Genomic DNA, 57671 nt, shown 5'->3' with positions numbered 1-57671 from the left:
CAGGGTACAAATGGAAGTAAAACCCCAGATGTACAACAGCAGAGTTACCAGTGTTCTATTTGTTGAAGATAAACAAACTAAGAAGTTACGGGTAATGGCTTCCACTGCTACTATCAGCGATCCTTTGTTAAAGACAAATGTTTCTGCGTCAGAATCAGACGAAAACAACGGTAAAATAGGGGTGTTAGTTCCTGTTAGCTGGTCAGAAAAAAGCGATCGCTTTTTAGCACGCAAGTTTGAAGGAGTATTTAATACAGGTGATGCTACAGACCATGCTGTGATTTGGGATCGGCAAAAAAATCAAACTAATACTGTTGCTCCCGCTCATAAAGAAGATGAGCATGAGAAGATTGCAGTGCTGTTAGGTTGGAGTAAAAACCAACCAAATAATGTACTGTTCCGTGCCGGTGAAATGGGAGAAGAAAACTGGCCCTTAGTACAAGTTGCTAGTGATGGTAAGACAGTAAATACAACAGATGCAGATCAGCCTATTACTTTCGGTCAAAAACTTACAGAAATTTGGGCTGGGCCACAAGTTGCTTCCAGATAATTTATCGCAAATTTTATGAACTCCCGTTGTCAGTTTTGGTGATAACGGGAATTTTTTTGGCGTTGCTAATTGAAAATATTGAATGCGCCTTTGTGTGAGGCAAAAAAATATTTATGCAAGAGTTCTATGTCATGACACACAGTAAGGGCATGTACAAAAATAAGTTGCCTATACTTTTAAGCATCAGTGTCCTTTTTTTGCTGTTCAGCTGGGTTTTAGTGATATATAGAGCTAATGAAACTGTAACAATTGAGTTAAGAGATGCAGAAACAAAAAAATCTATTCCAGGTGCATCAATTGGTGTTAAACCTGAACTTGATGTAATTGCATCTCCTGGAACTTGTGGTACTGGTAAGTTTTTATATCGGCCTACTGGTCTTTGGATGCCTGTAAGCATGACTGGAACAGCACCAGGATATCAAAAAGTAGTTGTAAATCAAGTGCTGCTACCAGGTGAAAATTATATTATTTGGCTAAAAAAAAGCAATAGTTTTTCTCAATACAAACCCTGTGGAATTCTTTAATTTTTGAACGTGAATAGCAAGTGATAGGACAGTTACTACAAGTCAGCCAAGCCACCCAATGTATTGTTTCCTGCTGACTCCTTATTTTGAGGAGATTGCTGGCTGCTTTCTAATTCAGGTGTTTCAGGCAAACCTTCTTTCACCCGACGGATAGGTAAGTTGGCAATTAAAGCTGTTGTCCGTTGGTTACTTTCTAGAGAAAATTCTAACCCTTTGGTTTCCACTTCGACGTAGCGACAGACTATCTCTAAGATTTCTTGCCGCATTTTTTCTAATATCTGAGGTTCTAGGGCGGCGCGATCGTGGGCTATCACCAATTGTAGGCGACGTTTGACTTGGGCGCGGCTGTCGTCAGGACTGCGAGAAAAAAGTCTTTCTAAAAGTTCAATCATTGCAAATAGATGTGGGGCGGAGACTGGAAAATCAGTTAAACTATTTTAGTCCACAACAATTTTCGCAAACGAGCGAAGATGTTGTCTTGGTTTGAGTCGAAATCCAGAAATTCTACCGTTTCCCCTTCCAATCTACGAGCAATGTTATCAAAGGCTAAAGCAGCTATAGATGGAGTTTCATTTAATACCAAAGGTTCACCACGATTGGTAGAGACGATCACACGCTCATCGTCAGGGATGACTCCAATGAGGGGTATTGCGAGAAGTTCCTGAACATCCTGCACTGACATCATATCATTTGCTCGTACCATTGCGGGTCTAATGCGGTTAATTATGAGATGAACGCGCTTGATACCTTGTGCTTCTAGTAACCCGACTACCCGATCAGCATCACGAACGGCGGAAATTTCTGGTGTGGTGACAATTAAGGCTTCTTTAGCAGGTGCGATCGCATTTTTAAATCCATTTTCAATGCCAGCGGGGCTATCGATGATCACATACTGATACTTTTGTGCCAGTGCATTCACCAATAACTTCATCTGTTCGGGATTGACTGCATCTTTAGAGCGATTTTGCGCTGCTGGCAGAAGTACGAGGTTGGGTAGTCGCTTATCTTTGACTAAAGCTTGTTCTAAACGACACTCTCTAGATAGGACTTCTACGGCAGTATAAACGATGCGATTTTCCAGTCCGAGGAGCAAATCTAAATTTCTCAGACCAAAATCAGCATCAACTAGGGCAATTTGCCGCCCTTTTTTAGCTAAAGCCATGCCCAGATTTGCTGAAACTGTGGTTTTACCCACCCCTCCTTTACCGGAGGTTATGACAATAATGCGAGTCATGATATGAATGCGCTTGATTGGCGTTCAGGAGATATAGAACAGTAAATTGAAGTATGTAAATTGAAGTATAAAGTATGAAGTATCGTATCAGATAAATAAATATCTGATCTTGTTGACAAACTGAGGTATGAATATTTTTATTTCATCCTTTAGTTTTTATCCTAGCTTGCGGCAAGCCTTATGGGTCTACCTTTTTCATGTTTCAAGTTAATAGTTATGTAGCTTGATTGATCCTGTTAAATTGATTTCGGGAAAAATCGTTGGCCCTGGCGATACGAATTCCTTGGGGTGTGATATGTGCCACTTCTGGGAAAAACTGCATCGGCGACTTTTCTGGTGCCCTGGCCACAGCATCGGCTATTCGCAATTGAGTTGGTTCCATTTGCAGGGCCATTATGAGACAGTCACGATTGCCTGCTGCACCAGCATGAGCAATTCCTCTTAGACGCCCCCAAACTAAAATATCTCCTTCTGCAATTACAATACCACCGGGATTGACATCCCCCAATAAAATTACTGTACCGGGATGGCGAATTTCTACTCCAGAACGTATTGTCATTTCTAGATAAAGGGCATCTGCTTGGGGTGTAGAGTTGCCTTTAATCTCGGAAATGAGGGAGGTTTGTGGCTGTAGTTGTTCTACAGAATAGCCGGATGTGACAGCTGCGATCGCAGTTTGACGGCGACTTGTGGCTACTGATTTGAGTTGTAATTGCACTTGGCTGAATGCTTCGGCGAGTTCTTGCAGTTGTCTGCCATCAAGTAAGCGGTCTTGTGCTACCAGATGCACTGCTGTATTCTGTATACGGTGGCGATCGCCTGCCATTAATCGTAATTTCAATTGTTGCCAAATTTCAGACCAACTAACTTCTGAGGCAGGTACTTGAATTTCTGTTGGTAAGATTACTAGTAGTCGTCCCCCCTCAGTTTTTAACTGGACTTGAGTATTATTTTTTCCCTTATTTACTGCTATTGATGATTCAGTGAGATTGATATCCCAAAAATTAACATCTAACTCTACATCGCTGGAGGCAGGGTGATTTAACTCTACATTTGGGATTGCAGAGTCTAACTCGATATCAATAGAGTCAGAATTTGACTTTAAATAAAGCAGGACAGAATTTAGTTCTGCATCAGGGATAATAGGATTAGAATCTCCATCAGCAACGGTAGAATTGACCTCTATATCCGAAAGATGAGAGATTGATTCTGCATGAGAAAGTGCGGAATTTGGCTCTATATCGGGGACAGTAAAATCAGAAGTCATGTAGCACCAGCCAAAAGACAAAGACACACCGAGTAATTTTTAGGGACTGACAAATAAAAACTCTCCCATTGTAATTGTTTATTGATGACTGTCATGAGTCATCAGTCAACAACTCTAAATTACTTTAATAATATTAGTTGTATGTTGCTACAACATCCTCACTTAGTATTTTTACTTAATCTTTTGTAAACTGTCTCCAAAGCATCAGCATCGCCAACATTACCAGGAAACAGCACCACTGGCAAATTGGGAAACTGCGGATGGTCAGAGTTGGTAATCACCATCGAACAACCAGGTAAAATTTGACCAAGCAATCGAGCTGATCTTAAGGAAAGACCAGTACTTAAAACATCGTTGGAGGTAATGCCACCCTTGCTGATTAAGAATCCTATATCAGATGGTAAACCGCGCACAATATCCATTAATAGACCTGAAACTTTCACCCCAAAGTCTAACCGTGTTTTAGCATCCTTAAAAGTAAGTTCCTGGCGGCTGGTATAAATCACTGGTGTTTTACCAGCGTTATGTACCACTTTTATTTTTTCACTGGATTCGCTTAACAGTTCAGCAGATTGATTTTCTCCGTCATCAAGCAATTGTTTAACATTCACTTCAATTCCTGATGTTCCCTCTGCTTGCAATAGCGTTGCTAATTGCTGAGTCGTCTTTTTGACATGGGAACCCACAATAATTGCACCTGGTTTACCTTGCCTAACGTACTTTGCCATGTTTTCTGCGGCAATGGGTTGGGGAGGCAAGGCAGCCAAAGCTGTTAAGATACTGGCAGCACTGCGAAATAAAAAGCGTTTTCCTTGACTGGCTGCGGCTAATATATCTACAGCAAACGAGTTGAGATCAGCTTGTGTTTCACCATCGACAACAGCGCACTGATTATTACTGAGTTTCAGTAAGCGTTCTAGACTACCAGCACGAATATCTGCAAGTAAAAATCTTTCTACTGTTTCCGCAGTGATTTGTCCTTGAGTTTTTTCTTCTACGTACTTAGGCAAGTAACTGTGATGGTAGCTAAAGACTGAATCTTTGGCAAACTCAGTTTCATGGACTGGGGTAGGTGTACCATCAATAATCAAGTAATGTATGCTATCGCGGGTGATGCGTCCGCCTTCAAAAAATGCCGGGACAAGAAAATGAGCATCAAATGGGCCGAGTTCAGTAGCGATCGCATCGGTTTCAATTGGGTAATGTCCCCGCAAGGTAGAATCAGAACGGCTGACAATGAGAAAATCGGTAATTCCTTCAGCAGCTAATGCCAATTTCAAGTTCTGACAAACTTCTTTAGTGACAGCCGTTGCTGACTCTGGTGTCATTGCTCTAGTATTGGTTAGCACAAAAAAAATCGGCGAATCATCTCGTAAGCCAGTGCGTAAAGTGTCCACATCCCAGTGCATTAGCAGCAAGCAGCTATGGACTGTTTGAGAACCGGTAGGATCATCATCTAGGACAATTATTTTTGGTTTGTTACTCATTTAATAGGATTTTAGATTTGGGATTTTATGTTTTGGAGTTATATCAAGTCCTTTGCTTATTACCTATTTAAACCCTAAGAACCCCACCCCATCAAAGCTACGCTTTGTTTCCCCTCCCCGTTCACGGGGAGGGGTTAGGGGTGGGGTGCAATGACTGTGGGAATCATAACTAAATAAACCGGACTTGATATTACTTCTTTGACTTTAATATAGTAGAGTGCGTTATGAACGTTAGTTCTAACGCACCGAAAATCAGTACACTACTGTGGTTCAATGCTGTAATTTTTTGATTTCTGCCTGCACATCAAGGGCAATTTGTAAAGATTGATTTAAAAGTTGACTATATTCGCTGGCTTGGCTGCTAGCTTGCAAAGCTTGCAGGCTAGCTAAATTATTCACAAATAACTCTTGGTTATTAGCAAGTAGTTGTTTATTATCTCGCAAAATTCGTTCACTTTTTAAAGCTAGTACTAAATTTTCCCGAATCAGTTGTAAGGCGGCGATGATTTGCTCTCGCTCATTTATACTGTTTTGGGAGTTTGTGGATATTGCCAATTGGTCATTAATATCTATGGCTTTGATGACGTGATGATATTTATCGACTTCATCTAAAAGTATTGTCAGTGCTTTGGGACAAGTGAACCGCCGCCATAGCGATCGCCCCACGACCACAGCAATGGGCACTATAATTAGTAAGAGAATTCCTAGTTTAATAGAAGAACCAATTGTTGGTAGAATAATAAACGCATAAATAGCACCAACAATAATTGGAGTTAGGGCTAGCGACAAAAACATTTCATTGATCAAAAACCCTAATCGTTTTTCACGGTCTTTGATAATAGAAGGTCGAAATACATCATCTGGATCGAATCCAGTCAAACGTCTCAATTCTCCCTTGCTAATTTCCAAGCCTATTAAGTCCGGCTGCACAGCTGGATACTCCTATGAAAGTGCGAGTTGCGTCTTTATACTCATTTTATGTGAGGTTTCGCTTGATTAACTTCGAGACTAGTTATGAATTGCCGCTACATTAGTTCATAAAAGCTCGACAATAACGAATAATCATTTTATGATGTTGTAAGCAGCTTGATGTTTGGCAGGGGAAAGCGGGGGCAAAATCCCTGGAGTCCCGCCAAAATCGCCAGAACCTTGACAAAGCAATAATTACAGCGTTTCAAAAGTTAGGATAACTCCAAGTGTTTTGCAATAAGAGCGGTTGAAAATAACCAAAATTTCTTCCCTGCCAAAAACCCTAACAGGAAGCTTGTTTAGTAATGATTTCAGAGGGCAGAGTTTCATCTTTCTAATACCCCGCAAGGGGATTGAAACAGCTTAAGGGTGTTAGTAGTGGAATACCTGCGTTAGACGTTTCATCTTTCTAATACCCCGCAAGGGGATTGAAACTGGTGATAGGTTTTGGGGAAGTACAACCAGGTTTAGGTTTCATCTTTCTAATACCCCGCAAGGGGATTGAAACCTGCATTATAGAACTCAGCTTTCTTAGCCCAAGTCGTTTCATCTTTCTAATACCCCGCAAGGGGATTGAAACCAGTTTTACTTGCCCTTTGATGATGAAACCAAGAGGTTTCATCTTTCTAATACCCCGCAAGGGGATTGAAACAACATATTGATGGATAAAGCGATGCCACATCAAAGTTTCATCTTTCTAATACCCCGCAAGGGGATTGAAACACCCAAAATACAATGAAGATTTTAACGATTCATTAAGTTTCATCTTTCTAATACCCCGCAAGGGGATTGAAACTGTTGCTTTTTTGCAATATTCTCGACACTAATATTATGTTTCATCTTTCTAATACCCCGCAAGGGGATTGAAACATATAATAATTTCTTAAACTATCAATTGTGACACGTTTCATCTTTCTAATACCCCGCAAGGGGATTGAAACCACGATGAGACGTGAAATTAAAGTATTAAAATACAAGTTTCATCTTTCTAATACCCCGCAAGGGGATTGAAACACGCAAGCGCCAATTGATGTAGTTAATGCTGTCACTGAGTTTCATCTTTCTAATACCCCGCAAGGGGATTGAAACATCGCTATCTAATTGTTAGAATCCATTATTTTAAGTTTCATCTTTCTAATACCCCGCAAGGGGATTGAAACTTATTAAATTTTGCTTCCTGTTGTTCTAAAGCTGTTGTTTCATCTTTCTAATACCCCGCAAGGGGATTGAAACTTTGTAACTATTTTGTATATGGCAAAAATTAAGGAGTTTCATCTTTCTAATACCCCGCAAGGGGATTGAAACCAATTATTTGCACGGGTAGAGATTTGCTTGGACGAAGTTTCATCTTTCTAATACCCCGCAAGGGGATTGAAACTTTTAACTGGACAAATTACCTATAATTCGTTACTGGTTTCATCTTTCTAATACCCCGCAAGGGGATTGAAACTGTGCGATGTTCTATACCTAATGGTGTAATTAAAGTTTCATCTTTCTAATACCCCGCAAGGGGATTGAAACGCCCAGCCGCCGAGTCAATGATGAAATATAAACACGTTTCATCTTTCTAATACCCTGCAAGGGGATTGAAACAATCGAATGGAAACAGATACTCTCGTAGGGGCGTACAGCTGTACGCCCCTACAGTCGATTCATGTGTTCCAAATATTTTGGAAATGGTATTAGTTAAAACTGAAGAACTCCAACTTCTAAGCTGTTACACATTTAATACTATTTCACTAAATTCGTGATACAAATAATTTATACTCTGCACCTCTGCTCCCCTGCGGTATCAACATGTAAATTAAGTGCTTAACAGCTGATTACTCTAGCTTGCTAGTGGCGATGCTTTTGTTATGGCTGTTGGTGAAAATTTTGCTTTTACTGGAAGAGTAATTATAAACTCAGTTCCCTCACCTAAATTTGAGTTAACTTGAATCGTTCCGTTGTGTTTTTCTACTATAATTTGACGAGCGATCGCTAATCCTAATCCTGTACCTTTACCCACGCCTTTTGTAGTAAATGAATGGTCGAAAATTTTCTGTTTTACTTCTTTAGTCATTCCCTTCGCATTATCAGCAATAGATATTTTGGCGTAATTAGCTTCTAAGTATGTCGCAATTTGAATGCGATTAGGGTTACTTTTAATTTCTTGATAACTACGTTGATCATTTGATTCTTCTAAAGCATCAATAGCATTAGCTAACAGATTCATAAATACCTGATTCAGTTGCCCAAGAAAGCATTCAACTAGAGGTAAATTTCCATAATTGGTAATAATCTCAATTGCTGGACGATGCTGATTTGCTTTGAGTCGATGTTTGAGAATTAAAATAGTACTATCAATACCTTCATGAATATTACAAGCAACTTTGTACTCTAAATCTGCTCGTGAAAAAATTCTGAGCGAAGTGCTGATATTTCTCAGGTGTTCACAGGCTACTTCCATTGATGAAAGCATCTGTGGTAAATCTTCGACAAGATAATCTATCTCGATTTCCTCGCCATGCTTAATAATATCATCACCTGGATTGGGGAAACGTTGACGATAATATTCTAAGTGAGCAATTAAATCAGAGAAGTTAGGTTGAGCTTGTTTCAGGCTAGAAAAAATAAAACCCAAAGGATTATTCATTTCATGAGCAACACCCGCAACTAAATTACCCAAAGCTGACATTTTTTCATTTTGGACAAGTTGTAATTGTGTTTGTTGAGCCTGTTGATAAAGTCGAGTATTTTCTAGAGAAATTGAAACTTGGCTACAAAGTAAGTTAATAATTACTAGCCGCTCAGGTGTAAATACACTTTGAATTAAAGAATTTTCTAAATAAAGAATGCCAACTAAATTACCTTGATTGAGAATTGGGGTACACAAAGCACTCTGCGGTTGATGCTGGAGCAGATAATCATCAATTACACCATTAATTTCAGTTTGACAATTGTCAAGGACAACAGTTCCTAATGTTCGTTTAACATATTGAATGAGTTTTATAGGAACCTCTTGGCAAGCATCTAATGGTAGTGAATCAAGAATTTCTGTAGTGAGATTATCTTGAGAGTTGATAGAGGTAATGGCTCTAACTTGCCATTCACCTTGATGAGGTAAAATTAGCACACATTTTTTTGCCACAGCATTTTCTAAGATAATTTTAGTGAAGCTAGTAATTAATTCATCTAATTGGATGTTGCTAGAAATGATTTGTGCTGCTTTGAGGACAGAGGCAAAATCTAGGGCATCAGAAATAATAGTGCTGTTAGTACTAGAATTGAGTGTGTAATTTTGATTTGAAGTGTGAGTAAGCGAATTTATAGCTTCTATATTGTTGAGCTTTTGTTGTTGCAGGATCGGTTGCAGTAGATGGGGATAAAGTTTTTCCAAATCATCTGTTTTTGCTTTGGCTCCCCATCGAGCATAACAGTAATAAGCTTCCTGCATATATGCTTGAGCTATTTTTTCTTTGCCCCAGTCTAGATAAAATTTAGCTGCTACTTCGTTGGCGATCGCTTGTTCTTGAATATAACCGTTTTCTTGAGCCAGAGAAATAGAGCGATCATACAGATCAATTGCTTCAATCTTTTGATCTAATATACGATGGCGTTCAGCTTCTACTAACTGCCACTTATGCAAATAGTTCATCGGGGCGTACTCTGCCCAATATTGCAACCTGGCTTGATTTTCCTGAACTCGTTGCAGTTGAGTTTCCAACTCAGCCTGAGAATTAGGCACTGTCGCCAGGATAATCAAAGAGTCATAAAAATTTAAACCAGCTTCAGCAATAGTTCCTTTGCCTGCGGCTATATACTTCCTGGCTCGAAGAGCATCTATACTGGCTCCGTCAATGTCTCCCAGCAGAAATCTCAACATTGCTTGATGCACGCTGAAAATAAATATTCGCCACAGATCGTTAGAAAGTAGTGCTTGAGAAACTAGCTTTTCTTCATTTAAGGGATTTTCAAATGAGATTTCGATTTTGTCTGGATTTCCCAATAGAAAGAGCGTTGTTTCCCAATAGATTGAACAATAGTTAGCTGCTGTCAGCTGATTAAGTTTGAGTAATTGTTGACGATAAGCAAAAATTTGGGATTCTAATTCCACTAAAAGTTGACCGCACCAGTAGGAATTAAGACAAAATATATTCGCATTTTGTGCGGCATCCTTTAATTTACCTGTTTCTAATCCTGCTTGATAGCCTTGTTGTGAAATGGGCAAGGTTTCTCGCAAATGAGACTGACGATGGTGCAAAAACAAGGCAATGGGAATAAAAGTTTCAGGGCGAATGTTTTTGGCTTCTGCTTCTAAAGCCAGACGGTAAGCTAATCGACCAAATTGAGTGGCTGCTGTGACATTCTGTAGAAATATGTTGAGAAAAACCCCATAACATGCATAACTATAAGCTGAAGTAAGACTGTTGCCATACTGGAGCGATAAATTTACCTGTAATGTGTTTAGTAATGGAAATACAGGCGAACCACTTACATAACAAGCTGTCATGATACTTGCAGCGATTTGTATCATTGCCAGCTTTTCAGCATCTACCATTGGTTTTAAGTAAAATAAATCCTCAATGGGTCGCTCGCCTAGCAAGGAGTTAATTTCCTTTACTGCCTGCTGAATATATTCTAAAGTAAGATGTTCAGGAAACTGTACACCCAATTCTTGAAGAATTGCCTGACCGCTAGATATTGCTTCTAAAAGCTGATTTTGAGAAGTTAATGCTTGTATTTTAATGATGTAAACGCCTACTTGATCTAAAGGCATTTTGGCATGATGAATCACAATATCAATCCATTGATTCATCTGCTCAAATTCACCGCAGAGTGCAGCTACTGCTGTGGCGAGTTCGTGAAAAGTCAAAGACATTTGGTATTGTTGTTGCCAAGCTTTGCTTTCCATCAGATTAAGACCAACTGTGGCATACTCGTAAGCAGCTCGATAAGCAGTAGAAGTTTTAGCTTTGCGACAAGCACACAGGTTAAGTTCTGCTAGTGCATCATGTTCGGTTTGGTCGGTAATTAGTTCAATACCATAATTTAACTGATTGACTACTGCAAAGATTTTCTCTTCTATAGCTTTAGGTGAAAGTTGCTGGAGTAGCAATTTTCCAATTTGATAGTGAACGAGCGATCGCTCTTGTTCAGGAATTAGGGAATAAGCGGCTTGTTGGACACGATCATGCAGAAATTTATATACAACAATCTCTGAGGTTTTTGAGGTAAGTGCTTGATGTTCTTGCCCTACATAAAATTTATAATTTTCATTCAGAGGTAAAATCAATCCTGACTGCAATGCTTTCCATAAATCAGCTGCTGTTTCTATTTGCGATCGCTTGGAAATAATTGCTAATGTTGCTAAATCAAACTGATTACCAATACAAGCTGCTAACTGCAACACATTCTGAGTTGCTTGAGGTAACATTGTTAATTGGGATACCATGAATTTAACAATGTCATCAGTTAAGGTTTGCTGGTTAACTTGTGTAATATCACATTGCCAACAGCGTTCCTGAAAGTTAAACTCAATCAACCCATCTTGATGTAATCTCTTGAGCAGTTGCGTTGTAAAAAATGGATTACCTTTAGTTTTTTGATATACTAATTGTGAGAGGTTTTGTGCTATGTGTTCCGCACAACATAAAGTATCAGCAACTAATTGATTTAAGAAAAATAGGCTGAGCGGTAATAAATTTATACTGTTAACTCTTCCAGTTAGTTTACTAATTTTATCTAACGTTAAAATTAAAGGATGAACTGGTGAAACTTCATTATGTCGATATGCTCCAATCAATAATAAATAACTTTGATTCGATTCATTCATTAATAATTGTACGAGTTGCAATGAGCCTGAATCAGCCCATTGCAAATCATCTAAAAATATTACTAAGGGATGTTCTTTTGTAGTAAATACTTGAATGAATTTTTGAAAAATTAAATTAAATCGATTTTGTGCAGCAGTTCCTGAAAGTTCTGCTAAGGGTGGTTGTTGACCAATAATTTGTTCTAATTCAGGAATTACCTCAATCAAAACTTGTCCACTTTCAGCTACAGCTTTGAGAATTTTTGACTTCCAATGTTGTAGTTGCTGGTCACTTTCAGTTAACAATTGCATCATTAAATCACGAAAGGCTTGCACAAAGGCAGAAAAAGGAACATTACGATTGAATTGATCAAACTTACCTTTAATGAAATAGCCCCGTTGCTTAACAATGGGTTTATGTACTTCGTTAACTACCGCAGTCTTACCAATACCAGAAAACCCAGCCACTAAGATAAGTTCGCTGTATCCATACGAAATGCGTTCAAATGCTGAGATTAGTTGCTGAACTTCATTTTCTCGTCCGTATAACTTTTCTGGAATGAGAAATTGTTCACATAAATCTCGTTGTCCAATTTTAAACTCCTTAATTTTGCCTAAATTCTGTAATTGATTTAGACAAATTTCTAAATCATATTTCAGACCCGATGCGCTTTGATAACGGTCTTCAGCATTCTTTGCTAATAGTTTCTTAATTATCTGCGCTAATACTAAAGGAATATCTAAATTTAACGCACAAACTAAAGGTGGTTCTTTAGCAATGTGGTAATGTACCAATTCCATAGGGTCATTGCTGATAAAAGGTAGTTGTCCCGTCAGCAATTCAAAAAATGTAGCTCCCAATGCGTAAAAGTCTACTCTATAGTCAATTCCCCGGTTCATCCGTCCAGTTTGTTCTGGTGCTAAATAAGCTAATGTACCCTCCAATACACCGGGATTTTGAATATTTTGTGTTTCTTTAGGTAGTAATGAAGCAATACTAAAATCAATAAGTTTAATTTTTTTTGTATCTGGATTAATCAGAATATTTGCAGGTTTAATATCTTTATGAATAACTTTGGCAAGGTAGAGATTCTCTAAAATTTCTGTTAGTTGCAAGGCTATGGAAAAAAACTCCTTGAGTTCCAGTTTATGAGTATAAATATACTCTGCCAAGGATATTCCACCAAAGTATTCCATTACTAAGACATAACTATTATGGTAAGATTCTAAGCAATATATCTCAATAATTCCTGATATTTTAAAATTTTTGGCAATTGTATATTGGTTACGAAACCGTATTAGTTCCGTAAAGGTGGGATAAAAACCTTTTAGCAGCTTGATTGCTACAGGTAGGTCATCAATTTTCCGCTTTCCTCTATATACTAATGTTCTAGAGCTTTCGTAAAGTAATTCGCTCAATTGATAGCCAGGTAAGCTGCTAGAAGAAAGTATCATATTTCCAAATTAAATAATTTTTATTTAGATTATTGATAATTTATATTTATTAAAATTCATTAATTATCACTGTTTTTAAGATTATACATAGTTATTGATTAACGCCAGTTGTTTGATGAATAAGTTTAGATAAAATTCTCAAAAATTTTATAATTTTACTCTTGTTTTGGTATATTCGCTAAGAGAAAATTGCCATTTTAGAGTGATTGGTTTATTTCCTCCCATCGTCATTATGGAGTAGATAGCTTGTTGAATATAGTCATAGATAAATTGAAATTACAGGTATTAGTATTGATATGCTACTTTATATCCAAATTTTGCGAGTTAAAAATAGCGGTTATATTGAAATTTATCAAGCATATCTAGTAACATAGACAAAGTAGATTTTTTGATTACAGGTATTTGGATTTTAATTAAACACGAATTATCATAGATATGCAGATTATTTTTGTGTTTTTATTGAACAGCGATAATAGCTATTAATGCAGTATTGTTACATTCTATTCCTATGTAACTATCTCTGGTGACAACATTACCCACTGGATGAGAAAAATTAGTTAAATTGATAGTACTTAAATCAAAAGGCTTAAAACCTTCCTTATAAAGCCTCTGTAACCAGATATCCACTGATTCATGTCTTTCACAACGAGTTTCTTCACAATTACCTAATACATCTTCAATCTCTCTGCCAAAAAAATTGTTAATTATCAAAAATTTCATTTTTTTGGGCATATCTACTTGGGAAAGAGCTTCAAACAATAATCGGTAATTTATCCAAGCATTTTTGAAACGATACCATAAGTCAGAAATGTTATGATCCCAATTAGGCTCAACAAGAATAAATGCCATAGGATTTAATCGAGAAATTTTTAAAATCACCTCTTGACGAGTATCATATCCTTGTTTTCTGTCAACTATGTGGTGTAAAGAAAATGCTTCATTAATGATTATATCTCCATTTAAACTAGCTAAAAATAACCACTCCCGTTCACTTAAATCTTCAACTAGCTTTGGAAATGGAATAAATTTTAAATCGAAATCAAGTTCTTCAGATGCTTTTAAAATATTAGATTCAGCTTCTAATAAATTTTCTTGAGAAGGTTCTATACCTACAATAGTCAATTGTTGAAGTTTTATCCCCTTTTTGACTAAACGCTTCAGCAAATCAACTTCTTGTAAACCTTTACCTATACCTATATTTAATAGTGTAACAGTAGTTAATTGACTTAAAATTTGACAAATCAACTCATTTGCTATGGGATGTGTCAACGAAACGAAAGGAACATGTGTAGAAAGTAACTGAAAAAGGTCAATCTGTGAAATTTCATCATAGTTTTGCAAATAAATATTCTCAGCAGTGTAACCGTCAATTCGTTTAAGTAAAGCTGAGGAGAAAAGAAAATACTGTAAATCTAAGAAATCATTATCTATATTTTGTAAAGATTTAATTAAATCCTTTAAATTATTTTTAGCTTGTACTGTTGAGCCTATTTTTATCTGTAATACAGATTCAGCTAACTTATTAAAGTTATTATTCATAACTATTCTCTGTTTTGGCTTAGGTTATTTAGGAAAATATTTAAAAAATTGAAAATTGGAATCAATCAAAATTTTTTTGATTGATTATCTAGACAGTATGTTCTGCTAATGCAGTATTTACCTCAATAAAATCCATAGCATCATACTCAATAACCTCTTGTAATGTGTCTATTACTTCTGGTGCTTAGAGATAGATGAGTGATTATTTTTATAATACGTATTTTTATTATCTATTGTCATGGGTTATTACACGGAGATAGATCACTTCTGTGTGAAGTTACGCTAAACTACGTCAAACTATAAATAGTTAGATTTAGGACATTGACCAGCTGTCCATTTGAAACCGACATTTCAGAAATTCAAGAAGAATTGGGAAAAGCACTCCAATGTGCTGTAAGTGCAAGCAGTAAAGAAAAGTAACACATGCTTTACTAGCTTAAAAGCGGTCAAGTGACCAGCAAACACAAACTGGCAGAACCTTTAAGGTATGATAAAGCAACTATCGATCGCTGGTTGAAAAAGTACTAACATGGATAGCGCGATCGCTTACTAGAAGTCAAATATGCATCGAGACAAGTACTAATTGTTAGAGGACAAGCCGTAGAACAACTGAAACCCTTGTTGGTTGAAGTAACCACAAGGGTTTGAGAGTCATCAGTTATCAATCAATAGCTTTCTACATCCTTTCTAGGACTTGAATTCCTAGCAAAGATAGTCCCAATTTCAGGGTTCTCGCAGTCAAATCACATAAAACTAAGCGGGATGTACGGTACGGTTCTTCTGCGTCCAGCACCCGAACTCCTTGATTGCGATCGTAAAACTGATTAAATTTTTTACTCAGTTCATACAAATACTCACATAAACGATGAGGCAATAAATCTTGCTCTACAGTATTAATTACCTCATCTAGTTGAAGCAAGTACTTTGCCAAAGCCAATTCTGTTTCATGTTGCAACAGAATTTTGGCATGATCTCCCAACTCCTCAAAGTTAATTTCCCCCTTACGGCTAATACCTTGAATTCGTGCATAAGCATATAGCATATAGGGTGCTGTATTGCCTTTGAGATCCAACATTTTGTCGTAACTAAAGATGTAGTTACTCGTGCGGTTTTGGCTTAAGTCCGCATATTTAACTGCGCTAATACCAACTACTTCAGCAACTTTATTGATAAATTCTTCAGTTTCTTCGCGTTCTTCTTCTTTTAATCTAATTTCTAAGTCTGCACGCGCACGAGTAATTGCTTCATCTAACAAATCCCGCAACCGTACTGTGTCTCCAGAACGAGTTTTGAATTTCTTACCATCTTCTCCTAACACCAAACCAAAAGGTACATGCACAAGTTCCACATCTTCAGGAATCCATCCTGCTTTGCCTGCTACTTTAAAGAATTGGGCAAAGTGGTTTGCTTGTCCTGCATCTGTTACATAAATTATGCGTTTTGCCTCATCTTTTTGAATCCGGTAGCGTAGAGCTGCTAAATCTGTTGTAGCGTAGTTATAACCGCCATCAGATTTTTGCACAATCAAGGGTAAAGGCTCACCTTCTCTGTTAGTAAACCCTTCTACAAAAACACATTTCGCACCTTGATTTTCTACTAGTAAACCGGATTTTTCTAAATCTTCTACCACTGTTGGCAGTAAAGGATTGTAGAAAGATTCTCCTCTTTCTATAACACTGACATCTAGTAAATCATAAATTACTTGAAACTCTTGGCGTGATTGTTCACACAATAGTTTCCAAGCATGAAGTGTATCTTCCGCACCGGCTTGTAATCTTACCACTTCTTGCCGTGCAGTCTCTTGGAAAGCTTCATCTGCGTCAAACCGCAATTTAGCTTTGCGATAAAAAGTAACTAAATCTCCAATATCTAAAGCATTAGCAGTAGTCAGCGCTTCGGGGTAAACTTCCCGCAAGTAGGCAATTAACATACCAAACTGCGTACCCCAATCACCTACATGATTTAACCGTAGGACATCATGTCCTTGAAATTCCAGAACACGGGCGATAGAATCGCCAATAATTGTAGAACGCAAGTGTCCGACGTGCATTTCTTTAGCAATATTCGGGCTAGAAAAATCTACAACTTCCCGCTGAGGCGTTTTTGTCGCTGGAATTCCTAGCCTGGAATCTGCTTGAATAGCTTGTAGTTGCGCTTCTAAATATTCTGTTTTCAGCTTGAGATTGATAAAACCAGGCCCGGCTATTTCTGGCGGTTTGCAGATTTCTGATACATCTAGCTTCTCAACAATAGCAGCTGCGATCGCTCTTGGTTGCTTTCCTAACCTTCCACTTAAGGATAAAGCCACATTCGCCTGATAATCACCAAATTTAGGATTGCTAGCAGTAACCAAAATGGGATCTACGCCAGCGTATTCAGCGCCAAAAGCCGCGACCAAAGCCTGCTCAAATTTTACTCTTAGTTGTTCTTGTGTAGCGTTCATATTTAAATGTTATCTGTTTGAGAAGGCAATGGACTGCCTGATGATTGGAAATTGTTAAGGCTTGATTATTTTAGCCACTAAAATATAGTTACATAGATATAGTCAAGACTGTTATGGTATGTCACCACCCTTTAGTACTCGACTTGATAGAGCAGGGGAGAAGTTTCAAGCTTTAGGCGAAAATTCAAATAATACCACTTCTATGCATGGCAACCGAACTAAAATGAGTATATATAATCACACATAGCAGTTAGCACGCAAATCCTAATTGTAACCTAACGTACCCTGATATATTTTGTGCCTTTGTGTCTTGGTGGGAAAAAATATTGAACCACAAAGACACCAAGACACAAAGAATTTTAATTTGTTTTAGTATAGGCAATTGATGACGGCTATTTATCTTTATTCTCCGTAGTGACCACCAGTCACCTTACCTCGGAAGACAATGTATTGATAAAGGTTATAAAACAGCATCACGGGAATGAGGAAACCAATAAATATCAACATGATTACCAACGAACTAGGATCAGCAGATGCTTCATAGATGGTAATCTGAGGGGGAATGATGTAAGGAAATACAACTAATCCTAAGCCAAAAAACGACAACACGAACAACAGAATAGTCCAGATCAAAGGCGCTCTTTCTTGTTTTCGAGTCAGACTAGTAAGCAGTTGAGAAATTAATATTACTCCCAGCAGTGGAATGAGTGCAAAGATAAAAACTAGGGGTGGTGCAAATAAGCGTGACCTTGCACTTTCATAAAATATTGGTGTGGTAATCGTGATGAAAATTGCCCCAAGTAATGTTGTCCAAGCAGCAATTTTTGCAGTCTGATAATGGGTTTCTTGTAACTCTCCTGTGGTTTTCCAAATCAGATAAGTTGAGCCAATCAACACATATCCTTGAATCAACGTCAAAGCCACCAATACTGTTGGAATACTTAACCAGTCCCAAGTTGTGCCAATAAAGTGTCCTTGCTCATCAACAGAAATACCTTTTAACACAGCACCCAGAGCAAATCCTTGACCGAGTGCAGCGGTAAAACTTCCAGCACCAAAAGCAAAATTCCAAAATAATTTTCGCGTTGCTAACTCCCGAAATTCAAATGCCACAGCACGAAATATGAACCCAAATATCATGATGATAATTGGGATATACAAAGCATTTAAAATTGTGCTGTAGGCTAAGGGAAACGCACCAAATAAACCTCCCCCCATCAGTACCAGCCAGGTTTCATTAGCATCCCAAATGTTGCTTAAGCTGGTCATTAAAACGCTACGGCGTTTTTCATCAGAGGAGGTAAGAGACAATATACCTACTCCTAAATCAAACCCATCAAGCATTACATACAGGAAGAGAAAGAGAGCTAAAATCACAAACCATACCTGTGGCAGAAAATACTTTAGCGTCTCCATACAACCTCCTCATGTTGTGCTTTTTTAGGATAAACGTTCCACGACTGGTGCAAATAGACCAAAAGTTACATATATTACTTTTTTCTAAGATTGCCCATGATGGAGGAACAGCCACAGCAGATTCCCTTGCTCGAAAGCTTCAGGCGATCGCACCTATCACTCAGTAAAGTAAAAGATGCCATCGCCCTGAAAGATGATTGCCTTTTTTCCTAATGCACTATTTTAAGCTTGCCACGCCACTACCAAACTCAAATCTTTTATGGCAATGGTTTTTTTTGACTTGTATGTATACCGTAGCCTCACAAATGTAGGACTTACGCACACTCTACTAGCGCGACCGGGCTAAAATAGTGCAATAGGATAGAGGTGTTTGAGTTTAATACGGGCATCCTCTGTTGTGAAGCGCCATTGAACTTGGCTATTCGTGCGATTACGCTGGTTCTGCCAGGCAGATAACTCCTTTTCTAACTCGGTGGCAGAGGAAATACGACGGTCAAGACATTGTTGAGAAAGGACACTTAACTCAATCTCGGCAACATTCAACCAACTACCGTTACGAGGGGTATAGTGAATTTCTAAGCGGCGAGCTAATCGATGAGCAACAGTTGCAGGAAAAGCTTCATACAGTGAGGCAATGTGATGAGTATTGAGATTGTCACAAACTAACTTGACTTTGCGCGCGTGGGGATAGTCTACATCTAGAAGTTGGCGAACTTCCAGTGCCCAATCGACGCGAGTACGATGCTCACGACTACTCACGCGCCGCCATCCTCTCAAGGGGTCAAAAAATATAAATAACGCACGCACACCATGCCGTTCATAATGGTAATCTTCTTTGCGATCGCTTGCGGGTGTCATTGGTATTGGCTCAAACACGTCCGCTTTTAACTCGTAAGCCGCTTCATCCATGCAGATGAGTGGTTCATCTTCTGTGTGCTGGCTGGTATAAATGTCTAAGACTTCTTCCATCTGTGCTACAAAGCGTGCCGCATCGCGTTCGGGAATACAGTAACGCTGCTTTTTCCACGGGCGCAATTCGTTTTTTTGAGTGTACATCGCACAGTCTCACGACCTATTTGCGTGACGATACTTCGCGCTTTGAGTTCGTCTACTAATAACTTCATCGTCCAACGAGTCCTACCATCCGGCGGTGGTGAACAGCATATAGCTATCAGATGCGCCTGTTTTTCTCCATCTAATTTCTGTGGCACGGGTGGTGTCTGACGCGGCTTGCGGTTGAGGGCTGCTTGTTCTCCTTGCTCTAAAAATGATGAGCGGATGCGGGCAACGCTATTACGATGTAATCCTAGTGCTGCCCCTATCTGCTGGTCATTCCAGCGTTGCTGCCCATATTCACCCTCATCCGACATGATCAGTACACGTGCGTGCAGAATTTTTTTCACTGGTGCATGACCATTACGGCTGAGCGCTTCCAAGTGTTGTCTTTGTTCTGCACTTAAGCGAATCTTGTTTGTTCGTCCACGTCCCATTTTCTTTGTCTGTTTCTGCTACATCTAATGCACTATTTTAGCCCGGTCGCGCTACTACGAACTCTTGGCTTTCTTGGCGTCTTGGCGGTTCGATAAATTAAGCTTTTTGGCAATTTTTGCGTCAGTCCTCAAATGAAGAACAGGGTGGTTTCATTCCATCAGAGAAAAATTAAAACCAGGTATCAAAGCCTCTCCCCCGTGGGAGAGGTTTGGAGAAAGGTCAAAATCTATGGTTCAAAACGAGAAATCGAGGCTTTCATATTTTTCTTTTTTCGTATGAAACCACCCTGTAGCCTCACAAACGAGGAGGGGTTAGAGACGGTGTTTTACAGGAACTATGAGTAATCTAAATTTACTAAAATCTAACTGACTAAATCAGGGAACACTTCTTGCACAGCAGGATGCACTAAGCGATGATTTTGTACATTCACACCCTTGGCTAATGCTGGGTTAACTTCTAGTGCCTTGATGCCCAAATTTGCCAATTGGACGACGTAAGGCAGTGTACTGTTATTAAGTGCTTGAGTTGCTGTCCAAGGTACTGCTCCTGGCATATTAGGTACACCATAATGTACTACACCTTCTTCTAAGTACACTGGATTTGTATGGGATGTGGCGTGTAAAGTTTCTACACAACCGCCTTGGTCAACGGCGACATCAACAATTACAGAACCAGGATGCATTTGTTTGACCAATTCGCGGGATACTAGTATTGGTGCCCTACGTCCAAGGACTAAAACAGCACCAATCAGTAAGTCAGCTTCTTTCACGGCGGCTTCGATATGGGCAGAGTTGCTGTAAAGCAATTCGACTCTAGAACCAAATAAAGTTTCTAGGTAGGATAAACGCTCGACATTTACATCTAAAATTTGCACGATCGCACCCATGCCCACGGCAATTTTAGCTGCTTCTGTGCCGACAACACCCCCACCTAAAATCACTACTTTACCCGGTTTGACTCCAGGAACGCCGCCCAAAAGAACGCCTCTACCACCTTGTTGGCGTTCTAGGAACCTCGCCCCAAATTGTACTGATAGCCGACCAGCAATCACGCTCATGGGGGTAAGTAGAGGTAACTTGTTAGCACCAGGTAACTCTACAGTTTCGTAGGCGATCGCACAAATGCCACAATCAATTAGACTCTCGGTTAATTTGCGATCGGCAGCCAAATGCAGATAAGTAAATAATATCTGTCCCTTTTGCAAAAATTTATATTCACTTACCAGTGGTTCTTTAACTTTGATCACTAACTCCCGATTCCAAGCCGCTTCTGGTGTAGAGACAATCTCCGCCCCAGCACTTGCATAATCATCATCTGTGAATCCAGCACCATCACCTGCTTGTGTCTGGACAAAGATGGTATGACCATTTTCTCGCAACACCCGCACGCTAGAAGGACTCAAACCTACCCGAAATTCCTGATCCTTGGTTTCCTTGGGAACGCCTATTTCCATATACCGCCTCTAATAAATTTTTTGTTCCACTTTAGCCTGCCAGTAAGAGACAAGCACTTCCGTATTCTGCTTAACTACATACCACCCTAACGTTCTCAAACCGACTATAGAAGCTGCAAAGTCTTACTCTTGACTATTAACGTCACATTTCTACAATATATAAAGAATAATTACAATTTGTTAAGATAGCTGTTGCAGAGCTTCCTCCCAGGAAACAGCTAGCTTGAAAAAGCTATCTTGGGGTTCAGGTGCTGTATTAGCTCAAAATCACCAAAGTCCTGCTTGGAGTCAACCTCCGCCTAGACTTCTCGCTATCAAATCCCGTTTGCCAAAAAGAGGTTTCACAGAACATGACACAACCACAACCAACAGTTACCCCCAAACTGGAAGAGCCTAAATTTGGCTTTAATGAATATGCTGAACGATTGAATGGTCGAGCCGCAATGATTGGTTTCGGCTTGATGGTGTTGATTGAGTACGTCACCAATCAAGGCGTGCTATCATGGCTCGGACTGAAATAGTGCTGAGTGCTGAGGCACAAAGTTGTAGGGGCGGGTTAAGCCCGAAATTCAAGTAGCAACAAGATATGCCAGGTAAACCCGCCCCTACAAAAGTTAGGAGTTAGGAGTTAAGAGTTAGAAGTTATTTCTCCCTTATCTCCCCTGCACCCTTGCACCCCTGTGCTGTTTCAGTAAGTTGTAAGCTAGTAATTAGAAGAGTTGAAACCAGCTGGAATATCTAGCTGGTTTTGACTATATCGATCAAAAGTGAACTACCTCCCATGATTTGCCGTCTATAACTATGAAGCACACCCAAAAGTGTCAGTCTTAGCTACCAAATGCAAATCATACACGCAAGCTAGTTAATTACTACACTTGTGACCTTACTGAAGAAAATTCTAATATCTTAGATGCTTCTTATCAGCAGGATAACTCTTAGGTGAGGTATTCTCGGTAACTTTACATAAAAGGTAAACTTGATAAACCAAGCTGTGATGAATGCTGTATTACCTCGTTTTTTGAAGTCAACCTACAGGAAAGACCCGCTAGTCAGTGTATTGATAACTGTAGGTGTAGTAGATGCGCTGATTGGTGGATTTGATGATAGCTGGTCATTGTTTGCCTTTGGCTTGGGGACAGCAGGTGTAGCCCTCGCCTTTAAGTTATGGCGTGTCCAGCAACGCCGTTCTATCCCAGAGGAGCCTGTAGTACAACATTACTTGCCCTCTCGCTCATCTAGTCCGACTCTACCTACATTGACCGTTTCTAAGAAAAAACCACCCCAGTAAGGAGATAAGGGAGATAAGGGGGATGAGGGAGATGTTACTTACCCATTTCTCGATGCTATGACTAATAGAAGTATTTAATATAGTGAGGAAAAATTAGTGAATAGTCAGGGAAGAGGTGGTGCAAGTAATTCTGTAGTGCGCCAATCTATGATTTTGGCTTTTATGGCAACTATTGCCCTTGGATTAACTAGTGTTCAAGGGTTCTATACTTATGTTGCACAAGCTGCTGCCCAAGTAACACCAAACTCCCAAACTCCAACTAGTTTTGCCAATCCTCAGTTACTTTATACCTTAACTGGACATACAGGAACCATTAAATCATTAGCTTTTAGTCCCAGTGGCAAAGTTTTGGCTAGTGGTGGTGCTGACAGCGACGGGGTTATCCGCTTGTGGAACCTGGAAAAGGGCAAAAAATTGGCTACTATCAACAAAGCCCAAAAAACATCTGTGGAATCTTTGGTGATTTCGCCAAATGGCCAAACCCTAGCAAGCTGTAGCAATGACCACACAATAAATCTTTGGGATCTGAGAAATAATAGTTTTACTCGCTCTTTTGTAGGACATACTAGTAATGTATTGTCTTTAGCTGTATCTCCTGATAGTAAGATTCTTGTCAGTGGTGCATTAGATGGGATTCGCTTGTGGGATTTGCAACAACAGCGTCCACTAGGTACTCTGGTACGCTTTGATAATTCAATCTTTACAGTGGCAATCAGTCCCGATGGCCAGACTCTGGCTAGTGGTGACTACAAGGGTGTGATTAAACTGTGGAACTTAAGTACTGGTAAATTAATTCGGGAATTGGCAGCACATTCTAATGCAGTCAGTGAAGTAGCTTTTACACCAAATGGAGAGAATTTAGTTAGTGCTAGCCGCGATCGCACCATTAAAATTTGGAATATCACTTCTTTCCAATTAGTCCGTACTCTCACAGGACACAACAATTGGGTAAATGCCATCGCCATTAACCCCGATGGACAAACCCTTGCTAGTGGTGGCAGAGATGGAATTAAATTGTGGAATTTAACTACAGGCGAGTTATTATATACACTTAATGGTCATAAGGATTGGGTAAGTGCGCTCGCATTTAGTCCAGACGGACAAACCCTGGCTAGTGGTGGATTTGACCGAATAATTAATATTTGGGGAACTCCTGTAAAACGTAATTAAGAGCGATCGCATCAAATAAAACTTAAGTTATAGCAGTTAAATAGCATAATTATTCATAATAGTCGATGACCGATAACTGATGACAGTCACTAGTTATCGGTCATGGGTCTACACAATTAGCTCTGCAACTTCAATGCGGAACAGCTTAAAATATTTAATTAATTCGCTGTTGTAGCCTCTTAGTGACTCCTTCAGTCTCTAAAAGTTCAAGCCAACTCCCAGTACCAACCCAACATTAGTGTCATCCAAAAAAGCTGCATTCACAGCACCTGTGGCTGTAAAACGAGAACCTAAAGGAACATCTATACCGCCAGTTAGCAATAATCCCACATCAGCGTCATTTTCCGTGTCAATAGCTACGCCTGCGCCTAAGTAGGGAGATACAGGAAATGTCCGGTCACCTGTGGGATTTACTGCACGTGGGGCCAAATCAAAAGTCACGGGAACTAGAACAACTGTATCATCCCCAAAAACAGCTGAAGGTCGCACTGATAAAAACCGTGTCAACCCGATTTTGCTAATAACGGAAAAGTTAGTGTCGCCCAGCGCGGTATCACCGGTTAAACCAATGTTACCAGCAACCCCTACATAACTGGAGCCTCCACGAGTAGCTCTACCTGGCGTTACATCACTAGTACCAGTTCCATTTTGTGGCTGCTGACTAACAGTAAGATTTGGTGGTATCAGAACTGCATTAATTGGATAAATAATGCCGTTGCTAGCTTGGACACCAGGCTGGATAACTCTGGCTTCGTTTACCGAAACTTGATTAGTGGCGCTATCAACTTTAATGTTGACAGATGCATCCTCAGCCGTCTTGACTTCTCCCGTAGAAAGTTGACTAGAAGTTATAGCTCCAGGAACCACATGATATCTCAAAATCTTAATCAAGACTTCTCTGTTCTCTGGTCGCTGTAACTGTTCTAAAGTGCTAGCAGGTAAAGCAGCAAATGCCTCATTAGTAGGAGCAAAAACTGTGTAAGGGCCTGGTTGTTGTAAGACATCTGTTAGACCTGCTGTCTGCAATAAAGAAGTCAGGGTTGAAAAAGAATTACTAGACGCAGCCAGGGAAACAATATTGTTATTGGTTTGAGCACTGCCAGTATTACTGGCTGCATTACTGGCTACTATATAGCTAGTAGCTGGTACATTACTACCAAGGGCTTGTAACTGTCCCTGCTTAACTAAAGCTTGATACAAAATTGCTGCTGCTTCGGCACGAGTCAGCGACACTTGCGGATTAAGTTGATTGACATTGGGGTAGTTAACAACAAGATTGGCTTGCGTTGCTGCTGCGACATTATTAACGGCGTAGTTGGGAATGGCTGAAGCATCTGTGTAATAAGTACTGTTAACAGTTGATGTATTATCACTGCTACTCAAACCCAAACCATTTGTTAAAGCAACCAACGCCTGCACTTTGGGAATTTGCTGATTTGGTTGAAACAAGTCTCCTGGATAGCCTGTTAAAAATCCAGTTTCATAGGCTTCTCTAATTGCATCTGCTGCCCAGTAGTTAGCAGGAACATCTCTAAATCCACTGGAACTTAACTGGCGAACAGGGCTTTGGTTAAAGGCTTTTTTAATTAGCGTAGCAAATTCAGCGCGAGTCACAGATTGATTCGGCTTAAATGTGCCATCAGGAAAGCCTGTAATGATGTTTCTTTCGGCTAAGGCTTGGATAAACGGAAGCGCCCAATAATCTGAACTGACATCACTAAAGTTAGAAGTTGATGTTGTTGATGGAGTTGTGCTTGGTGGTGTGGTTTGCGCTATGGCTACAGAAGCAACTGTTATGGGAGTAACTGTTGCTGCCAGCATTCCCAAAGCTAGCAAAGTTGCGCTTGCTGAAGACCAACGAAAGAAACTACCCATGAAAATATCTCCTAAAAAATTAGAGCAATTTATGCAAGTACAACTAAATTGATTGACTATTTGAGAAACTCTGCATGATGCAAGGCTGAATAGGCAAAAATTTACAAATATTTTTTGGTCTCATCTCCACATCAAAAGCATATATGTGACCTGTTAAATAATTTTTGTAATTCAACATTTTTGATCACATAATCACTTGCTCTTACTGTCAGATGGATACATAACTTTATTTGTTCCACCATCTTGGGGGTTACTAGAAGAATGGGTATTGGATAGCCATTTCTTCATAAATCTAGAAAAAGGTGGATATGATGAAGTTAGGTCAGCATAACATCTAGCATTCTTTGAACGAGTTCATCTGTCAATCAAGGTCTTGGTAACATTTTTAAATTATTGCTTGATTTACACAACTAGCTATGGGTTCAATTATTATCAAAAAGTTTCAATCTTTAGATAGATGACTTTGAGTAGAGATTACGAATAGTAGTAAAATAATTAGTGATTGCATTAAAAAGATCGAGTAAGTTGTTGAATCAGAAAAATCTACATGATTTGCTAAACTACCGACGCCGTAATCAATTGGTTTTAATTGGCTCATGTGTAAGCTTTAAGATTGAAACTGTTTGATACTAGTTTTTCTGGCATTTTTAGTCTGAGCCATCATCAACTAATAAATATAAGCTTCATATGACTTTCTCGCCGTAGCAATGAAATTCTAAGTTCCATCTTTAAAAACAAAAATAATCCTATAGTAAAATTACAGCAATTTTTTAATCCTAATAAAGATAGACTTGTATTTGAATATATACTGTTATTTTTTACATAAATAAATATATTTTGTGTTATTATAAATATAATTTTTTATTATAAAAAGCTCAAGATTGTTAGCTTGTTAAAAAAATGTCTTTGAAAAACACTTTTAGCCTTAATTAAACGTGTCTATCTTTGACCTATCAATAAAAATAAATTAATATTAAAAATAAATTTAAACCTAAATAAAAAACAGTCAAATCACTAAATTTATCATTATAAGTTTTATTTTCAAATAGTACTTTTAGTAAATAAATATTTATTGATGTTTTTATATTAATATAATCAATACTATTATATAGTGGATTTTTGGCTATAAATATATCATGTACCTATGAAGTAAAATACTTCATAGGTACGAGTTCACAACAGATTCATTGATACTATATACAATGTGTCTGTCAAATAGTCGAAGCTATTTGTATTTAGAGCCAGGAGATAATAGAAAGGTAAGCCCTATGATTAAAAATCTTCCCTAAAGCCTAAAAGCCGTATAGGGAAACTTTGACCATCAGCAGTAGTGAGAATACCACGAACACTAATATCAGGTCTGTTACCTGGAAAACTTAGTTGTCCTCCTTGTCCCCCACCCCCAGATTGTCTAGGAGGAAATCCGCCAAATTGTCCGCCAGAGAGAAGCTGTTGTTGTTCTGTAGACAGTTCTACAAATATCTCAGATTGGATGGTTTGAACTAACATAGTTGATTGCCTCGATTACTTACATGAATGATGATTGGACTAATTTAGGTTGAAAAAAATCGAACTTTCAAGTAGTTAAGTATCCTGGGATGCCCGAAGCCACTATCATCAAAGTTAATCTCATCAAATCCACTTTCATTAAAGCTACTAATGTAACCTTAAGCTAGAGTGATTGTTACTCTATGGATAATGTCACAAGCAAATTAGATGCAATGATTTGATTTGATAGAACAGATGACTTTAATTCAGCAGAGAAGGATACCTTGAGGTTTGTGAAGTTACGGGATCATTCAATATGATCCCGTAATAAGTATCCATCAAATAACCAAAACTATTTGCGTCTAGATTTAGGGAAGAGCAGAAAGATAAGCGCTATAGTTAGCACTTTTATTTCTGGTCTCTTAGTTATAGATTTAATATCTTAAGAGAACATAGAAGACCTTTCTAACTTTCTCAAAACCTGATTGATATTGAGCAAGTTATGTGGCTCTTCTTCTCTTCCTTCTAGCCACAAAGTTTATGATATTCTTTGGACACGAACGAGGCTTCTGCTTCTAATCCTGTAAAGGCGAACACCTCTACCTCCGACCCAAGGCGTACCCTCGTCACCGCGATCTTCACCTTGCTCATCAGTGCCTTCTTCATCACCAGGTTTAATTCCACCAGCTAGAAGTTGTTGTTGCTCTGTGGATAAATCTGCAAGTAAATCAGACATCATTTGTGTTGGCATAAATCATTAACCTCACTTACGTACATAGGTGTTAATCACCTATGTTTTTATTATTAGCTATAACCATAATTAATAAATTATTCTCAAGTTAGAAAAAAATATGATAAATATCTTTCTTTTGACTCATGAATATAATAAAAATAAATTAAATAATTTTTCAAAAACAGCCCTGTAAAAATCGTCTTTTATATTTCTATATAAATAAAATCCAGTTTGTTTTTAAACAAACTGGATTTTATATTGATATTAACAGTTTAATAGTTAATTGCAACTAAATCTGTTATTTGTTTATGAGTGATTAAGCAATTATTACAATAATTAAAGCCAAATTTTCACACTGATAAAAACTTCAAATGCTCTCCTTGTTGTGCAAAAAAAGTCTCAATCGTACCTTGCATTTGCACTTGGCCTTTGTCTATTAACACGATCCAATCAGCCCGGTTGACTACACTAGGACGATGGGTGATCAAAATTGTAGTTTTACCTTTTCGATATTCCAAGAGCCGATCCATCACTTGAGATTCACTAACTGGGTCTAATCCCGCAGTTGCCTCATCTAAAATCAGTATAGGTGGATCGGTAAGGATTCCTCTAGCGATCGCTAATCTTTGTCTTTGTCCACCAGAAAGATTTGCCCCAAATTCTCCCAAAACAGTTTGATAGTTATTAGGCAGTTGACTGATAAATCCATCTGCATCAGCAATATGGCAAGCTTTGACTATTTCCTCAAAAGAAATATAAGGCGTTCCTAAGCGAAAATTATCTACAATCGAGCGACTCCAGAAATGAGGTTCTTGGGGTACATAAACTACTTGTTGTCGCAGACAATCTAAGGAAAGGTCTTGACTATTATAAACACCAATACGGATATTGCCAGAGTTAGGTTGATATAAACCTGCTATCAATTTTGCTAAGGTACTTTTACCACAGCCAGATTTACCAATCAAAGCAATAACTTTTCCTCCAGGAAGATTGATAGAAAAATCTTCTAGTAGGTCAACTCTACCAGGATGGTGAAACGTTACATGAAAACAACAGATATCTGCATCAGTTGGAATTTGTGCGATCGGCTTTTGACTACCTCCAACTACTTCTGGTGTAGCATCAATAATTTCTAGTAAGCGCGAGATTGCTGTTTGAGAGCGAAAATACTCATCTGTTAAGCCAACTAGTGAATCAATTAAATTTAAAACATTCACTTGTAAAGTATTAAAAGCCAGCATTTGACCAATGCTTAATTCCCCCTTAATCACCAAAATACTGCCTAATCCTAGTAAAATGACACCACCAATAGTAGTTAGAAAGTTAGCAATAGTATTATTGATAATTCCAATTTGGATAGTACTGAAATTGAGATTGGCAAGGCGGCCAAAACGACTTTGAAATTCATCCCAAAATTGAGGAGCTGCATTTGTGGTTTTCAGTACCTGTGCGCCCTTAAAAGTTTCTACTAAAACACCTTGATTTTCTGCTCCCAACACTAAAAGATTACGGGTTTTTTGTCGAAGAATGGGTAAAAAAGGTAGGGTGGATAAAGTGATTAAAGCCCCGAATAAGACAACCGCTAGTGTCAACTTCCAGCTATAAAACAACATGAAGCTGAAAGAAACTACTGCAACAAAAAACTGACTGGGTAAAAGCACCACAATCTGCGATACCAACTGATTGATTTCATTGATATCTCGCAGCCGGCTGGTGATTTCGCCACTACGCCGTCCCTCGTAGAAATTTAAGGGTAAGTGCAAAATTTTCCGTCCAAACTCCAAGACTAATCCTAATTGCAACCGTTGCCCAAAGTGAGCAATCATAATGCCTTGCAGTACTCGCAGACTACTGCTGAATAACGTCATAACCACAACAGCTGCCACCACAACAGTGAGTAACTGTGTGTCTCCACGTACCAAGACATCATCTGTGAGTATTTGGATCAAGATGGGAGTACCCAAACCGAGTAAACCCAACACAGCGTTAATCATTAAAACATGAGTCAGCAAACCACGATAAGGCCAGATGCGCTTAAAAAAGCGTCCTAAGCCACCCTTTGGTTCTTCTTGAGGCTGATCAGAAAAGCGGTCTGGATCTGGCTCTATTAAGAGCATGACTCCATTCCAAGCGATCGCTAACTCTTGTCGGTTGACATAACGAAGTCCCACCGCTGGATCTGCAATTATGTACTTTTTGCCCTTTTTACCGTATAAAACAACCCAGTGATAACCTTTCCAATGTATGATTGCAGGCAGCTGCACTTCTTTGATTCTGTCCATAATCGCCGCCGAAGCTTTAACTGCTCTAGTATTAAAACCCAAAGCTTCAGAACCACGTTTTAGCCCTAACAAAGTTGTTCCTAGCTGTCCAGTCCCTACTGCTTCTCGGCTGCGATTAATACTTAAGAACCGTCCATAATATTTGCAAATTGAAGCTAGACAAGCAGCCCCACAGTCTTCTTCACTCAACTGTAAAACACACTGGTAATTTTTAAGTTTGAATAGACCAAACATATTAAATGGGAATTGGGTATTGGGAATTGGGGATTGGGTATTGGGAATTGGGGATTGGGTATTGGGTATTGGGGATTGGGTATTTGGAAAATCTTTCCCCAGTCCCCAGTCCCTAGTCCCCTAAATATCTGTGATTAATCTCGCTTTTCGCAGAATGAAGTGAAGTACTGTTTCCTGATGGGAAATAATATCAGCTCTACCTTCCATTCCAGGTTTGAGATCACACTGGCGATCGCTTCTACCTACATACGTACTTTGTGGCTCAATTGTTACCTCGTAGGCTTGAAGTGGAACACTTGCAATTGCGTTATTTTTTTCCATAGGTAAGGCATCTGGTGCAACTGTTTTAACTGTTCCCTTAAGGGTGCCGTAGTCTGGATAGGGGCAAGCAGAAACCTGCATCTGCACTTGTTGACCTGCTTTTACTTTGTCAATATCTTGAGCTGGCACTAGGGTCTTGATTAACATCGGCGCATTGAAAGGAGCAATCTGAGCAATAGCTTCTGTTGGTTGTACTACTTGCCCAGGATTACGAAGTTTGAGTTGTAATAAAGTACCCGTGATTGGAGAGCGAATTACACTCTTACTCAAATCATTTTCTATTTGTTGTAGTTCTTTGCGAGTGCTATCAAGTTGCTTGAAAAATTCTAGACGTTGCTGCAAGAGAGTTTCTCTTTCTTTTTTCAAAGCGGCTAGAGTAGCCTCACCTTGTGCCTGTTCTTGCCTAATCCGTTCAAATGCCACAATGACGGAAGCATCATTAGGATTGATAGCTGTTTTCGCCTTTTCTAGGTTAGTTTGGGCGATTTGCAAGGCTTGGTCTTTTTCTTCTATGAGGTTTTTAGCGTTAGCTTTAGCTTGTTCTAGCTTTGCATATGCAGATTTCACTGTTTGGTCTTTTTCTTCTGTGAGATTTTTAGCGTTAGCTTTAGCTTGTTCTAGTTTTGTATATGCAGCTTTCACCGCTTGGTCTTTTTCTTCTAAGAGGTTTTTAGCATTAGCTTTAGCTTGTTCTAGCTTTGTATATGCAGATTTCACCGCTTGTTCTTTTTCTTCAAATAAATTACGAGAAATTGCTCCCGATGCTACTATTGGCTGCAATCGATTTCGTTGTACTTTTGCTAAGGTAAAAGCTGCTTGTGCTTCTTGCACAGTTGCCGTTAAGAGTTTGTCTTGCCGTAAGCGATCGCGTTGCACCTTTGCTAAGTTAAAAGCTGCTTGTGCTTCTTGCAAGCTTGCTATTAAGGCTTTTTCTCGCTGCAAGCGATCGCGTTGTACCTTCGCTAAAGTCAAAGCTGCTTCTGTTTCTTCTACGGTTGCTGTTAAGACTTTTTCTCGCTGTAATCGTTCTCGTTGCACTCTGGCTAAGGTCAAAGCTGCTTGTGCTTGTGTCATATCTGCTGTAGCTTTAATTTGCTCATCTTCATGGTTGCGTTGATTACCACGTAGCTGAGCTTGTGCAGCTATAATCGTGCGGTTAATTAAATTTGTCTGAGCTGCAATCTGAGTATTAATTTCACTGATTTGAGCATCAATTTGATTTAGCTGCAATTGACTCTGCTGAATATTGCTTTCTAATTGGCTTTTTTGAGTCCGAAGCCGCGAATCATCAACATAAGCAATAGCTTCTCCTTGGGTTACTATTTGATTGTCTTTAGCCTCAATTTTTTGAACACTCCCAGTAATGGCAGACTCAACAACCCGCAGTTCTCCTACAGGTCGGATAGTTGCAGGGACTTTGACTGTAACTTTGTAATTCAGAATTGATGTCAGGCTAATTCCTACCACAAAGATAGTTAGCAGTACACCTCCGCCAATATTTGTCCATTTACCGATATGGGGGAGAAATTCATGAGTTTCAATTTCTGGCAGTTGCTCTAAAATCGGTTCATTTAACCTATGCCAAAAATTGTTTTCATCTTGATTTAGGGTGTTCACGGCACTGCACCTTTTTTAGAAGGAGAAGGGAAGAAGGGGAGATGAGGAGCAGGGGAGAACTCCTGAAAATGACAAATGACAAATGACAAATGACAACTAACTCCCAATTTTCTTGTTGACGATGTATTTTCCTAAATGGTGAAATGCTGACATATATGGCTAACACTAGCCACAATCATGCTTGATGATGGTCTATAATCGAAAAAGGGGGACGAGAAGGGTATGTACGACATCCAAAAATTATCTTTCTCAAGCTTTAAACGTGGGCAACACGTTGAAAAAACGGAGGAAAACGCTCAAACTCCCTCAAAGTCCTCACTTACGTTGAGCGAGTAGTAATAACTTCCTCCACCCCCTTTTTATATGCCATAAAGCAATTCCTACGATTTATTCGCAGAACTTAGCATTTTACTCACCATTTAGACAGCCTCTTCAGTATACAAAGGCAAAGCAGACACAAATAATTTGTAAATTTTCGGTAGAAAAATCAAGAGGAAATAAAAAAACAAATGGCTGTTGAGTGTTGACCGTTAAATGTGAACAATCAACAACTTCAAGCGGCATAATTTATTTCTAGGAGTTCCCTAGAATAGTTGCATAATCTAAGCCTCTAATGCTTGTAACAACGGCTCTAGGCAAGCATCAGAAATTATCTAATAATGTCTAAAACTATTACCGTTCGGTAATTACGAATCACGCAAAGCGGTACTAGCCGTTTAAGGGAATCATCTTAAAATCGAAATTAGTCGCTAGAAGTTTTTGTTGTTTATCAGATAATGTGATTAACAACACATATGCAATTATTCGATGTGACATGATTTTTTGCCTCACTACGCAATTAGGTGAGTAGACCACCTTAAGTACCCAACTATAAGCACTGTTTGTCAGGATTTCATAAATCTAGAGGTAGAAATTCAACATCTAGATTTACTTCTCAAAGTAGATATTAAATCTGCTATTTTTTGTAGATATACGAATACCCTTAGAGTAGGTATGGTCAGTAATTAATGTTTTTGAAACTATCTAAAGAATTTAGATAGATATTCACCAATTTTAGGTAGTAAAGGAAATGGGGGAGATAGAGGAGATGGGGGAGATGAGGAAGATGAGGGAGATTAAAACTCTTAACTCTTAACTCCTAACTCCTAACTCCTAACTCTTAACTCCTAACTCCCAATTCCTAACTCCTAATTCTTAACTCGCTGAAGATCAGCTAATTGTCGCCGCTGGTTCTGGTGTTGATTAAACAACTTTTGTTCTGGGGTTAATAAATCTGAGTCTATTGGGGGGCGCATATCCCATTGCAATTCTGCCATGATCAATAAACTGATCATCATTACTAGGCCAGTAGTGAAAAACTGCCATTCACTAAAATAGGGAATAATTGCCATTCCCAGCAGGTGAATAAGCGCCATTAGTAAAAACGCCCGCGATCGCAAGGCTAATACTGTACACAAATAGCCAATACTAGTCAATCCTAACCATAGGGGACACAGACGCATCAACACTTCTCCCCAACCTAGAAAAATGCTCAAGTCGGTTAGAACAACACCTCCTAGCATCAAAATCACCCAACAATACACTAGCCAACGCACCTTTTCTACACTCGCCCAAAACCAAGTCAAAACTACCATAGCAATGGAACCGACTAAGGTAAGGGTTGACCACCAAATTGCTTGTGTATCCCAGCTAATCGCTAGAAACTGGGCTGTGAGAAATATACCTGCACATATTAAACCCCAAAGGATAAAAACCTGATCTATTCGAGTGTAAAACCCTGAAAATACTCTAATACTGCCAACTTTCAAATTCAGACATACTAAACCTTGCAAGTCTTGAATATCTAAAGCTTCCTGTTTATCGCGCAACAGGGGTTGAGAAAAAGGTGAAACAGTCATCTAAATTTTATGTCTTAAGATAGTTGTGTTTATGAACAATTTTGATGTAATGCTTGAGAAATGCTAACAAATAATCAAGCAATTTACCCAAGATTTTTCAAAAATGGGTAAGTAAATATTCTTGAAGCGCGATCGCACTATCTTTAAAGGGAGTAGAGAGTAGGAAGATGGGGAGATGAGGAGGATGAGGGAGAGAACAGAGCAGGGGAAGCAGGGGAGAAATAACTAATTCCCAATGCCCAATGCCCCATGCCCAATTCCCAATTCCTTCGTATTTATTGATGCCTATTTAGTTGAGTGACAATAGCTGAATCAATGTAAAGGCAATAGCTGCACTGCCTAAAGGTACTGTTAAATTATCTACACCCCATAAAGATATAGCTTCTAAGCCAGTAGCCACTAGAGCGATCGCTAACGATACGACCCATGTCTGCCAAATGTTACCTTCTACACTCAGTAAAATCAAACTACTGACCAAGTAGCTAACCAAGGTCATAGTTAACGAGCCTTCCCAGCTTTTTTGGCTACCAAAAACTTTATACTTATGTTTACCAAAATTTTGCCCAATCAGAGCCGCTAGTCCATCTCCCCATGCCATCACCATAATCCCGATGGCTGCGTACTGGGGCTGTTGTAAGTGCCAAAACCAAGCAATTAAAATGCCAATACTAACAGCATAGAAAAATGTCCCTAAGCTTTGGCGACCCACGCTGTTAATGCCAGGGAGAATAGGAAATCGATATGATAACAAAGTGATGGCACTGGCGACAATTGAAGCCGTAATGCCTACACTCGCAGGTACATCCAGCCACCAAGCAAGCATTATGACGTTGCCAGTGCCAATATGAACTATCTTTCGTACTACTTCTGGATCATCGGTGGCAAAGCGCTTGATTACCCATGCGATTAGGAGAATGAGTAATACCCAAACTGCAACTATAGCAATTTGCTGCCACAAAGCTGGAATTGGGATTAAGTCAGCAACTGAAGTCAACAAAGATGTTAGGGGATGGAAATTTTTAGCTCTGTTACTAATTTATAAGATTTGGACTACTGTAATGAAACTATTATTCATTTGGTTGATTCGGGGCTACAGAATGTTTATTTCGCCATTGTTTCCCCCTACTTGTCGCTTTCAACCAACTTGTTCTATGTATGCTATCCAAGCAATTGAAAGATTTGGTGCATGGCGCGGTGGGTGGATGGCGGTGTGGCGCATCTTGCGTTGTCATCCATTTCATCCGGGTGGTTACGACCCAGTGCCAGAGGTTGTAGCAAAAGCTACTAATTCATGTTGCACTCACATTCACTTAGATTCTGAGAAAAATACAACACAACAGACTAATACCAACGAATAAGCGACGGAGCAGGGGAGCAAGGGAGCAGAGGGGAGGAAAACCTACTACGTTAAACAGCAACTTAGTATAACAAATAAAAAATATCTCCCTGCTCACAGTCATCAGGAGCCAGCGCTGTGCGGGGGTTCCCCCCGTTGAGGCGACTGGCGTCCATCAGTCATCGACAATACCCAAATTCTAAAAATATTCAAAAGATATTCAAATTACCCTTGTCAAGTCATAGTCGTTATGACTACGATAAAATAACTTATGGATGGTAAGTATTTAATAACCTCGACCAAAGGAATGATTGACGGTATGAGTGAAGATAAGAAGTTAACTACGGCAACAGGGTGTCCAATTTTTGATAACCAGAACTCAATCACAGCTGGGCCGCGTGGGCCGCTGCTGATGCAAGATGTGCAACTGTTGGAGCAGATGCAGCAGTTCAACAGAGAACGGATTCCAGAAAGAGTAGTTCATGCTAAAGGTTCTGGTGCTTATGGAACATTCACAGTCACTCGTGCTATTCCTGAATACACCAAAGCCAAGTTTCTCTCAGAAGTAGGCAAGCAAACAGAAGTGTTTTTGCGTTTCTCTACTGTGGCTGGGGAAAGAGGGGCCGCTGATGCTGAACGCGATGTGCGTGGCTTTGCAGTGAAATTTTACACCGAAGAAGGTAACTGGGATTTGGTGGGTAACAACACACCGGTTTTCTTCATCCGCGACCCGTATAAATTTGCTAATTTCATTCACACACAAAAGCGTCATCCACAAACCAACCTACGGGACGCTAACATGCAGTGGGATTTTTGGTCATTGAACCCGGAATCGCTGCACCAGGTGACAATATTATTTAGCGATCGCGGTTTGCCTGCTAGTTATCGTCACATGAATGGCTATGGTAGCCACACATTGTCCTTTGTGAATGCAGCAGGTGAAAGATTCTGGTGCAAATTCCATTTCAAAACCCGTCAGGGCGTTAAAAATATTACAGGAGAAGAATCTGCCAATCTCATCGGCATTGACCGCGAATCACACCAACGGGATTTATTTCAGGCAATTGAACGCGGCGAGTATCCCAGTTGGACAGTTAAAGTCCAAATCATGACTGATGAACAAGCTAAAACCTTTAAGTGGAACCCGTTCGACTTAACTAAGGTCTGGCCTCACAAAGAATATCCCTTGATGGAAATTGGCATTTTGGAGCTAAACCGCAATCCTGTAAACTATTTTGCTGAAGTCGAGCAAGCAGCATTTAGTCCTTCCGTATTTGTACCAGGTATTGGCCCCAGCCCTGACAAAGTGTTACAAGCGCGGCTGATGTCCTATCCAGATGCTCAGCGTTACCGTATCGGCACCAACTACCAGCAATTGCCTGTTAATCAGCCTCGCTGTCCAGTCTATCATTATCAAAGAGATGGTGCTTTATCTACAGGCTACGGTGGCAGCAGCCCTAATTATTATCCCAACAGCGACAGCAGCACCCCCAAAGAAGCACCTGAATATCGGGAACCTGGCTTAGCTCTTGGTGATGTAGTTGCTGATCGCTATGACTCCCGCGATCAGGATGATTATACCCAAGCAGGTAATCTCTGGCGAATATTCTCTGAAGATGAGAAAAATCGCACAGCCAAAGCGATCGCAGGAGCGCTAAGTGGAGCGCGACAAGATATTCAAATGCGGCAACTTTGCCACTTCTTCCGGGCTGATATGGATTACGGACAGCGTGTGGCTAAGGCATTGAACATTGACATTGATCCGAGTTTCTTACAACAGAACCAACAGAACAATCCTCAGCCTGTAACAGCTTAGAGACTTCCAATTAAAAAAGTCACCATTTGTAGGGTGCGTTGTTGCGAAGCGCAACGCACCATCAATCTTGGTAAGATAGTAGAATATGCTATAGCTAATATAGTCTACATTGATTGAAGAATTTATTTTTTAGCAATCCTTTAATTGGTAATTATAAAGTTACATTTTATCTGTCAAAGTTATTTTCTGGGACAAGTAAGCCATCTTCTTTAAGGACAGTAACATAACCTGAAATAGCCTCCTTAATGTTTAAGAGAGCTTCTTCTTTAGTATTGCCTTGACTAATACAACCTTTGAGGCTTGGACATTCCACAATCCAGTAGCCATCTTCATCCCGATACATGATTACTTGCCTCAAATTCTGGCTCATGCTTACATGGGTTTTACCTGCGCGGTATTCAGCCATTGCGTCGGCTGCAAGTTTAGCAAGTATATCTGGAGAACGGGCAAAAGCTTCATCCCAACGGCGTTCATCTTCTAGTTCTGCCAAAATCATCGCCGCGATCGCATCTTGTTCAGTGGCAGGTAAAGTTTTTAGTTTGGCGATCGCTTGTTCTAGTAGCTCAGTCATTGCTATCAATGGTTACGAAAGTCATACTATAAAGTTATCATCGCTTAACTTTTTTGATATTACTGATCAAACAATAGATATCGAGAGCGATCGCTTTCACTAGCAAAAGTATTAAAGTTTGAGTAGAAGCAACTTTTGGGTTTGTTGGTGTTAAAACAAATTAAGTTGAAGGCGATCGCACTAATTATTACAAAAGTTGAGGATTGATTTTAAGATCATCAGTGAATAAAGACAGTTGAACTCCTGCCTTAAGCCTTCTCTGTTTTGCTACTTTTCTAAGTCGCTTATCTGCTGTGTACACATTCTCAATAATGGGTACTGGTTGCGGTATGTGTTCAGGAAGATAAAGCTCAAAAGCAATACGAACAGCTTCTACTGGGTGCTTATCCTTATGACGAATCTGATTAGTTGTTAGCCGGCTGAGGGTTGAGTAATCGATCAACGGATGAGTATCATAGTGATCTCGAAGCGATACACTTCGAGATAATTTGTTTTGCTCTCGGATCTCTCTTGCTTTTAAACCTTGCAAAAGCTTGTTCATTGCATCATGAGTATCAGAAAAAAGCTTCGGACACAAACAATGATGCTTTTGACCATATTCTTTAATAGCTAATTTTAGTTCAGGATATTTCTCAAGCCGTAGAATTTCTCTAACGCTGAAACGCACTCTATGTGCCTCAAATTCAAGCTCAAAGTTATCTTCTACTGAGGACGAAGAGCGAGAGCTAGATTTCCATCCAGTTTTTTTGTGGATGAAAAGTCGCATCCCCAAATGTTTGATCAGATCCAAAGTTTGTTGAGCCTTGGCTTGACTTTCTTTGTTTACTTGCTTTGAGTATGAGGCATAGTATTCAATCATAGCTGCACAAAAACCATCCGCCAGAATATTTCTGCCTTCAATATCAAAGTATCCTGTTAGAACAAGATCACAACCGGCAAAAGGTTTCAAGCACTCTGGTAAAGAATTTTCAGCTGGATCAGCTTGCTGCACTCTTTTGACCCATTTTGAGACTCTTTGGTGTGTCACTCCCAGAAATCTAGCTAATCCAGAATGAGACATTCCAGATTGTCCTGTGGCTTTGACGGTGAAGTACTCTGCACCATCAGGATCGACATGGCGCAGTAGGTCATCTGAGTAACTATCTCTACCACCGAGTCGTGCTGCAAGTTGAGGCATAAAAATTCTCCTTGTATTTGATTAACTTTGATTTATGACACGGGTAGCTAAACCTTAATTGTTTGTGCGGTTTCCATTGGTTGAAAAATGTGGGGTAACTACATTTTTATCCCTCAAATATGCTACTTGGGTTGAAGCGAAAGAACCGCGTCCTATTTGTTGCCATCTCCCTTCTCTAGCCCCTCGACGCAATTCAGTAGATAACGAATTTCTCGCACGCACATACTCATCATTGTCCTGTGTAATAAATATTGCTCGTGCAATTTCATCAGCAGTCAGAGCCTCATTACGTCTATTCAAAACAATTTCAGCTACCTCTGCTAACGTTTTGTTTGCAAATTCGGCGCGTAGCATTTCTTTCGGAGAACGCTTGTTATCATCTCCTACCCCATATTTGGTATTGTCGGCAAATATTAGATTGTTTGTTTGACTTTGGTTAGACTCTCCGTTAGAACTTTGATCAGAGTTAAGCATTATAGAGGTATCTTGACTCAGGGCATCGGTATTAGCCTTCTCGTGTATGTTTAACATCAACTTAAAATATTCAATGTCGGCTCGTAGCTGAGATACGCGTACTTCAGCTTCAGTCAAGGCAGACATCTTCTCTTCTATTTGCTTGTGTAACCACCTAATGTGTTGTTGACGGGCAGTATCGTAACTCATAAGCTTGCCCCTAAACAAATATACAACTTGTAAAAACAAGCATAACAAATAAAAAACAAAATAGGTATGTCAAAGTTTACTGAATTAAACAAATTTGTTAGTTAGAGGACTAATCAAACCACAGCTACTCAACGTAGATGTTCAGCCGGTTGCAGTACGGGGTTTATATCTTGTTTTTACTTAAAACTTCGCAGTGTTGGGTCACTGTTAGCGTGTATAAGGCTTTACCATAATCAGACCAGGAATAACACAGTAATGTTTGATATTAAATGTACAAAGTGTTGCGCCTCGGCCAACAGCACAAGCACCTATCAAGGCATCTAACAAACCTAGACTGTGTAACAAATGGTAGGCTGTGAAGTCTGACAAGGCGCGAGTCAAATCAGCCTCAGTTGCCCATACTATCGGTAACGGGGCAACAAGTTTGAGGGCATTACGCAGCTGTTGCTTGTTTTGAGCGTCTTGGATCAGTTCCATGACCACAAAGCCTGGCACACTGGGCAATTCTGGTAGACTGGCAAACCAAGTTATAGCAGGAGCATGACCTCGTTGAATATCAATCAAAACGTCAGTATCTAATAGATACATTAACTTTACCTATGCTCTCTCACGGGTTTCCGCTTCATGACGTAACTTGCGAGCGTAGGCTTGACTGTCTGTAATATCAGGTCGTGAGTTGATCACACCTTCGCTTTGCCAATAAGCGACTAGTTCGGCTCCTGTTTTGGGTGGATTTCCTATAACCTGCCTTATAGAAAGAATACGGAGAATGTATTCAGAAAGAGTCAAGTTTAGCTGAGAAGCTTCATTACAAAGCTGGTTTTCTAGCTCTGGGGGCAAATCAAGATTAATACTCATTTTAACTTTCTACTCTAATAGCCAACCGAATAAATTACCCACCGTAAGCTGTAAATCACTGGCAAAAGATGGCACAGGAATTACCTGCTCTGCCTCATCAAACAACTCTGGTGGCTGGTTTGAAAAATATACAAATACTACTCTTTCACTTGGGTCAATTAACCAAACCATTTGAGTGCCATGCTTCAAAGAATGCAATATTTTAGCAATAACCTTACTTTGGCTTTGCTCAGGAGAAAGGATTTCAATAATCCAATCGGGTGCTAGTGCAAAAATATTAGCAATACCCCCATTTTCATTTCGAGGAATTCTCTCCCAGAGAAACACAGATACATCTGGAACAATCACAAGCCCTGCAAAAATGCAGCGTAACTCTGGAAAAGCCCGCGCAATTTTCTGCGGCTTAGTAACTCCATTGATGGTAATAATTAGTTCACCTTGAATTGTACTGTGTTCACCCTGTGGCATGGATTTCTGAATAATATGACCATCAATGTACTCACTGGCAGGTTTAGTTTCTGGTAGTTTGAGAAACTCCTCTAATGTCAAAGTTTTAGATGGTATCTGTACCATTGGTAACTACTTATACTCCCACTAATGACAAATAATACATCATGCTAAATGTTGATATAGTTCTTGTTACTCAGTTTGGTTTAACTTCTTTCTAAAAATTGCTTCGACTTCAGTTTTGGGATCGGCAAGGTCGAAAGGATATGGTTGACGATTGGCTGGATTACGGCGACTCATCAAGACTTCTAATGCCGCCTGGAAAGCTTGCTGATCATTTCTGTGTTCAGAAAGGTACTGTTTTAACTCAGTATTTGTCATCTCAAATAGATTCAATGTTAGAAGCCCCACACTGCTAGTTGATAAACCACCTCATCAGGGTTTGGATCTACTTCTAAATAACCAGAATAATTGTTGATCACAATTCCTGCGTTGAAGTTTGCTGCAACTACTCCAACAGATTTTGGATTGTGTTTAACCTTGGGGTTGAAACTGTTTGTTTTCCACTTGCATTGAAACAACTCGTACAAATGCTGCCGAACCCATCCGAACGGAACTTGATAAAGCGGACTATCTGCAAATGGATATAAAAACGCTTCTTCTTGGTCGTGTTTATCTCCTACTGATATTGCTGCCTCTATTAACTGTTCAGTCCAACTGAACTCTTGGTAACTGTAGCCTTCGGGTACATGATAGTCGAATTTACCATCTTCTGTAAGTTCGCGCACAATACCGTTAGGTTCAATATAAAACATCCACACAATTTCATCCCGTTTAGGGGACTGAACATAGAGGCAGCGTTCCAAATAGATGCCTAAACAATCTGGAACTGCAGCTAAGTATTCTTGTCGCAACAACCTTTGGTGATTGCTAGCCAGTTTTAATTTAAGTAAGTCTGACATAGGGTTTGACTTGATGATTAATTTTTTAAGGTTCAACTACTAATCAAACCACAACTGCTTCTGCGATCGCACCTTGCATTTTCCCCAGAGCATCAATTAAACTCTGCAATTGTTGGTCTGCTTTGAGAACTGCTAAACCACGCACTGTCACTTTTCCAGGTGAATAAACAAAGCGGGTTTTGAGATGTTCTGGTAAATTTCCCGCTAACAAATTCCAAGCAGGTTCTTCCATTGGCGTTTCTAAAATTATGTGCTGTTTATTCTCTGGTTTAATGCGGCTAAATCCTAACTTTTTCGCTAACTGTTTGAGTTCCATTACACGCAAAAGTTGATTAGCTGGTACTGGTAAAGTACCATAGCGATCGCCCCAATCGGCTGCAATTTCTGCTAATTCTTCTTTAGATTTTGCCCCAGCTACGGCACGATACGCGCTCATCTTTTGATCCAAGTCGGGGATGTAGTCTGCGGGAATAAATGCTGTGAGGTTGAGGTCAATTTGAGTATCATCAACTTTGGGAATTTCTTGACCTCTAATTTCTCGAATTGATTCCTCTAACATCTCCATATATAAATCAAAACCGATCGCTTCCATTTGACCGGATTGTTCTGCACCTAGCAAGTTACCCACACCCCGAATTTCCATGTCGCGCATTGCCAACTGATAGCCAGAACCTAGTTGAGTAAATTCCTGAATTGCTCGTAACCGCTGCCTGGCTGCATCAGATAATGTCCGCTGTTTGGGGTAAAATAACCAAGCATGGGCTTGAATGCCGGCACGTCCCACACGACCGCGTAATTGATACAACTGTGCCAAACCAAAGCGGTGGGCATCTTCAATTAAAATCGTGTTGACTCGCGGAATATCTAAACCAGATTCAATAATTGTCGTACAAACGAGAATATCTGCTTCACCATTACTAAAGGTGAGCATGGTTGATTCTAACTCGCTTTCATCCATTTGACCGTGAGCGATCGCAAATCTTCCTCCAGGTATCATTTCTCGCAAATTCGCCGTTGTCTCTTCAATTCCTTCTACTCGTGGTACTACGTAAAATACCTGCCCACCTCTGTCTAATTCTTGGCGAATAGCACTACGCACGCTTTCCGGGTTCAGCGGTGCAAGATGGGTTTGAATTGGTCGTCTGGTTGGGGGTGGTGTGGTAATCAAACTCATTTCCCGAATCCCCGACAAGGACATATATAAGGTGCGGGGAATGGGAGTAGCCGAGAGAGTCAGCACATCAACTTGAGTTTTCAAGCTTTTAATTTTCTCTTTTTGGTTAACCCCAAATCGCTGTTCTTCATCCACCACCAGCAGTCCTAAATCTTTGAATGACACGCCTTTGCCTAAAAGTTGGTGCGTACCCACGACTACATCTAATTCACCTGTGGTTAGCCGTTTTTGAATGTTACGACGTTCTTCAGCGCTGCGAAAACGGTTGAGTAAACCAATATTTACAGGATAGGGAGCAAAGCGTTCTTTGAGGGTGTGGTAATGTTGCTGGGTAAGGATAGTTGTAGGTGCTAAAAGTGCGACTTGTTTACCAGCGGTGACAGCTTTGAAAATAGCGCGAATCGCCACTTCTGTTTTTCCGAAACCGACATCACCGCAAACTAAACGATCCATTGGGCGATCGCTTTCCATATCGCGTTTGACATCTTGTACAGCTTTGAGCTGATCCGTGGTAGGTTGATAAGGGAAAGAATCTTCTAGTTCTTCTTGCCAAGGCATATCCGCAGGAAAGGCGAAACCTTCTTGTTTTGTTCTTGCTGCATACAGTTTCAGCAAGTCCACCGCCAACTTTTTAATAGCTTTGCGGACGCGGTTCTTAGTGTTGTCCCAAGCTTTACCAGTCATCTTGTGCAGTTCTGGGGGTTTATCGGCGGTGGCGCGGAACCGAGATAAAGAACCTACTTGGTCAGCAGCAACTCTGAGTAACCCGTCAGCATACTGTATAACTATGTAATCACGGGTTTCATCGTTAATCGTTAAACTTTCCAGCTTGACAAATTTGCCAATACCGTGGCTGCGATGAACAACATAATCACCCGGACGCAGCTTATTGGGGTCAACTTGTTTAGAAGTCGCTTTGCGGCGTTTGCGGATATAGCCGGGAGTCGCCAGAGAATGCTGACCATAAAATTCGCGGTCAGTGACGACAATCAAGCGGTAGGTTGGCAGAATAAAACCTTCGAGTTCAGCCAAACCAGAATATTTCAGAGCTACAGGTGTATGATTAATTTGCAGCTTATCAATGGCTTGGTAGTCTCTGGGATTAGGGATAAACTGAGCCGGACAATCGTGTTCTTGCAATAAGGAAACAGAACGCGAAGGTTGAGCCGAAATCAACCAAATAGAGAAATTGCGATCGCGTTCCTTTCTCAGTGTTTCTGCAAGTTTACCAAACTGATGCGGCGTCACTGGCACAGACCGACTAGCCATATTGATTCCGCTATTTTCCTCTGCCAGTTCCGATAAATATAACGTTTTAAATTGAGTCAAGTCAGCCAAACATTCATCAAAAGACCGATGAATTTTCGGTAAACCACTCACAACTGACCACTGACTACTGACAACTGACCACTGTTCTTCCGAATTCTCTACCCAGCGATCGCTATGAGCATGACATTGTTCTGGCTCATCAATAGCAATTAAAGTATTTTCTGGTAAATAATCTAACAGAGAAGCTGGTTTTTCAAAAGCTAACCCCAAAAAGCGCCGGCTACCTTCTAAGAATGCTGAGTCCTGAGTGGTCAGTTCTGAGTCAGAATTTAACTCAGCAATTAAAGCTTGGAAATCAGGATTGTTTTCCAGCTTTTCTACAATAATGGGAGCAAAACTAGTAGGTGTAAGAATCAACTGGTCGATTTTGTCAAGGGCAGAACGCTGAGTTGCAGCATCAAATTCCCGGATTTTCTCGATTTCATCACCAAACCATTCCAGCCGTACTGGCAATTCCGACGCCACGGGAAAGATATCAACAATATCACCGCGCCGACTCCACTGTCCTTCTGTTTCCACCAGAGGCACACGTTCATAACCCAAAACGGTTATCTTCTCGCTGAAAGTATCAAGGTCATATTCCATACCCCGCTTCAGGGTGAGGCACAGAGGTGTAAAAGCTTCTGGAGGTGGCAAGTGGGGTTGTAGCGCCCCAACAGTAGCCACAATGGCTGTTGATTCATGACCGTTGACTGATGGCTGTTGACCATTGACTGTTGACTGATGACTGTTGACTAAATCCGCCAACACCTGCATTTGTCCCCAAGTCATCTCAGTTTCGGGGTCAAAGGGTTCGTAGGGAGAGGCTTCCGATGTGGGGTAAAAATGTACAGTCTTCCAACCCATCGCTTCTAACTGCGCGTAAACGCGTCCAGCTTCCTCTAGGGTGGCACAGACTACAAATAAATTTCTTGCTGAATTTTGCGCCAATGCCGAAGCTACCAAGCCTTTGGGTAGGCGAGGCATACCATTTAACCGCAAATCTGGTTGCCGATTTAGCTTAGAAAGCAATTCCGTGGTGAGCGGCGATCGCGCCAAGGCACGCACAATAGAAGAAAATGCCATAAGTTTTACTAGAGGAGGAAGTCGTTGCAGATAAGAAAATCTAGAGTCAGTTTATGTCCTCCATTTTAAAAGCGTTCATCGCCCTCTTATTATTTCTGTGGAAGAATATAGCTAATTACTATATGGAAGATACGAAAAATCAAACTGTCACTTTGTAGATAGCCAAAGCAGTTATGACGGCACCTTTAATACTAGATACTAGAGATTGAGCTAAGTTCGCTCTCAATAGCGGCAATTGTAAACATGTCCTCCATCACTTTTGAAATTTTAATCATTTTGGTATTAATTATTGCCAACGGTGTATTTTCGATGTCTGAGATGGCGATTGTCTCAGCGCGAAAAGTCAGGCTACAGCAGCTTGCCAATCAAGGGGACGCTAAGGCGAGGGTAGCATTGAAACTAGCGGAGTCGCCAAATAACTTTTTGTCAACTGTGCAAGTAGGTATTTCACTGATCGGTATCCTCACTGGTGCTTTTGGAGGAGCGACTATTGCCAACAGATTGGCAGTATATGTACGACTTATACCTTTTTTAGCATCTTACAGTGAACCAATTTCTTTCGGGATTGTGGTTTTGCTGATTACCTATTTTTCGTTAATTATCGGTGAATTAGTACCGAAGCGTTTAGCATTGAACAATCCAGAACGGATTGCAGCGATTGTTGCGATTCCCATGCGAGCCTTGGCAGCGATCGCTTCTCCAGCAGTTTACCTTTTAAGTGCTTCTACGGAAATGGTGTTGCGGCTGTTAGGGATTACACCTTCTGTAGAGCCACAAGTTACCGAAGAAGAAATTAAAATCCTGATTGAACAAGGCACAGAGGCAGGTACTTTTGAGGAAGCTGAACAGGATATGGTAGAGCGAGTATTTCGCTTAGGCGATCGCCCTGTCAGCTACTTAATGACACCCCGTCCTGATATTGTCTGGCTGGACTTAGAGGACTCTGCTGAAGAAAACCGTCAGAAAATTGTTGAGAGTGCCTATTCCCGATATCCAGTTTGTCAAGCAGGACTGGACAATGTGCTGGGCGTGATCCCCGTTACCGACTTATTAGCCCGGAGTTTCCGAAGTGAACCCCTAGACTTGACAGTGGGATTGCGACAGCCTGTATTTGTGCCAGAAAGCACCCGTGGCTTAAAGGTTTTAGAACTATTCAAGCAAACCGTCACTCACATGGCGTTGGTAGTGGATGAATACGGCGTAATTCAAGGATTGGTCACTCTTAATGACATTATGAGCGAAATCGTGGGTGATGTGCCAGCTGGCCCTGGACAGGACGAACCACAAGCAGTGCAGCGAGAGGACGGTTCTTGGCTGTTAGATGGCATGTTGGCTGTAGAAGATTTTTTTGAACTTTTCGATATGGAAGAGTGGGAATCAGAAGAACGAGGTAGCTATCAAACCCTGGGAGGCTTTGTCATCACCCATCTCGGTCGTATTCCCGCAGCAGCAGATCATTTTGAATGGCAAGGTATGCGTATTGAAGTCATGGATATGGATGGCAACCGTGTTGATAAAGTGCTAGTTGTGCCAATGGCAAATCAAACTGTGGATACAACAAAATCGGAATAACTGGGAATTGGGAATTGGTAATTGGGAATTGGTAATTGGGAATTGGATTTGACTATTAGTCATCACATCTGACTTATTACCCATTCCCCATTACCCATTCCCCATTACCCATTCCCCATTACCTATTACCCATTACCCATTCCCCATTACCCATTCCCCATTACCTATTACCCATTACCCATTCCCCATCCCCCATCCCCCATTCCCTAACTTCGAGATAGACGTTTAACTTCTTCACCGGCTAAAAGCTGATGGGCTTTGGCTAGAAACTGGGGGATTTTATCAGCATGGGGACTGCGGGCTAGACATTGCCGCAAGTCTAATTCATCTAAGCGATCTGCTTTGTTACCGGGAAACCAGTGACTGCCATTGCCAAGCAGGTTGTAGCGCATTGTGCCATAGTCTACTAAATCGTAGGCGATCGCTAAATTCAACAACCACAAAATTACTCGGATATTTACCTGTCCCGGCGTTTCCTCCCAGCCAGGTAAATTCATATCCCAGGTTTTTACCCAATCTTCTCCCAAAGTGGCGATCGCTTCCTCTTCCAACCTTGCCAAAATTGGTGGCAAAATCTCTGATGAGCGATCTAATAAATCTAAAGTCTTGAGGTGTTCATCAAAATCTTCGGGCTTTGCTGTACCTAAACTCAAGGTATGCACTTTTGGATGGCTCAAACAAAATAAGTCATTAAATACCATTGGACTTAACGGGGCGCAAAGCTTTACTAATTTTTCTGGTGGATTATATAACTTTCCTCCTTTATCTGAAGGGCTAATAATAAACACTCCCATATCATGACGGGTAGCAGCTTCAATTGCCGCCCAATTCCATTGATTAATGTAGTACCAATGCAGGTTTACATAATCAAATTGGTTAGTATTAATTGTCTGTACAATTGTCTCTGTAGATCCGTGGGTAGAAAAGCCAATAAATCTGACTTTTCCCTCTGAACGTAACTGTTGTGCCACTTCCAGGCAACCCCCAGCACGAATGCTGTAGTCTAAAGTTTCAGCATCATTGATACCGTGTAGCCCCAGCAGATCAACATAATCTAGCTGGAGATATCGCAATGATTGTTCAAAAGTCTGCCGAAATTCCTTTGCATCTGCAACCGGGCCAACTTTAGTCTGAACAATTAACTTTTCTCGCTCAAACTTAGGTAATATTCTCCCCAACTGCATTTCTGAGCTACCATAACCACGAGCAGTTTCAATATGGTTTATACCAACCTCAACTGCCCGTTGAATAGTCGCTTCCAAATTTTTTTGATTGTCCGCAGGAATTTCTGACTGTGGGACATCTTGCCATTTGAACTGGTATCTCATGCCGCCGCATGAAAACACTGGCATTTGTAATTCTGTGCGTCCAAATCGTCTATATAGCATTATGTAGATCTTAAAATCCTTGCCAATCTCAAATCTAACAGCACTAATACCGCTAGGTGGAAGTTAGTTGTTATTTGTCAGTTGTCAGTTGTCAGGAGGCAGAAGTAAAGAATTATTTACCTTGTCTCCCTCATCTCCCCCATCTCCCTCATTTTTGCTAATCAACTGTATACCGACTTGATGTACATAATGATACAGTTACATTCAAGGCTTTAGTTCAGATGTTCATCCAAATTCTACAGTTGGGAAAGCACCTGCAATGCACTCTCAAAATAGAATAATGATTCGTCTCAAAGGGCGATTAAATCAATCTCCAAATTCGCTCAAACGGCTATTAACAGGAGATGTTACGCAACGTCTCGCTCGGTTTTTGTTTGTTCGCAAGTCATATAGTTATTTAACAAATCTTAGGCAAAGATTTAACTTGAGTCACTACAAGGACTACTTAAGTACAGGAGTTAATAAAGTTATTTATGACACAGCAGTTGATCAGCTTGTCAAAGAAGTGGATAAAGATGCTGTCTGTTTTGGGCTGCATTTGCCTGATGCAATGGTTGAAGAGATTCTGGACTATGCAATTCACACTGCTTGCATGGAGCCAGGGTATCATAGAACCTTCTTGATGAGTGAACTTGATGAGCATAACTGTTTGCCAGATGGGCATCACGTGATCAGGGCACTGGTGGATGATCTGACTAAATGTCAGGCAATCAATTTAATTGTTCAAGATTCTCGGCTTCTACAAATTGCTAGTGCTTATTTGCGCTACTATCCTACCCAAATTACTAGTCATTTAACTTGGAGCCTTGTATCTAATTTAACGGAAGATGAACTGAAGAAGTGTTATCCCGCGACTAACTTTCATTACGACATAGCAGGATATAACTTTACTACAGTGAACTTTTATATAACTTCTGTGCTAAATGAATACTCTGGATGTCATATTATGGTCAAGGGTTATCATAAAAAAAACCTTTGTGGATACTGTTAAAGTCGGGTCGGCATAGTGACGAAGCAGTATATGCCTACTACGGTCAAGAGAATGAAATTCAGATTACAGGGAAGGCTGGATTTGGCTTTTTTCAAGACCCATCCTGTTTTCACAAAGTCAAAGCACCAACCAGTCAAAACAGACTATTGCTGCAAATTAGATATTCCTAGGTTGGTCACAAAACTTCGGGTAGCAAGACTGTAGTCATCCAGAGACTTTGGCAATTGGACTTGTAATTGAAATAACTATCTATCAAAAGACGTAGATGGGATGATAGGATAACCAAATAAAAAGGAGAACAATAGCTATTTTTCTTCTTGATATTCTTGTTGAAGGATGGCATCACAGTATCCGATGAGAGTACTCAGGCGATCGCCAATTGTTTCAAGTCTGGTTTTTGCAGTGGCTAACTGACGCGCCCCTTGGAAAAACATGATATCTATTTCCAGCAAGCGCAACTGTTTACTAATCTCGGTTCGATAAGACAGCACCCGCGAGTCTTCATCTGCCAAAGGTATAATTTGCTGCTGAAACATTTGTTGCAAAGAAGCTAACCGCTGCCGCAACTGGGGTGCATCTATTTGGGTAGAGGTGGCATCAAGACGTAGTTCCTTTAGCAAGGTTGCTAAGTCCTGATATTTCTGACGATTTAGAGACATCCAGTGCTAGTTAAGATAGTATTAATGTCAAGAAATTTATCTTCTACAATAAACCTTCTCAGTTTCTTCTTAAAACCACAAGCCTCAAATCATGCTTTGAGGCTTTATTTGCCATCCGTGGATTGGCGGAATTATGATCCTTTAACCCCACGCAGGATGATTTCCATAGACCATTGGGCAATCATCTTCATACTCTTGTTTTCTACCCCTGTTTTGGGTAACAGCATCTACTAACAGCAGTGCTGTCAGTTTTATCCATATCTCAACCTATACACCGATCCCCCTAGACTCGATTGTATGAGCAGCATAGCTATAAATTCCTCAATTGATCTTGCCCTTCCAGAATGGTTAAAGAAATGTTTGAAGGAGTCATCGGCGGCAAGTAGCAGCGAAATGGACGACCGAAGACACAGTGATATGGTCTTGATTGGTCGTGCATTTGAGTTTGCTTACCAACTGCATCAAGGTCAATACCGCAAATCAGGAGAACTATACATCAGTCATCCCGTTGCTGTGGCTGGATTACTACGTGATTTAGGGGGCAGTCCTGCTATGATAGCAGCTGGATTTCTCCATGATGTAGTTGAAGATACAGATATTACAATTGAAGAAATAGAAGAGCGCTTTGGGCATGAAGTCCGCCAATTAGTCGAAGGTGTCACCAAGCTTTCTAAAATCAATTTTAAAAGTAAAACCGAAAGCCAAGCGGAAAACTTTCGCCGCATGTTTTTGGCAATGGCGCAAGATATTAGGGTAATTGTGGTCAAGCTGGCAGACCGTTTACATAATATGCGAACTCTACAGTATATGTCAGAGTCCAGCCGCCGCCGCAGTGCCCAGGAAACGCGAGATATTTTTGCGCCTTTAGCCAATCGCTTGGGGATCTGGCGGATCAAATGGGAACTGGAAGATTTAGCTTTTAAATACCTGGAACCTGAAGCTTACCGGGAAATACAGCAGCTTGTTTCCGAAAAACGCACGGCACGAGAAGAGAAATTGGCAAAAGCTACTGAAATTTTGCGCGATCGCTTGCAGCAAGCCGGAATTCACTGCCAGGATATCAGCGGTCGTCCCAAACACCTTTATAGCATTTACCAAAAAATGCAGCGGCAGCAAAAGGAATTTCATGAAATTTATGATTTGGCAGCCCTGCGAATTATCGTCCAGACTAATGAGGAATGTTATCGTGCTTTGGCAGTGGTTCACGATGCCTTTCGCCCGATCCCAGGCAGATTTAAAGACTACATTGGCTTGCCCAAGCCCAACCGTTACCAATCATTGCACACCGGCGTCATAGGGCTGACAGGTCGTCCTCTGGAGGTGCAAATTCGCACTATCGAAATGCATCACATTGCTGAGTATGGAATTGCAGCCCATTGGAAGTATAAAGAAACTGGCACTTCTACCAGCAGCCATTTGACAGCAACAGATGAAAAGTTTACTTGGTTGCGCCAGCTGCTGGAATGGCAAAGCGACCTCAAGGATGCTCAAGAATATCTCGACAGTGTAAAAGATAATTTATTTGAAGATGATGTTTATGTCTTCACCCCTAAGGGAGATGTTGTACCCTTAAGCCCTGGTTCTACCAGTATAGATTTTGCTTATCGGATTCATACAGAAGTGGGGAACCACTGTGCAGGGGCGCGGGTGAATGGACGGATGGTACCGCTGTCTACGCGACTGCAAAATGGGGATATTGTAGATATTATCACCCAAAAGAACAGCCATCCGAGTTTAGATTGGTTGAACTTTGTCAGAACCTCAGCAGCCAAGTATCGCATTAAGCAATGGTACAAGCGATCGCGCCGCGAAGAAAATGTCATCCGTGGACGAGAATTGTTAGAAAAAGAACTGGGTAAAACTGGTTTTGATAATTTGTTGAAGTCAGAAGCAATGCAGACTGTGGCTGAAAAATGTAATTACCACAGTGTCGAAGATTTAGTTGCGGGATTGGGTTACGGTGAAGTCACACTGAATTTAGTGCTAAATCGATGGCGAGAAGTGGCGAAAGGACAACAACCCGTTACCATTGCGCCTCCATTTCTTCCCAAAGAAGGAAGTTCACTTAAAGCTTTGCGGGATGCACCACCAAGTACTTGTCGCTCAACTGATTCGCCCATAATTGGAGTAGAAGGTTTGGTGTATCATCTTGCTGGATGTTGTACTCCGATTCCTGGCGAACCAATTATTGGTGTAGTCACCAGAGGTAGGGGAATTTCGATTCATCGCCAAGGATGTCATAATCTGGAGAATGTGGAATTTGAGCGCTTAGTACCAGTGAGATGGAACCCAGCAGCGGAAAATAGCGGTTGTCATCACACTTACCCAGTGGAAATTCAGATCGAAGCCCTTGACCGTGTGGGAGTGTTAAAAGATATTTTGTCACGGTTAAGCGACCAAAGCATTAATGTGCGTCATGCTCAGGTAAAAACCGCTACAGGTCAACCAGCGTTAATGGATTTAGGAATAGATATACGCGATCGCTCTCAACTAGAACAAGTATTCATCCAAATTAAGAAAATGAGCGACATTTTGAATATACGCCGTGTTGGGCAGATAGACGAGTAGTAGATGCAGGGGGGATGGGGAGATGAGGGGGATGAGGGAGAAATAATGTACAGACGATTCGGCGAATCGTCTCTACTATCCCTAACTCCTAACTTTGCTTTATGGAGCTTTGAATCCAATCTTTGATTATTGGATTAACTAACTCTGGTGCTTCGTCTTGAGGACAATGACCAACACCTTCTAATGGAATAAACTTGACCACTTGGGGAAAGTTAGCTAACTCTCTACCTAACTCTATTGGTTCCCAAGGGTCAGCTGTTCCCCATAAAATAATGGCAGGGCATGGTAACAGGGGTAAAAGGTCTTCTGGTAGCGGCCCACAAGAGTAAGCAGTAAAGGACAGGAAGACCGCTACAGCACCGGGATCGCTGGCTGGTGCAGTCAAAATATCTACCAATTCATCTGTAACCACTTCACTGTTAGCATAGGCTTGCAGCAAAATTTTCCGCACTGTTTTTGGTTTGGCAACTTGATTGAAAAAGAAGCTACCAATTGGTTTAATCGCTAATAAACGCTGCAAAATAGGTGCGCCGTAACGACGCGACCACGGTAGACTTACTCGTTTGCGATCGTGCAACAGACGCAAAGAACAGTTGAGCAAGGCAACTCCCAAGGCAATATCCGGGTTACTGACTGCTGTTTGCAAAGCTACAATGCAGCCAATAGAATTTCCCACCAGAAAAGCAGGCTCACCCACTACTTCGCGGCAAAAATCAGCTACTTGCTGTCCCCAAGTTTCTAGTGTATAAAAAATTTTTTCACCTGGTTCAGGTTTGGCTGAACCTCCAAAACCAATTAAATCAATAGCATAAACGCGACAATTTTCCGCTAAGACTGGTATATTTTTTCGCCAATGCCACAATGAGGCTCCAAAACCATGAACCAGAATCACAGCTGGGCCAGCAGTTCCTTCGGTTTGGTAGGAGATGGGAAAACCTTGCCAAATCCAAGTTTTTGTAGATGTAAACGCGGTTGTAGAAGTCGTCATGGTAAATTACTCAGGATACAGAGAGATTAAGTATATATAGTTACTGTACACAGTCTTTTTTTAACTTCGATTCAAGTGAAAACAGTACTGCCCCTAATTTTGGTGACGCTTTTTTTAAATTTTGTTATTTTTATTTATCATACTTTACAAAATGTAATATGGCTTTTTTGGCGAGGGAAACACTAGCGATCGCTACATCTGTGACGGCTTATAAGCGCAAATCTAGTAATAACACTGAAACCAGAGAAATATTGTAAAGGCTTTACAAGCAATTTATGTACAGTATTGAGTGTTGATGCAGATGGAGACTTAACTAATAATTGCGAACGCTCAATTTACAACTGTGCTTATATAATTTAACGAATTGCGCTGCCTGTGTGTAACTCACCAGATAATTGTGGCTAATGTAATGAAATTAGCATCGGTAGTAGTTTCAGTAGTTTCACAATTTACGGCTTCTAAATGAATCTATAAAATGTTGGTTACTAAGTATTCGGTTAAAAATTGGTTTGCACCAGAAATTGACGCTAAATTCACCTAGATTATTGTATTACTAGCTCCTTGCGGCCAAATAAGATGACTATATTAGAAACAGTTTATACTCCTGTTGGTAACTACGCACCAGATTTTGAACTGCCAGGAATTGACAATCAAGTACACCATCTTAGCCGTTATCTAGAAAAGTTCCGTGCAGTTGGCGTCATTTTTATGTGCAACCACTGTCCTTACGTAAACTTATATCTAGATAGGCTAAAAAGCATTCAAGCCGAATTTGCCCCAAATGGCTTTACACTCATCGGCATGAACGGCAGTGATGTTACTGAGCATCCTAGAGAAATTTTTGAAAATATGAAAGCTTTTGCTAGTGATCATCAGTTGAATTTTCCGTACCTATGGGATTCAACGCAAGATGTGACTAAGAGCTTTGGTGCGAGTAAAACGCCAATGGCTTTCTTAATAGATAGTGATGGGATATTGCGCTATAAAGGTCAAATTGACAATCATCCTCAAGAACCGTTATTTGTAGGAGAGGAATATTTGAGAAACGTGATCGCCTCTCTGTTTGCAAATCAAGCAATTAACATTCCAGAAACAGAGCCAGTAGGTACTTCATTGATTTGGCGGAACTAGACATAGATAGGCACTCTACTGTTATCTTAAATTGGAGGCAATTGCAACTTTTTTGATAAAGCGTAACTTCATGGGAACGAATTACCGACGGGTTTTACTTAAACTGAGCGGTGAAGCCTTAATGGGCAACATGGGCTATGGCATTGATCCAGAAGTGGTCAAAGAGATAGCACAAGAGGTAGCAGAGGTAGTAGCCACAGGCGTTCAAATCGCCATCGTCGTTGGCGGCGGCAATATTTTTCGAGGCGTCAAAGCGGCGTCGGCGGGGATGGATAGGGCAACCGCTGACTACATAGGAATGATTGCCACGGTAATGAACGCCATGACGCTACAAGATTCACTGGAGCGAATAGGGGTACAGACACGGGTACAGACTGCGATCGCTATGCAAGAATTAGCAGAGCCCTATATCCGTCGTCGCGCCATCCGTCATCTAGAAAAAGGACGGGTGGTTATTTTTGGTGCTGGTTCTGGAAATCCCTTCTTTACCACTGACACCACTGCGGCATTAAGAGCTGCAGAAATTGATGCCGAAGTGATTTTTAAAGCCACCAAGGTAGACGGAGTATACGATGCTGATCCCCACGTCTATCCTGACGCTAAACGCTACACCAGTCTCACTTACGCGCACGTTTTGGCCAAAGATTTGCGAGTGATGGATAGTACAGCGATTGCCTTGTGTAAAGAAAATAATATCCCAATTCTGGTATTTGATCTAACGGTGAGAGGTAATATCCACCGCGCAGTCTTGGGAGAATCCATCGGCACCCTTGTGGGAGGTTCTTGTGAAATTAGCTGAAGCTGAAAGTACGATGCAAAAAACCGTTGAGTCAACTCAACGAGCTTTTAACACGATTCGCACTGGTCGCGCCAACGCGAGTCTGCTAGATAAAGTACAGGTGGATTACTACGGTTCACCCACACCTTTGAAATCCTTGGCAAATATCAGCACGCCAGACGCCACGACGATTTTGATTCAGCCCTACGATCGCAGCAGCTTAAACATCGTTGAGAAGGCAATTTCCCTCTCAGATGTGGGTTTAACACCCAGCAACGACGGTTCTGTGATTCGGCTCAACATTCCGCCTTTAACAAGCGATCGCCGTAAAGAACTAGTCAAAATCGCTGCTAAGTATGCTGAAGAAGGTCGCGTTGCGATTCGCAATATCCGCCGTGATGCCATAGATTCCATTCGCAAACAAGAGAAAGCCTCGGAAATCTCAGAAGATGAATCGAAAGACCAACAAGACAAATTGCAAAAATTAACAAACAAATACACTGCCAAAATAGACGAACTATTGGCAGAAAAAGAAAAAGACATCACCACTGTCTAAAGCATGTAGACGCCCTTGGGGCGGCTTAACGCTCACTTTTAGCATTACCCAAGGGTAAGTAGTGTCAAGTATGAAGGTTGAAGAATGATGTATCAATTCTTTAGCCTTCATATTTCGTTTGACACTGCAAGAAAAATTAACTAGGGATACCTTGAAGCGCGATCGCTGAATATCCGTACTTAGATGTTTACTAAAAATTTATAAAATCACCTGAATAATTATTAAATTTTTTGCAATTACTGTAGAAATAAATTGTATTTTAATAACCGTTAAACGAGATCAAAAATATGAAAAAGTAAGTCATTTTTGGGGAAGAGATATAACTACATATTAATTGAGAGAATCGTTAAAAAGATTACTTTGTTCAAGAATCCTAGCCTTGACTGAACCGTATGGATTTATGGCATACTTACCTCCTACTAAAATTACTATATATGTAAAAACATTTACATAAAATGAATATTTAGCAATTTTGAGAATCAATTAAACTCTAGTCAAACCGTTTTTATTTAGATTCCAAAGATAAACTAAAGAATTAACTATTTGAGGAGCAAAAATTCAGCAATATGTACGATACTATCATTGTCGGCGCAGGCCCAGCTGGTGGAACAGCAGCATATCACCTAGCTAAAAAGGGTCGTTCAGTATTAATTTTAGAAAAAGAATCCCTACCAAGATATAAACCATGTGGGGGTGGTGTATCACCTGCGATCGCGCAATGGTTTGACTTTGACTTCAGCCCAGCTATTTCTTCCAAGGCAGACTCTCTGCGCTTCACCTGGAAATTGGAAGACCCTGTAGAAGCAAAAATAGAAACTAAAGAACCAGTCTGGATGGTGCGGCGAGATATTTTTGACCATTTCCTAGTGCAGCAAGCCCAGAAACAAGGAGCGGAACTACGGGACAATACAGAAGTTACAGGAATTGAGTTTAAAACTGATCATTGGCAAGTGAACACAGCCAATGGTGCATTTACAAGTCGCTACTTAATAGCGGCTGACGGTGCGAAAGGCCCAATGGCAAAATGGTTAGGCTTCAAAGAACGTAAACGCCGCCTAGCAGGAGCTTTAGAGGCAGAAGTTGCTGCCAATGTGGAAAACAAATCCACAATTCA

The 57671-nt window shown here is 40.4% G+C and carries 44 protein-coding genes, 1 pseudogene and 1 CRISPR repeat array (2 of these 46 cut by a window edge); of the genes and pseudogenes, 14 read left to right on the top strand and 31 right to left on the bottom strand.

Annotated elements, in window-relative coordinates:
• Both I8748_RS34205 and I8748_RS34200 read left to right on the top strand, forming a co-directional pair.
• Positions 1-550: the end of a hypothetical protein gene (locus tag I8748_RS34205; RefSeq protein WP_198128912.1), read on the top strand. It extends 773 nt beyond the left edge of the window; the window shows 550 of its 1323 coding nt (coding positions 774-1323); its start codon lies off the left edge, out of view; its stop codon occupies positions 548-550.
• Between the two features lie 113 nt (positions 551-663).
• Positions 664-1074 (top strand): hypothetical protein, encoded by a 411-nt coding sequence (locus tag I8748_RS34200; RefSeq protein WP_198128911.1) that lies wholly within the window; start codon positions 664-666, stop codon positions 1072-1074.
• 35 nt (positions 1075-1109) lie between these two features.
• Here I8748_RS34200 and minE read toward each other — a convergent pair whose 3' ends face one another.
• From minE to ald, 11 genes are all read right to left on the bottom strand, one after another.
• Entirely contained in the window at positions 1110-1466 is a 357-nt protein-coding gene (gene minE / locus I8748_RS34195) for a cell division topological specificity factor MinE (protein ID WP_198128910.1), read from the bottom strand.
• A 35-nt stretch (positions 1467-1501) separates the two neighbouring features.
• Entirely contained in the window at positions 1502-2308 is an 807-nt protein-coding gene (gene minD / locus I8748_RS34190; RefSeq protein ID WP_096555718.1) for a septum site-determining protein MinD, read from the bottom strand.
• Between the two features lie 214 nt (positions 2309-2522).
• Positions 2523-3575 (bottom strand): septum site-determining protein MinC, encoded by a 1053-nt coding sequence (minC, locus tag I8748_RS34185; RefSeq protein WP_198128909.1) that lies wholly within the window; start codon positions 3573-3575, stop codon positions 2523-2525.
• Between the two features lie 158 nt (positions 3576-3733).
• Entirely contained in the window at positions 3734-5062 is a 1329-nt protein-coding gene (locus tag I8748_RS34180; protein ID WP_198128908.1) for a four-carbon acid sugar kinase family protein, read from the bottom strand.
• A gap of 270 nt (positions 5063-5332) precedes the next feature.
• Positions 5333-5992, bottom strand: coding sequence for a hypothetical protein (locus I8748_RS34175; protein ID WP_198128907.1), 660 nt, complete (start codon positions 5990-5992; stop codon positions 5333-5335).
• A gap of 362 nt (positions 5993-6354) precedes the next feature.
• A CRISPR array of direct repeats spans positions 6355-7624; the repeat unit is 37 nt; unit sequence GTTTCATCTTTCTAATACCCCGCAAGGGGATTGAAAC.
• Positions 7625-7859: 235 nt separating this feature from the next.
• Complete coding sequence (locus I8748_RS34170) at positions 7860-13280, bottom strand: trifunctional serine/threonine-protein kinase/ATP-binding protein/sensor histidine kinase (protein WP_198128906.1); 5421 nt, start codon at positions 13278-13280, stop codon at positions 7860-7862.
• Between the two features lie 456 nt (positions 13281-13736).
• A complete protein-coding gene (locus I8748_RS34165) occupies positions 13737-14819 on the bottom strand; it encodes a GRAS family protein (protein WP_198128905.1) in 1083 nt (360 codons plus the stop codon).
• Between the two features lie 676 nt (positions 14820-15495).
• A complete protein-coding gene (gene argS, locus I8748_RS34160) occupies positions 15496-17262 on the bottom strand; it encodes an arginine--tRNA ligase (RefSeq protein WP_198128904.1) in 1767 nt (588 codons plus the stop codon).
• 402 nt (positions 17263-17664) lie between these two features.
• Entirely contained in the window at positions 17665-18678 is a 1014-nt protein-coding gene (cydB, locus tag I8748_RS34155) for a cytochrome d ubiquinol oxidase subunit II (protein ID WP_198128903.1), read from the bottom strand.
• A 342-nt stretch (positions 18679-19020) separates the two neighbouring features.
• Positions 19021-20168 (bottom strand): IS630 family transposase gene (locus I8748_RS34145; RefSeq protein WP_198128901.1). Its coding sequence is split into 2 segments (ribosomal slippage): positions 19021-19724 and positions 19724-20168, totalling 1149 coding nucleotides; the frame shifts between segments, so codons are not numbered across the junction.
• Between the two features lie 362 nt (positions 20169-20530).
• Positions 20531-21622 carry an alanine dehydrogenase gene (gene ald / locus I8748_RS34140; protein WP_198128900.1) on the bottom strand — a complete coding sequence of 364 codons (1092 nt, stop codon included), beginning with the start codon at positions 21620-21622 and terminating at the stop codon, positions 20531-20533.
• A 350-nt stretch (positions 21623-21972) separates the two neighbouring features.
• On the opposite strand from ald, the gene I8748_RS34135 reads away from it, so the two are divergent.
• The 3 genes from I8748_RS34135 (at position 21973) to I8748_RS34125 (ending at position 24080) form a co-directional block, all read left to right on the top strand.
• Positions 21973-22143, top strand: coding sequence for a hypothetical protein (locus I8748_RS34135; RefSeq protein WP_096555737.1), 171 nt, complete (start codon positions 21973-21975; stop codon positions 22141-22143).
• Between the two features lie 473 nt (positions 22144-22616).
• On the top strand, positions 22617-22910 hold the full coding sequence (locus tag I8748_RS34130; protein ID WP_198128933.1) for a hypothetical protein: 294 nt from the start codon (positions 22617-22619) through the stop codon (positions 22908-22910).
• Between the two features lie 96 nt (positions 22911-23006).
• A complete protein-coding gene (locus tag I8748_RS34125) occupies positions 23007-24080 on the top strand; it encodes a WD40 repeat domain-containing protein (RefSeq protein ID WP_318781321.1) in 1074 nt (357 codons plus the stop codon).
• 198 nt (positions 24081-24278) lie between these two features.
• Here the strand turns inward: I8748_RS34125 and I8748_RS34120 are convergent, their stop codons facing one another.
• The 7 genes from I8748_RS34120 to I8748_RS34090 form a co-directional block, all read right to left on the bottom strand.
• Entirely contained in the window at positions 24279-25955 is a 1677-nt protein-coding gene (locus I8748_RS34120) for a fasciclin domain-containing protein (protein WP_198128899.1), read from the bottom strand.
• 1272 nt (positions 25956-27227) lie between these two features.
• The gene (locus I8748_RS34115; protein ID WP_198128898.1) at positions 27228-27464 is read right to left on the bottom strand and encodes a hypothetical protein; all 237 of its coding nucleotides are present in this window, start codon (positions 27462-27464) and stop codon (positions 27228-27230) included.
• A gap of 517 nt (positions 27465-27981) precedes the next feature.
• Positions 27982-28194 (bottom strand): hypothetical protein, encoded by a 213-nt coding sequence (locus tag I8748_RS34110; protein ID WP_198128897.1) that lies wholly within the window; start codon positions 28192-28194, stop codon positions 27982-27984.
• 332 nt (positions 28195-28526) lie between these two features.
• Complete coding sequence (locus tag I8748_RS34105; RefSeq protein WP_198128896.1) at positions 28527-30692, bottom strand: peptidase domain-containing ABC transporter; 2166 nt, start codon at positions 30690-30692, stop codon at positions 28527-28529.
• A gap of 120 nt (positions 30693-30812) precedes the next feature.
• A complete protein-coding gene (locus I8748_RS34100; protein WP_198128895.1) occupies positions 30813-32630 on the bottom strand; it encodes an HlyD family efflux transporter periplasmic adaptor subunit in 1818 nt (605 codons plus the stop codon).
• Between the two features lie 1187 nt (positions 32631-33817).
• Positions 33818-34528, bottom strand: a complete 711-nt coding sequence (locus I8748_RS34095; RefSeq protein WP_198128894.1) for a hypothetical protein — start codon at positions 34526-34528, stop codon at positions 33818-33820.
• Between the two features lie 289 nt (positions 34529-34817).
• Entirely contained in the window at positions 34818-35525 is a 708-nt protein-coding gene (locus tag I8748_RS34090; RefSeq protein ID WP_198128893.1) for a diacylglycerol/polyprenol kinase family protein, read from the bottom strand.
• Between the two features lie 61 nt (positions 35526-35586).
• Between I8748_RS34090 and yidD the strand changes: the two genes are divergently transcribed.
• Complete coding sequence (yidD, locus tag I8748_RS34085) at positions 35587-35886, top strand: membrane protein insertion efficiency factor YidD (RefSeq protein WP_198128892.1); 300 nt, start codon at positions 35587-35589, stop codon at positions 35884-35886.
• 297 nt (positions 35887-36183) lie between these two features.
• Complete coding sequence (locus I8748_RS34080; protein ID WP_198128931.1) at positions 36184-37680, top strand: catalase; 1497 nt, start codon at positions 36184-36186, stop codon at positions 37678-37680.
• Positions 37681-37846: 166 nt separating this feature from the next.
• Here the strand turns inward: I8748_RS34080 and I8748_RS34075 are convergent, their stop codons facing one another.
• The 10 genes and pseudogenes from I8748_RS34075 to mfd form a co-directional block, all read right to left on the bottom strand.
• Entirely contained in the window at positions 37847-38050 is a 204-nt protein-coding gene (locus I8748_RS34075; protein ID WP_198128930.1) for a type II toxin-antitoxin system HicB family antitoxin, read from the bottom strand.
• Positions 38051-38059: 9 nt separating this feature from the next.
• Positions 38060-38251: pseudogene (locus I8748_RS34070) on the bottom strand (hypothetical protein); the annotation flags it as partial.
• A 187-nt stretch (positions 38252-38438) separates the two neighbouring features.
• Positions 38439-39428 (bottom strand): hypothetical protein, encoded by a 990-nt coding sequence (locus tag I8748_RS34065; protein ID WP_198128891.1) that lies wholly within the window; start codon positions 39426-39428, stop codon positions 38439-38441.
• Between the two features lie 54 nt (positions 39429-39482).
• Entirely contained in the window at positions 39483-40091 is a 609-nt protein-coding gene (locus tag I8748_RS34060) for a hypothetical protein (RefSeq protein ID WP_198128890.1), read from the bottom strand.
• A 207-nt stretch (positions 40092-40298) separates the two neighbouring features.
• Complete coding sequence (locus tag I8748_RS34055) at positions 40299-40679, bottom strand: PIN domain-containing protein (RefSeq protein ID WP_198128889.1); 381 nt, start codon at positions 40677-40679, stop codon at positions 40299-40301.
• Positions 40680-40688: 9 nt separating this feature from the next.
• Positions 40689-40949, bottom strand: coding sequence for a hypothetical protein (locus I8748_RS34050; RefSeq protein ID WP_198128888.1), 261 nt, complete (start codon positions 40947-40949; stop codon positions 40689-40691).
• Between the two features lie 9 nt (positions 40950-40958).
• Entirely contained in the window at positions 40959-41522 is a 564-nt protein-coding gene (locus I8748_RS34045) for a Uma2 family endonuclease (protein ID WP_198128887.1), read from the bottom strand.
• Positions 41523-41588: 66 nt separating this feature from the next.
• Positions 41589-41777: a DUF6887 family protein gene (locus I8748_RS34040; RefSeq protein ID WP_198128886.1), complete on the bottom strand. Its 189-nt coding sequence runs from the start codon at positions 41775-41777 to the stop codon at positions 41589-41591.
• 17 nt (positions 41778-41794) lie between these two features.
• Entirely contained in the window at positions 41795-42358 is a 564-nt protein-coding gene (locus tag I8748_RS34035) for a hypothetical protein (RefSeq protein WP_198128885.1), read from the bottom strand.
• A 43-nt stretch (positions 42359-42401) separates the two neighbouring features.
• On the bottom strand, positions 42402-45926 hold the full coding sequence (mfd, locus tag I8748_RS34030) for a transcription-repair coupling factor (protein WP_198128884.1): 3525 nt from the start codon (positions 45924-45926) through the stop codon (positions 42402-42404).
• Between the two features lie 243 nt (positions 45927-46169).
• Here mfd and I8748_RS34025 point away from each other — a divergent pair, with 243 nt between their 5' ends.
• Positions 46170-47498, top strand: coding sequence for a hemolysin family protein (locus I8748_RS34025; RefSeq protein WP_198128883.1), 1329 nt, complete (start codon positions 46170-46172; stop codon positions 47496-47498).
• 206 nt (positions 47499-47704) lie between these two features.
• On the opposite strand, the gene I8748_RS34020 is transcribed toward I8748_RS34025, so the two are convergent.
• Positions 47705-48886 (bottom strand): aldo/keto reductase, encoded by a 1182-nt coding sequence (locus I8748_RS34020; protein WP_198128882.1) that lies wholly within the window; start codon positions 48884-48886, stop codon positions 47705-47707.
• A gap of 280 nt (positions 48887-49166) precedes the next feature.
• On the opposite strand from I8748_RS34020, the gene I8748_RS34015 reads away from it, so the two are divergent.
• Positions 49167-49877, top strand: a complete 711-nt coding sequence (locus tag I8748_RS34015; RefSeq protein ID WP_214662876.1) for a hypothetical protein — start codon at positions 49167-49169, stop codon at positions 49875-49877.
• 305 nt (positions 49878-50182) lie between these two features.
• On the opposite strand, the gene patD is transcribed toward I8748_RS34015, so the two are convergent.
• Positions 50183-50536, bottom strand: coding sequence for a heterocyst frequency control protein PatD (gene patD / locus I8748_RS34010; protein ID WP_198128880.1), 354 nt, complete (start codon positions 50534-50536; stop codon positions 50183-50185).
• Positions 50537-50833: 297 nt separating this feature from the next.
• On the opposite strand from patD, the gene I8748_RS34005 reads away from it, so the two are divergent.
• Complete coding sequence (locus I8748_RS34005; RefSeq protein ID WP_198128879.1) at positions 50834-53104, top strand: RelA/SpoT family protein; 2271 nt, start codon at positions 50834-50836, stop codon at positions 53102-53104.
• An 88-nt stretch (positions 53105-53192) separates the two neighbouring features.
• Here the strand turns inward: I8748_RS34005 and I8748_RS34000 are convergent, their stop codons facing one another.
• Positions 53193-54092, bottom strand: a complete 900-nt coding sequence (locus I8748_RS34000) for an alpha/beta fold hydrolase (protein ID WP_198128878.1) — start codon at positions 54090-54092, stop codon at positions 53193-53195.
• Positions 54093-54668: 576 nt separating this feature from the next.
• On the opposite strand from I8748_RS34000, the gene I8748_RS33995 reads away from it, so the two are divergent.
• The 4 genes from I8748_RS33995 to I8748_RS33980 form a co-directional block, all read left to right on the top strand.
• Positions 54669-55223 carry a thioredoxin family protein gene (locus I8748_RS33995; protein WP_198128877.1) on the top strand — a complete coding sequence of 185 codons (555 nt, stop codon included), beginning with the start codon at positions 54669-54671 and terminating at the stop codon, positions 55221-55223.
• Positions 55224-55293: 70 nt separating this feature from the next.
• Positions 55294-56022, top strand: coding sequence for a UMP kinase (gene pyrH, locus I8748_RS33990; RefSeq protein ID WP_096555788.1), 729 nt, complete (start codon positions 55294-55296; stop codon positions 56020-56022).
• The gene (gene frr, locus I8748_RS33985; RefSeq protein ID WP_096555790.1) at positions 56009-56557 is read left to right on the top strand and encodes a ribosome recycling factor; all 549 of its coding nucleotides are present in this window, start codon (positions 56009-56011) and stop codon (positions 56555-56557) included. The genes pyrH and frr overlap by 14 nt, the downstream gene beginning before the upstream one ends.
• A gap of 566 nt (positions 56558-57123) precedes the next feature.
• Positions 57124-57671: the beginning of a geranylgeranyl reductase family protein gene (locus I8748_RS33980; RefSeq protein WP_198128876.1), read on the top strand. 574 nt of this gene lie beyond the right edge of the window; the window shows 548 of its 1122 coding nt (coding positions 1-548); it begins with the start codon at positions 57124-57126; its stop codon lies beyond the right edge, outside the window.

Source organism: Amazonocrinis nigriterrae CENA67 (genome assembly GCF_016056305.1).
Lineage (GTDB): Bacteria > Cyanobacteriota > Cyanobacteriia > Cyanobacteriales > Nostocaceae > Amazonocrinis > Amazonocrinis nigriterrae.
Note: the sequence above shows the minus strand (reverse complement) of the source record. Positions and strands in the feature narration are given on the sequence as shown.

Excerpts from the sequence above, each read along its gene's own strand:
- I8748_RS34200 (WP_198128911.1), top strand. The coding sequence starts at position 664 with ATGCAAGAGTTCTATGTCATGACACACAGTAAGGGCATGTACAAAAAT.
- minE (WP_198128910.1), bottom strand. The coding sequence starts at position 1,466 with ATGATTGAACTTTTAGAAAGACTTTTTTCTCGCAGTCCTGACGACAGC.
- minD (WP_096555718.1), bottom strand. The coding sequence starts at position 2,308 with ATGACTCGCATTATTGTCATAACCTCCGGTAAAGGAGGGGTGGGTAAA.
- minC (WP_198128909.1), bottom strand. The coding sequence starts at position 3,575 with ATGACTTCTGATTTTACTGTCCCCGATATAGAGCCAAATTCCGCACTT.
- I8748_RS34180 (WP_198128908.1), bottom strand. The coding sequence starts at position 5,062 with ATGAGTAACAAACCAAAAATAATTGTCCTAGATGATGATCCTACCGGT.
- I8748_RS34170 (WP_198128906.1), bottom strand. The coding sequence starts at position 13,280 with ATGATACTTTCTTCTAGCAGCTTACCTGGCTATCAATTGAGCGAATTA.
- I8748_RS34165 (WP_198128905.1), bottom strand. The coding sequence starts at position 14,819 with ATGAATAATAACTTTAATAAGTTAGCTGAATCTGTATTACAGATAAAA.
- argS (WP_198128904.1), bottom strand. The coding sequence starts at position 17,262 with ATGAACGCTACACAAGAACAACTAAGAGTAAAATTTGAGCAGGCTTTG.
- cydB (WP_198128903.1), bottom strand. The coding sequence starts at position 18,678 with ATGGAGACGCTAAAGTATTTTCTGCCACAGGTATGGTTTGTGATTTTA.
- ald (WP_198128900.1), bottom strand. The coding sequence starts at position 21,622 with ATGGAAATAGGCGTTCCCAAGGAAACCAAGGATCAGGAATTTCGGGTA.
- I8748_RS34135 (WP_096555737.1), top strand. The coding sequence starts at position 21,973 with ATGACACAACCACAACCAACAGTTACCCCCAAACTGGAAGAGCCTAAA.
- I8748_RS34130 (WP_198128933.1), top strand. The coding sequence starts at position 22,617 with ATGAATGCTGTATTACCTCGTTTTTTGAAGTCAACCTACAGGAAAGAC.
- I8748_RS34120 (WP_198128899.1), bottom strand. The coding sequence starts at position 25,955 with ATGGGTAGTTTCTTTCGTTGGTCTTCAGCAAGCGCAACTTTGCTAGCT.
- I8748_RS34115 (WP_198128898.1), bottom strand. The coding sequence starts at position 27,464 with ATGTTAGTTCAAACCATCCAATCTGAGATATTTGTAGAACTGTCTACA.
- I8748_RS34110 (WP_198128897.1), bottom strand. The coding sequence starts at position 28,194 with ATGCCAACACAAATGATGTCTGATTTACTTGCAGATTTATCCACAGAG.
- I8748_RS34105 (WP_198128896.1), bottom strand. The coding sequence starts at position 30,692 with ATGTTTGGTCTATTCAAACTTAAAAATTACCAGTGTGTTTTACAGTTG.
- I8748_RS34095 (WP_198128894.1), bottom strand. The coding sequence starts at position 34,528 with ATGACTGTTTCACCTTTTTCTCAACCCCTGTTGCGCGATAAACAGGAA.
- yidD (WP_198128892.1), top strand. The coding sequence starts at position 35,587 with ATGAAACTATTATTCATTTGGTTGATTCGGGGCTACAGAATGTTTATT.
- I8748_RS34080 (WP_198128931.1), top strand. The coding sequence starts at position 36,184 with ATGAGTGAAGATAAGAAGTTAACTACGGCAACAGGGTGTCCAATTTTT.
- I8748_RS34075 (WP_198128930.1), bottom strand. The coding sequence starts at position 38,050 with ATGAGCCAGAATTTGAGGCAAGTAATCATGTATCGGGATGAAGATGGC.
- I8748_RS34065 (WP_198128891.1), bottom strand. The coding sequence starts at position 39,428 with ATGCCTCAACTTGCAGCACGACTCGGTGGTAGAGATAGTTACTCAGAT.
- I8748_RS34060 (WP_198128890.1), bottom strand. The coding sequence starts at position 40,091 with ATGAGTTACGATACTGCCCGTCAACAACACATTAGGTGGTTACACAAG.
- I8748_RS34055 (WP_198128889.1), bottom strand. The coding sequence starts at position 40,679 with ATGTATCTATTAGATACTGACGTTTTGATTGATATTCAACGAGGTCAT.
- I8748_RS34050 (WP_198128888.1), bottom strand. The coding sequence starts at position 40,949 with ATGAGTATTAATCTTGATTTGCCCCCAGAGCTAGAAAACCAGCTTTGT.
- I8748_RS34045 (WP_198128887.1), bottom strand. The coding sequence starts at position 41,522 with ATGGTACAGATACCATCTAAAACTTTGACATTAGAGGAGTTTCTCAAA.
- I8748_RS34040 (WP_198128886.1), bottom strand. The coding sequence starts at position 41,777 with ATGACAAATACTGAGTTAAAACAGTACCTTTCTGAACACAGAAATGAT.
- I8748_RS34035 (WP_198128885.1), bottom strand. The coding sequence starts at position 42,358 with ATGTCAGACTTACTTAAATTAAAACTGGCTAGCAATCACCAAAGGTTG.
- mfd (WP_198128884.1), bottom strand. The coding sequence starts at position 45,926 with ATGGCATTTTCTTCTATTGTGCGTGCCTTGGCGCGATCGCCGCTCACC.
- I8748_RS34025 (WP_198128883.1), top strand. The coding sequence starts at position 46,170 with ATGTCCTCCATCACTTTTGAAATTTTAATCATTTTGGTATTAATTATT.
- I8748_RS34020 (WP_198128882.1), bottom strand. The coding sequence starts at position 48,886 with ATGCTATATAGACGATTTGGACGCACAGAATTACAAATGCCAGTGTTT.
- I8748_RS34015 (WP_214662876.1), top strand. The coding sequence starts at position 49,167 with ATGATTCGTCTCAAAGGGCGATTAAATCAATCTCCAAATTCGCTCAAA.
- patD (WP_198128880.1), bottom strand. The coding sequence starts at position 50,536 with ATGTCTCTAAATCGTCAGAAATATCAGGACTTAGCAACCTTGCTAAAG.
- I8748_RS34005 (WP_198128879.1), top strand. The coding sequence starts at position 50,834 with ATGAGCAGCATAGCTATAAATTCCTCAATTGATCTTGCCCTTCCAGAA.
- I8748_RS34000 (WP_198128878.1), bottom strand. The coding sequence starts at position 54,092 with ATGACGACTTCTACAACCGCGTTTACATCTACAAAAACTTGGATTTGG.
- I8748_RS33995 (WP_198128877.1), top strand. The coding sequence starts at position 54,669 with ATGACTATATTAGAAACAGTTTATACTCCTGTTGGTAACTACGCACCA.
- pyrH (WP_096555788.1), top strand. The coding sequence starts at position 55,294 with ATGGGAACGAATTACCGACGGGTTTTACTTAAACTGAGCGGTGAAGCC.